Source organism: Candidatus Pelagibacter sp., assembly GCF_052049935.1.
Lineage (GTDB): Bacteria > Pseudomonadota > Alphaproteobacteria > Pelagibacterales > Pelagibacteraceae > Pelagibacter.
Map to the genome: position 1 here is coordinate 57,672 of NZ_JBNGZA010000005.1, position 50,734 is coordinate 108,405.

Annotated in this window: 46 protein-coding genes, 3 tRNA genes and 1 pseudogene (1 of these 50 running past the window's edge); 26 read left to right on the forward strand and 24 right to left on the reverse strand. The window is 28.7% G+C overall.

All coding sequences use genetic code 11. The features are described 5' to 3' along the window. A protein-coding gene (locus tag ACTT90_RS03530; RefSeq protein ID WP_440937468.1) for a DUF3501 family protein crosses the window boundary here: on the forward strand, nucleotides 1-208 show its final stretch. Its footprint begins 386 nt before the window's first position; the window shows 208 of its 594 coding nt (coding positions 387-594); its start codon lies off the left edge, out of view; it ends in the stop codon at nucleotides 206-208. Here ACTT90_RS03530 and ACTT90_RS03535 read toward each other — a convergent pair. Genes ACTT90_RS03535 through ubiE form a run of 6 tightly spaced genes read right to left on the reverse strand, consistent with a single transcriptional unit; the run spans nucleotide 201 to nucleotide 5,310 of the window. Further along, nucleotides 201-647, reverse strand: a complete 447-nt coding sequence (locus tag ACTT90_RS03535; RefSeq protein ID WP_440937469.1) for an SH3 domain-containing protein — start codon at nucleotides 645-647, stop codon at nucleotides 201-203. The genes ACTT90_RS03530 and ACTT90_RS03535 overlap by 8 nt on opposite strands. Before the next feature lie 11 nt (nucleotides 648-658). Then, on the reverse strand, nucleotides 659-1,396 hold the full coding sequence (locus ACTT90_RS03540; RefSeq protein ID WP_440937470.1) for a HesA/MoeB/ThiF family protein: 738 nt from the start codon (nucleotides 1,394-1,396) through the stop codon (nucleotides 659-661). Further along, a complete protein-coding gene (gene dut, locus ACTT90_RS03545; RefSeq protein WP_440937471.1) occupies nucleotides 1,393-1,830 on the reverse strand; it encodes a dUTP diphosphatase in 438 nt (145 codons plus the stop codon). Before dut ends, ACTT90_RS03540 begins: the two co-directional genes overlap by 4 nt. Further along, nucleotides 1,830-3,029 (reverse strand): bifunctional phosphopantothenoylcysteine decarboxylase/phosphopantothenate--cysteine ligase CoaBC, encoded by a 1,200-nt coding sequence (gene coaBC, locus ACTT90_RS03550; RefSeq protein WP_440937472.1) that lies wholly within the window; start codon nucleotides 3,027-3,029, stop codon nucleotides 1,830-1,832. The genes dut and coaBC overlap by 1 nt, the downstream gene beginning before the upstream one ends. 8 nt (nucleotides 3,030-3,037) lie before the next feature. After that, nucleotides 3,038-4,606, reverse strand: a complete 1,569-nt coding sequence (gene ubiB, locus ACTT90_RS03555) for a 2-polyprenylphenol 6-hydroxylase (RefSeq protein WP_440937473.1) — start codon at nucleotides 4,604-4,606, stop codon at nucleotides 3,038-3,040. Beyond that, a complete protein-coding gene (ubiE, locus tag ACTT90_RS03560; protein ID WP_440937474.1) occupies nucleotides 4,606-5,310 on the reverse strand; it encodes a bifunctional demethylmenaquinone methyltransferase/2-methoxy-6-polyprenyl-1,4-benzoquinol methylase UbiE in 705 nt (234 codons plus the stop codon). Before ubiE ends, ubiB begins: the two co-directional genes overlap by 1 nt. Before the next feature lie 33 nt (nucleotides 5,311-5,343). Here ubiE and mutM point away from each other — a divergent pair, with 33 nt between their 5' ends. From mutM to dnaN, 4 genes are all read left to right on the forward strand, one after another. Beyond that, the gene (gene mutM, locus ACTT90_RS03565; RefSeq protein WP_440937475.1) at nucleotides 5,344-6,207 is read left to right on the forward strand and encodes a bifunctional DNA-formamidopyrimidine glycosylase/DNA-(apurinic or apyrimidinic site) lyase; all 864 of its coding nucleotides are present in this window, start codon (nucleotides 5,344-5,346) and stop codon (nucleotides 6,205-6,207) included. 51 nt (nucleotides 6,208-6,258) lie between these two features. Then, nucleotides 6,259-6,519, forward strand: a complete 261-nt coding sequence (gene rpsT / locus ACTT90_RS03570) for a 30S ribosomal protein S20 (RefSeq protein WP_014953877.1) — start codon at nucleotides 6,259-6,261, stop codon at nucleotides 6,517-6,519. Between the two features lie 288 nt (nucleotides 6,520-6,807). Further along, entirely contained in the window at nucleotides 6,808-8,229 is a 1,422-nt protein-coding gene (gene dnaA / locus ACTT90_RS03575; protein WP_440937476.1) for a chromosomal replication initiator protein DnaA, read from the forward strand. Continuing rightward, nucleotides 8,219-9,331: a DNA polymerase III subunit beta gene (dnaN, locus tag ACTT90_RS03580; RefSeq protein ID WP_440937477.1), complete on the forward strand. Its 1,113-nt coding sequence runs from the start codon at nucleotides 8,219-8,221 to the stop codon at nucleotides 9,329-9,331. The genes dnaA and dnaN overlap by 11 nt, the downstream gene beginning before the upstream one ends. On the opposite strand, the gene ACTT90_RS03585 is transcribed toward dnaN, so the two are convergent. From ACTT90_RS03585 to argH, 4 genes are read right to left on the reverse strand one after another with little or no spacing between them, the layout of a single operon-like run. Next, a complete protein-coding gene (locus tag ACTT90_RS03585; RefSeq protein ID WP_440937478.1) occupies nucleotides 9,328-10,029 on the reverse strand; it encodes a lysophospholipid acyltransferase family protein in 702 nt (233 codons plus the stop codon). The genes dnaN and ACTT90_RS03585 overlap by 4 nt on opposite strands. 8 nt (nucleotides 10,030-10,037) lie before the next feature. Beyond that, entirely contained in the window at nucleotides 10,038-11,252 is a 1,215-nt protein-coding gene (lysA, locus tag ACTT90_RS03590; RefSeq protein ID WP_440937479.1) for a diaminopimelate decarboxylase, read from the reverse strand. Continuing rightward, nucleotides 11,249-11,374, reverse strand: a complete 126-nt coding sequence (locus tag ACTT90_RS03595; protein WP_014953872.1) for a hypothetical protein — start codon at nucleotides 11,372-11,374, stop codon at nucleotides 11,249-11,251. The genes lysA and ACTT90_RS03595 overlap by 4 nt, the downstream gene beginning before the upstream one ends. Then, nucleotides 11,371-12,762, reverse strand: coding sequence for an argininosuccinate lyase (gene argH / locus ACTT90_RS03600; protein ID WP_440937480.1), 1,392 nt, complete (start codon nucleotides 12,760-12,762; stop codon nucleotides 11,371-11,373). The genes ACTT90_RS03595 and argH overlap by 4 nt, the downstream gene beginning before the upstream one ends. A 24-nt stretch (nucleotides 12,763-12,786) precedes the next feature. Here argH and ACTT90_RS03605 point away from each other — a divergent pair, with 24 nt between their 5' ends. Beyond that, entirely contained in the window at nucleotides 12,787-13,296 is a 510-nt protein-coding gene (locus tag ACTT90_RS03605; protein ID WP_440937481.1) for a TlpA family protein disulfide reductase, read from the forward strand. Here ACTT90_RS03605 and ACTT90_RS03610 read toward each other — a convergent pair. Further along, on the reverse strand, nucleotides 13,293-13,496 hold the full coding sequence (locus ACTT90_RS03610) for a twin transmembrane helix small protein (protein ID WP_440937482.1): 204 nt from the start codon (nucleotides 13,494-13,496) through the stop codon (nucleotides 13,293-13,295). The two genes, ACTT90_RS03605 and ACTT90_RS03610, sit on opposite strands and share 4 nt — an antisense overlap. A gap of 52 nt (nucleotides 13,497-13,548) precedes the next feature. On the opposite strand from ACTT90_RS03610, the gene ACTT90_RS03615 reads away from it, so the two are divergent. Beyond that, nucleotides 13,549-14,193: an alpha/beta hydrolase gene (locus ACTT90_RS03615; protein WP_440930889.1), complete on the forward strand. Its 645-nt coding sequence runs from the start codon at nucleotides 13,549-13,551 to the stop codon at nucleotides 14,191-14,193. Nucleotides 14,194-14,241: 48 nt separating this feature from the next. Next, entirely contained in the window at nucleotides 14,242-14,808 is a 567-nt protein-coding gene (locus ACTT90_RS03620) for an HNH endonuclease (RefSeq protein ID WP_014953867.1), read from the forward strand. Between the two features lie 2 nt (nucleotides 14,809-14,810). Here the strand turns inward: ACTT90_RS03620 and ACTT90_RS03625 are convergent, their stop codons facing one another. The 3 genes from ACTT90_RS03625 to ACTT90_RS03635 are packed head-to-tail and all read right to left on the reverse strand — an operon-like array spanning nucleotide 14,811 to nucleotide 16,408. After that, nucleotides 14,811-15,353: a demethoxyubiquinone hydroxylase family protein gene (locus tag ACTT90_RS03625; protein WP_440937483.1), complete on the reverse strand. Its 543-nt coding sequence runs from the start codon at nucleotides 15,351-15,353 to the stop codon at nucleotides 14,811-14,813. Beyond that, nucleotides 15,337-15,798: a disulfide bond formation protein B gene (locus tag ACTT90_RS03630; RefSeq protein ID WP_440937484.1), complete on the reverse strand. Its 462-nt coding sequence runs from the start codon at nucleotides 15,796-15,798 to the stop codon at nucleotides 15,337-15,339. The genes ACTT90_RS03625 and ACTT90_RS03630 overlap by 17 nt, the downstream gene beginning before the upstream one ends. 4 nt (nucleotides 15,799-15,802) lie before the next feature. After that, entirely contained in the window at nucleotides 15,803-16,408 is a 606-nt protein-coding gene (locus ACTT90_RS03635; protein WP_440937485.1) for a YqaA family protein, read from the reverse strand. Nucleotides 16,409-16,472: 64 nt separating this feature from the next. Between ACTT90_RS03635 and ACTT90_RS03640 the strand changes: the two genes are divergently transcribed. Both ACTT90_RS03640 and ACTT90_RS03645 read left to right on the forward strand, forming a co-directional pair. Further along, nucleotides 16,473-16,557 (forward strand) — tRNA-Leu (locus ACTT90_RS03640). Between the two features lie 6 nt (nucleotides 16,558-16,563). Continuing rightward, nucleotides 16,564-18,263, forward strand: a pseudogene (locus ACTT90_RS03645) (AMP-dependent synthetase/ligase). A gap of 342 nt (nucleotides 18,264-18,605) precedes the next feature. On the opposite strand, the gene ACTT90_RS03650 reads toward ACTT90_RS03645, so the two are convergent. Genes ACTT90_RS03650 through ACTT90_RS03665 form a run of 4 tightly spaced genes read right to left on the reverse strand, consistent with a single transcriptional unit; the run spans nucleotide 18,606 to nucleotide 22,648 of the window. After that, a complete protein-coding gene (locus ACTT90_RS03650) occupies nucleotides 18,606-19,457 on the reverse strand; it encodes a CarD family transcriptional regulator (RefSeq protein WP_440937486.1) in 852 nt (283 codons plus the stop codon). Further along, entirely contained in the window at nucleotides 19,426-19,755 is a 330-nt protein-coding gene (gene fdxA, locus ACTT90_RS03655) for a ferredoxin FdxA (RefSeq protein ID WP_440937487.1), read from the reverse strand. The genes ACTT90_RS03650 and fdxA overlap by 32 nt, the downstream gene beginning before the upstream one ends. Continuing rightward, complete coding sequence (locus ACTT90_RS03660; RefSeq protein WP_440937488.1) at nucleotides 19,752-20,165, reverse strand: TerB family tellurite resistance protein; 414 nt, start codon at nucleotides 20,163-20,165, stop codon at nucleotides 19,752-19,754. Before ACTT90_RS03660 ends, fdxA begins: the two co-directional genes overlap by 4 nt. Then, nucleotides 20,165-22,648 (reverse strand): helicase-related protein, encoded by a 2,484-nt coding sequence (locus ACTT90_RS03665; protein ID WP_440937489.1) that lies wholly within the window; start codon nucleotides 22,646-22,648, stop codon nucleotides 20,165-20,167. Before ACTT90_RS03665 ends, ACTT90_RS03660 begins: the two co-directional genes overlap by 1 nt. Nucleotides 22,649-22,825: 177 nt before the next feature. On the opposite strand from ACTT90_RS03665, the gene ACTT90_RS03670 reads away from it, so the two are divergent. Further along, nucleotides 22,826-23,833 (forward strand): TAXI family TRAP transporter solute-binding subunit, encoded by a 1,008-nt coding sequence (locus ACTT90_RS03670; RefSeq protein ID WP_440937490.1) that lies wholly within the window; start codon nucleotides 22,826-22,828, stop codon nucleotides 23,831-23,833. A 48-nt stretch (nucleotides 23,834-23,881) separates the two neighbouring features. Beyond that, entirely contained in the window at nucleotides 23,882-25,882 is a 2,001-nt protein-coding gene (locus ACTT90_RS03675) for a TRAP transporter permease (protein WP_440937491.1), read from the forward strand. Here the strand turns inward: ACTT90_RS03675 and ACTT90_RS03680 are convergent. Beyond that, nucleotides 25,879-26,304, reverse strand: coding sequence for a PaaI family thioesterase (locus ACTT90_RS03680; RefSeq protein WP_440937492.1), 426 nt, complete (start codon nucleotides 26,302-26,304; stop codon nucleotides 25,879-25,881). The two genes, ACTT90_RS03675 and ACTT90_RS03680, sit on opposite strands and share 4 nt — an antisense overlap. A 113-nt stretch (nucleotides 26,305-26,417) precedes the next feature. Further along, nucleotides 26,418-26,494, reverse strand: a tRNA-Arg gene (locus ACTT90_RS03685). A gap of 82 nt (nucleotides 26,495-26,576) precedes the next feature. On the opposite strand from ACTT90_RS03685, the gene ACTT90_RS03690 reads away from it, so the two are divergent. From ACTT90_RS03690 to ACTT90_RS03705, 4 genes are all read left to right on the forward strand, one after another. Then, nucleotides 26,577-27,746, forward strand: a complete 1,170-nt coding sequence (locus ACTT90_RS03690) for an acetyl-CoA C-acetyltransferase (protein ID WP_440937493.1) — start codon at nucleotides 26,577-26,579, stop codon at nucleotides 27,744-27,746. Nucleotides 27,747-27,964: 218 nt separating this feature from the next. Further along, the gene (gene aceE / locus ACTT90_RS03695) at nucleotides 27,965-31,021 is read left to right on the forward strand and encodes a pyruvate dehydrogenase (acetyl-transferring), homodimeric type (protein WP_440937494.1); all 3,057 of its coding nucleotides are present in this window, start codon (nucleotides 27,965-27,967) and stop codon (nucleotides 31,019-31,021) included. Continuing rightward, nucleotides 31,021-32,280 (forward strand): 2-oxo acid dehydrogenase subunit E2, encoded by a 1,260-nt coding sequence (locus ACTT90_RS03700; protein WP_440937495.1) that lies wholly within the window; start codon nucleotides 31,021-31,023, stop codon nucleotides 32,278-32,280. The genes aceE and ACTT90_RS03700 overlap by 1 nt, the downstream gene beginning before the upstream one ends. After that, nucleotides 32,281-33,183 (forward strand): DMT family transporter, encoded by a 903-nt coding sequence (locus ACTT90_RS03705; protein WP_440937496.1) that lies wholly within the window; start codon nucleotides 32,281-32,283, stop codon nucleotides 33,181-33,183. On the opposite strand, the gene ACTT90_RS03710 is transcribed toward ACTT90_RS03705, so the two are convergent. After that, nucleotides 33,151-33,915, reverse strand: a complete 765-nt coding sequence (locus tag ACTT90_RS03710; RefSeq protein WP_440937497.1) for an undecaprenyl-diphosphate phosphatase — start codon at nucleotides 33,913-33,915, stop codon at nucleotides 33,151-33,153. The genes ACTT90_RS03705 and ACTT90_RS03710 overlap by 33 nt on opposite strands. A gap of 183 nt (nucleotides 33,916-34,098) precedes the next feature. On the opposite strand from ACTT90_RS03710, the gene ACTT90_RS03715 reads away from it, so the two are divergent. Both ACTT90_RS03715 and gltB read left to right on the forward strand, forming a co-directional pair. Then, complete coding sequence (locus ACTT90_RS03715) at nucleotides 34,099-35,538, forward strand: NAD(P)-dependent oxidoreductase (protein WP_440937498.1); 1,440 nt, start codon at nucleotides 34,099-34,101, stop codon at nucleotides 35,536-35,538. Beyond that, complete coding sequence (gene gltB / locus ACTT90_RS03720; protein WP_440937499.1) at nucleotides 35,538-40,043, forward strand: glutamate synthase large subunit; 4,506 nt, start codon at nucleotides 35,538-35,540, stop codon at nucleotides 40,041-40,043. The genes ACTT90_RS03715 and gltB overlap by 1 nt, the downstream gene beginning before the upstream one ends. Here the strand turns inward: gltB and ACTT90_RS03725 are convergent. Then, nucleotides 40,040-40,783 carry an alpha/beta hydrolase gene (locus tag ACTT90_RS03725; RefSeq protein ID WP_440937500.1) on the reverse strand — a complete coding sequence of 248 codons (744 nt, stop codon included), beginning with the start codon at nucleotides 40,781-40,783 and terminating at the stop codon, nucleotides 40,040-40,042. The two genes, gltB and ACTT90_RS03725, sit on opposite strands and share 4 nt — an antisense overlap. Before the next feature lie 32 nt (nucleotides 40,784-40,815). On the opposite strand from ACTT90_RS03725, the gene ACTT90_RS03730 reads away from it, so the two are divergent. From ACTT90_RS03730 to lepA, 8 genes are read left to right on the forward strand one after another with little or no spacing between them, the layout of a single operon-like run. Continuing rightward, on the forward strand, nucleotides 40,816-41,982 hold the full coding sequence (locus tag ACTT90_RS03730; protein ID WP_440937501.1) for a glycosyltransferase family 4 protein: 1,167 nt from the start codon (nucleotides 40,816-40,818) through the stop codon (nucleotides 41,980-41,982). Beyond that, nucleotides 41,983-43,899 (forward strand): threonine--tRNA ligase, encoded by a 1,917-nt coding sequence (gene thrS, locus ACTT90_RS03735; RefSeq protein WP_440937502.1) that lies wholly within the window; start codon nucleotides 41,983-41,985, stop codon nucleotides 43,897-43,899. Next, a complete protein-coding gene (gene infC, locus ACTT90_RS03740; protein WP_440937503.1) occupies nucleotides 43,900-44,445 on the forward strand; it encodes a translation initiation factor IF-3 in 546 nt (181 codons plus the stop codon). A 56-nt stretch (nucleotides 44,446-44,501) separates the two neighbouring features. Then, nucleotides 44,502-44,708, forward strand: a complete 207-nt coding sequence (gene rpmI, locus ACTT90_RS03745) for a 50S ribosomal protein L35 (protein WP_014953846.1) — start codon at nucleotides 44,502-44,504, stop codon at nucleotides 44,706-44,708. A 1-nt stretch (nucleotide 44,709) separates the two neighbouring features. After that, nucleotides 44,710-45,066: a 50S ribosomal protein L20 gene (gene rplT / locus ACTT90_RS03750; RefSeq protein ID WP_014953845.1), complete on the forward strand. Its 357-nt coding sequence runs from the start codon at nucleotides 44,710-44,712 to the stop codon at nucleotides 45,064-45,066. A gap of 43 nt (nucleotides 45,067-45,109) precedes the next feature. Then, nucleotides 45,110-46,177 (forward strand): phenylalanine--tRNA ligase subunit alpha, encoded by a 1,068-nt coding sequence (pheS, locus tag ACTT90_RS03755; RefSeq protein WP_440937504.1) that lies wholly within the window; start codon nucleotides 45,110-45,112, stop codon nucleotides 46,175-46,177. Beyond that, nucleotides 46,174-48,582: a phenylalanine--tRNA ligase subunit beta gene (gene pheT / locus ACTT90_RS03760; protein WP_440937505.1), complete on the forward strand. Its 2,409-nt coding sequence runs from the start codon at nucleotides 46,174-46,176 to the stop codon at nucleotides 48,580-48,582. Before pheS ends, pheT begins: the two co-directional genes overlap by 4 nt. A gap of 6 nt (nucleotides 48,583-48,588) precedes the next feature. Then, nucleotides 48,589-50,397, forward strand: coding sequence for a translation elongation factor 4 (gene lepA / locus ACTT90_RS03765; protein ID WP_440937506.1), 1,809 nt, complete (start codon nucleotides 48,589-48,591; stop codon nucleotides 50,395-50,397). Between the two features lie 3 nt (nucleotides 50,398-50,400). Here lepA and ACTT90_RS03770 read toward each other — a convergent pair. Together ACTT90_RS03770 and ACTT90_RS03775 are read right to left on the reverse strand one after the other, a co-directional pair. Continuing rightward, nucleotides 50,401-50,491, reverse strand: a tRNA-Ser gene (locus ACTT90_RS03770). 4 nt (nucleotides 50,492-50,495) lie between these two features. Further along, the coding region (locus ACTT90_RS03775; protein ID WP_440937507.1) for a hypothetical protein at nucleotides 50,496-50,734 on the reverse strand (239 nt) is incomplete at its 5' end.

Sequence of the window (50,734 nt, forward strand, 5' to 3'; positions counted from 1 at the left end):
ATTACCAGAAGAAGATGTAGATAGAACTTCTGCTGATGGAAAGGCCTCTTCAGTACAGTTTATTCATTTCCAATTTAGTAATGAACAAATAAATAAATTTAAATCTAAAGATTCTTTAGTTGAACTTGGTATTGATCACCCAGAATATTCACACACTACAAAATTAAGTGAAGCAACTGTTAAATCTTTATTAGAAGATTTTAGTTAATAGATCCCCAAATATTTTTGGCTTCAATCCAACCATTAAATTTATTGGTTGTAATTTTACACCAATTATTTGAACATTTTTTTATAACTAATAAACGGCCTTTTTTAATTTTAGCCAGCGGTTTTGAAAAAACTGTAGGCTTTGTAAATAATATTTTATCATTTAAAGAGATTATAGAATTAGATTTTTTTAGTTGAGAAACATGTATCCAGCCACTGTTATTTTTTAAATCAATTATTCTTCTAAAATTCTCTTTTTGATCAATCTGTTTGATTGGAAGATTGATTTTATTGTATACATACTTTACTTGAAAATTAAATCCTGGGCCATATCTGACATTAACTTTATTCTTTTTTAAAGATAAAAAAATATCCTCTGAAAAAACATTTACCGGATAAATTAAAATAAAAGTTAATAAGATTAAAAATTTTTTTATCATAATATTAAATTTTATCTTTTTTTGAAATTTACTTTTCTAAAATTGAGATTTAACAAGTCAATTATTAATATTTGGTTTTTTAAATTTTGACCAATACCCAATATTATTTTTATAGCTTCATTGGCTTGAATAGCTCCTACAATTGATGCTGTAGAACCAAGAACTCCTTCAAATTCACAATTTAGAATATCATCAGAAATCTCGTCTTCTTGGTAAAAATCTTCTAAAGAAGCTGTTTTTTTATCATTAAAATCAAAAACAAATATGTGGCCGTCAAATTTGCTTATGGCACCAGTAATTAATTTTTTTTTAAGTTTTTTACAATAACTGTTAATTAGAAATTTAGTTTTAAAATTATCTGAACCATCAATAATAATTTCGTAATTTTTAACTATATTTTTTATATTATTTTCATTTAGTCTAGATCTAAAAGTTTTTATTTTTATCTGAGGATTAATTTCTTTTAATATTTTTTTTGCAACAACAACTTTTGATTTATTTATATCTTTTGAATTAAAAAGACCTTGTCTATGAATGTTTGAAAGACTTACAACATCATTATCTATTAACCCAATAGATCCAACACCAGCCCTGACTAAATTTTCAGCTGCCGGACATCCTAAACCACCAACACCAACAATTAAAACTTTTGAGGATAAAAGCTTCTTTTGACCTTTTGAGCCTATATTTTTTAAAACTAATTGCCGGGAATATCTTTCAATTTGTGATTTGTTCAAAATATTTTTCATTTACCAGTTGAACCAAAACCACCCTTTCCCCTTACTGTTTCTGGAAGCTCATTTGTTTCATCTAGATCCATTTTAATTATTGGAGTTAAAACCATTTGTGCAATTCTATCATTATTATTAATTGTAAAATTTTCGTTGCCATGATTGAATAAAATAATCTTTAATTCACCTCTGTAATCACTGTCAATTGTACCAGGTGTATTTAAAACACTTATATTATTTTTTGCAGCTAATCCTGATCTTGGTCTTATCTGAATTTCATATTCTTTTGGAAATGCAATAGATAAACCAGTTGGAACTAAAGATGATTTACCTGGTTCTAGAATAATTGATTTTTCAATAAAAGCCATTAAGTCCATACCTGATGCTCCTGATGTTTTATATGATGGCAATTGAACAGACGGGTGTAATTTTTTTATTAAAACTTTAACCATTAATTTAAATGATCAATAATTTTTTCTACTATTTCATCTGATATTTCAGATTTAGGTTTATATGATATTTTATCAGATTTATTATTTTTATAAAAAATTGAAACTTCATTAAAATCAGAGTTAAAACCAATATTGCTTTTAGACACATCGTTCACAATTATCCAATCACAATTTTTTTCATTAAGTTTTTTTATTGCATAACTTTCTAAGTTATTAGTCTCTGCTGCAAATCCAATAACTAATCCTGGTCTCAATGAGTTATGATTGGATACATAGTTTAAAATATCTACATTTTTTTCTAAATTTAAATTTAAATTATCTTGTTTTTTAATTTTTATTTCTGATTTTTCTTTTACTTTGTAGTCACTGACTGCTGCAGAGAAAACAGCAACATCAGCTGGTAGATTTGTAAGTGTTGCTTGAAACATTTCTTCAGCAGTTTCTACTCTTATTAAATTGATATCCTCATCAATTTCTAGGTGTGTTGGGCCAGAAATTAAAGTTGTATCAAACCCTCTTTTTGATAATGATTTAGCAATTTCGTATCCTTGTTTGCCACTAGATTTATTTGAAATAAATCTTACAGGGTCAATATATTCATTAGTAGGACCTGCTGTAACAATTGCTTTAAGTTTATTATTTTTCTTTAGATCGCCAAAATAGTTCTCTAAACTATTAATAATTTCTTTAGGTTCTGACATTTTACCTTCGCCAAATTCGCCACAAGCCATATCCCCAACAACTGGACCAATTAGAGTGTATCCAAAGTTCCGAAGTTTAATTATATTTTCTTTGGTAGATCGGTGTTCCCACATTCTAACATTCATAGCAGGCGCTAAAAAAATTTTTTTATTTGATGCAAGAATTACTGTAGATGCCAGGTCATCAGAATTACCATTCGCAATTTTAGAAATCGTGTTAGCTGTTGCTGGCGCAATTAAGATAGCATCAGCCCATCTTGATAAGCTTATATGATCCATTTCAGATTCATTTTCTAAACTAAAAAGATCCTGATAAACCTTAGATTGAGATAATGATGTTATTGAAAGAGGTGTGACAAATTCTGAACCATTTTTGGTAAGAATTGTTTTTATCGTAACATTATTTTTTTTTAACAACCTTATTATTTCAAGGCTTTTGTAAGCAGCTATTCCTCCACAAATAATTAATAATACTTTTTTATTTTTTAAATTATTCATCGGTTGAATTAAAATACTAATAAGCCAATAATTACAAGAATTAATAAACTAATAACTGATTGATTTCTAAACGCCATCATTTCAGATTTTTTATCGTTTAAAGCATTATAAGAATTAGAATTTTGTGGAATTTGACCATTAGCTAAGAAAGTTAAAGCTTGATTTGCTTTATCCATGATTTCTGGAAACTCAGGTAATCTTTTTATAACCTCAGACGTAGTGTTTAATGTTTCGTTAATAGTTTTGATAGGATCTTTAGTTTCTCTTAGCCAATTTTCTAAAACAGGCTTTGAAGTAGTCCAAATATTAGTATTTGGATTCAATTTTCTTGCTACACCTTCAACAACAACCATGGTTTTTTGTAACATTAGAAGCTGAGGTTGTGTTTGCATATTAAACTTTTCAGTAACATCGAATAATTGTTTTAATAATTTTCCACCTGAAATATCTTTTACTTCTTGTCCAAATATTGGTTCTCCTATTGATCTTAATGCTTGTGCTAAATCATTAATTGGGACATCAGCAGGAACCAAACCGGCTAAGAGATGTACTTCAGCAACTTTTTTATAATCTCTTTGAATAAAACCAAATAAAATCTCTGCAAGAAATCTTTTACTCATTTTATCTAGTCTTCCCATAATACCAAAATCAATTGGAACTATTTGCCCAGATCTATCTACAAAAACATTACCTTGATGCATATCAGCATGAAAAAAACCATCTCTTACCGCATGTCTTAAAAAATGTTGTATTATATCTTCTGCAATTTTGTTTGTGTCTATATTCTGTTTTTTTAATTCTTCAGTTTCTCGAATTGAAACACCATCGATCCAATCAAGTGTCATTACATTTTCACTAGTATAGTTCCAATATATTTTAGGAACCCTAAAACCAGCATCATTTTTTGTATTTTCAGCATATTCATTAGCAGCAGCAGCTTCAAATCTTAGATCCATTTCTAAATTTGTAATTTCTTTAAGAAGAAAAACCACATCTACTAGTTTAAGTCTTTTTGTTTTTTTAATTACAGACTCAACTAAAAATGCAAATAACATCATTGCATCGATTTCTTCATTAAAAACTTTCTTAATGTTTGGTCTAAGAATTTTTATAGCCACATCTTTTATTGTGCCATTATCATTAATTTTTGCTTTGTGAACTTGAGCTATAGATGCAGCAGCAACAGGCTCACTTATTTCAATTATTGAATTATAAGTATCTTCACCTAAATCATTTTTAATTATTTGTTTAGCTTCAATAATTGAAAAAGGAGGAAGTCTATCCTGAAGACTCTCCAATTTTTTTGATAATTGATCTCCTATAATATCTGGCCTTGTTGCTAAAAATTGACCTAATTTAATAAATGTTGTGCCTAAATCTTCAAGTGAATCTGAAAGTCTTTCTCCTTCATCTTTATTTAAATTAGAAGATTTTTTATCTGAAAAAGAAAATGATAGAATCTTAAATAAAATAGTTATAGCTAACGGAGGTTTTTGAAATTTTGATGCAATATCAAGTATATCTGATCTTGCAACTTTTCGACCTAATTTTAAAAGTGTGAAAAGTTTTTTTACCATTAGATTTTCCAACCACTATGAATAGATACAATTCCTCCAGATAAATTTCTATAACTACATTTCTCAAATCTATTTTTTTTCATCAAATCAATTAATTCATCTTGGTTTAAAAACTTTTCTATACTTTCTATTAAGTATTCATAAGGTTCTTTTTGACCGACTATAAATTTTCCAATTAAAGGAATAATTTTTGAGTATTGTTTATAAACAAAATCTAAATTTTCATTTTGAATTTTAGAAAATTCTAAACAAAAAAATCTACCTCCAGGTTTTAGTACCCTGTGTGCTTCTGAAAGAGATTTATCCAAATCTTTTGTATTTCTTAATCCAAAACTGATTGTATAAAAATCAAAAGAATTCTCTTTTAACGGCAAGTTCTCTGCACTAGAGATTACCCAATTGATATTATTATATTTCTTTAGTTTTTCTTTGCCTTTAGCAATCATACCTTCATTAGGATCAACACATGTAATGAAGTTTTCTTTATCTGTATTATCCAAGTATAGTTTTCCAATATCACCTGTGCCACATGCCACATCTATCAATTTTTGATTTTTGGAAGGATTCATTATATTCAATAAAGTTTTTTTCCAAGATCTATGAACACCTAGAGACATGAAATCGTTCATCAAATCATATTTATCAAAAACTTGATCAAAAACACCTTGAACTAGACCTTTTTTATTTTGAAGATATTGTTGCATTTTTTATTAATTATTCTTTTAATATAATATCAAATGCCAGAATTACCAGAAGTAGAAATTGTACGTTTATCATTATCAAAAAATATAATTGGAAAAAAAATCAATAAAGTTTTGATAAGAAATAGAAACTTAAGATTTAAGTTGAAGTTTTCTTTTGAAAAACATTTAAAAAATAAATTTGTTATAAACATTTATAGATTTTCAAAATATTTGATTATTGAGCTAAATGACAAAAGTTTCTGTATCATACATCTAGGCATGTCTGGAACTATTCATATTTTAAAAAAAAATAAAAAAAACATATATACCAATACTAGTTTTTATCACTCACCTGGTTTGCCAAAAAAACACAATCATGTTGAAATTTCCTTTAATGATTTAACTTTAGTTTACAATGATCCTAGAAGATTTGGTTTTTTTCAAATAGTCAAAAATAAAGAAAATCTCACAAATAGATTTAAAAATTATGGACCAGAGCCTTTTGATAAAAACTTTAATTTGGATTATATGGCCAATTATTTTAAAGATAAAAAAAAAGATATTAAAAGTTTTTTATTAGACCAAAAATTTGTATCAGGTATTGGTAACATCTATGCAAATGAAATTTTGTATTTATCAAGAATTAATCCTAAAATTCCAGTAAAAAAATTAAAAAAAACTCAGTTTAAACTTTTAATAAAAAATTCAAAAAAAGTTTTATTAAATGCAATCAAAAAGGGTGGATCAACAATAAGAGATTTTAAAAATACTTTAGGAGATACTGGAAATTTTCAAAAAGAATTTAAGGTTTATGGAAGACAAAAACTTAATTGTTTAAGATCAAATTGTACTGGTGTAATTACTAAAATTGTCCAATCAAATAGATCAACTTTTCTTTGTAAATTGTGTCAAAAATAACAAATATTATATTGACCAGAGTAATTTAAGCGGCTATACCCCTGCAAAATTATGGCAAATACAAAATCTGCAATTAAAAGAATAAGAAGAATAGCCAAACAGACGACTGTTAATAGGGCACGTAAGAGTAGATATAAAAATGCTCTGAAGAAAATGAACGTATTAATTGTAGAGAAAAAGAAAGATGAAGCTTTAAAATTCTTACCTAAGTTGAATTCAGAGTTAATGAAAATTGCTAAGACAGGTATCATTAAAAAACAAAATGCCTCTAGAAACGTTTCAAGAATTACAAAGAAAATATCAGCTCTTTAAAATTAAATACCACTGGTTGTTACAACTATAAAGTCTACTAGATCTATCAAACTTTAACTTGTTAAAACTATATTTAGACTAAGTAAATAAAATATAAATAAATTTTATTAACTATCCAATATAAAATTTATAATTTTCAATGCATAAAATTTTTTATTGTCAAAAATTTTTTTTTCGTGTGACAAAAATTTATACAATCCGAGATTTTATTTTTTTTTTAATTTTAAGAATAATTTGTTGAACTTAAAAAAATTTAGTTCTAAATAATTTTTTTCCAAAATTTAAATAATGAACAACACTTTTACAAATAAAAATTTAAAACAAGTTAGTCCAGATAGATTAGATTGGGAATTAGTAAAATCAGAAATGAAAAGTAAACTTGGTTCTGATATTTATGAAAGTTGGTTAAAGAAAATTGAATTTATAGAAGAAATAAACAATTATGTTTTATTGTCAGTTCCAACTAGATTTATCAGAGATTGGATTACTTCAAGATATTTAGATCAAATTTTACAAATAATTAAAAATTACAAAAAAGAAATTCACAGAATAGAATTTAAGATTATAGAAAAAAAATCATCACCTGAAGACTTTACGGAAATAGATACTAATTTAAATAAAACTGATGAAAACGTTTCATTTATAAAAGACTCTTATCTTCAATATAATCGAATAGATCCTAATAAAAGATTTGATAATTTTATTACAGGCACAAGTAATAAATTAGCATATGAAGCATCCTTGAAAGTATCTGAAAATATTGCTCATTATAATCCCCTATATATTTATGGTGGTGTTGGTATGGGTAAAACTCATTTGTTAAATGCGATTGGGTTAGAATTGAAAAAAAACAATAAAGTAATGTTTATTTCAGCAGAGAGATTTATGTACCAATTTGTTAAATCTATAAAATCAAATGATATGGTTAAATTTAAAGAATATTTTAGAAATACAGATATTCTTTTGATAGACGATATTCAATTTATGAATGGTAAAGAAGCAATGCAAGAAGAGTTCTTTCATACTTTCAACGCTTTGTTAGATAAAGGTTCACAAATTATTGTATCAGCAGATAGAGCTCCAAATAAATTATCTAGAATTCAAGAAAGAATAAAATCAAGATTTTCAGGAGGTTTAGTTGTGGATATACAAAAACCTGATTATCAACTAAGGAAAGAGATCGTTGCCAAAAAAGCAGACGAATTGACCTCATTATATTCAGATCAAAAAAAAATTTCTCAAGATATTCAAGATTTTATAAGTAATGAGATAACAGGAAGTATAAGAGAACTTGTAGGTGCAATTAATAGACTGGTATCTTTTTCAAGAATTTATAATAAAATTCCAAATATTAGTGAAACAAAAGTTGTATTAAAAGATTTATTAAATATTTCAGAAAATAAAGTTACGATAGATTTAATTCAAACTTTAGTTTGCAAGTTCTTTAAAATTAGCAAAAATGAAATGTTATCTGCTAGAAGATCTAGATATTTAGTAAGACCAAGACAAGTTGCAATTTATCTTACAAAAATTTTGACATCAAAGTCATTACCAGAGATAGGTCGTGAATTTTCTAATAGAGATCACACAACAATTATCCATTCAGTAAAAACAATTGAAAAATTAAAAGAAAATGATCCAGAAATGGTTGAGAATATTAACAAGTTAAAAAATCAAATTTTATATAAAAATCAAGAAAATGAAGTTTAATATTAACCAACAAGATTTACAGCAAGCCCTTAATTATTGCCAAGGTGTAATTGAAAAAAGAAGCACTTTGCCAATTCTTTCAAACATTTTGTTAGATGCTAACAACTCAAACTTAACTATTACAGCAACAGATCTTGATCTAATTTTTATCCATCAAATCAAAAATGTTGAAATCTTAGAGCTCGGAAGCACAACAACTACTTCGTCAATAATGTATGATATAATAAGAAAGTTTACTTCTGGGAAAAAAATAAATTTATCATTAAAAGATGAAAGTAAACTTCAAGTAGAGTCAGAGAAGTCTTTATTTAATTTGAATTGTATAAATGCCTCTGAATTTCCATTAACTGATGAAAATTTTAATCAAAATGAATTTTCAATAAAATCTAAACAATTATTAAAATTATTAAATAAATGTAAATTTTCAGTTTCTAATGATGAAACTAGACATTATTTGAGTGGAATTTATTTACACCAAACTGAAGTTGAAGATAAAATTTATCTCACAGCTGCAGCAACTGATAGTCATAGAATGTCAATCTCAAAAGTTAGATTAGAAAACAAAATTGAATTTGAACCAATTATATTACCAAAGAAAACGATTTTCCAATTATGTTCGTTACTTGATAATTATGATGGCGAAGTAAAAGTTTCTAATGCGAAGTCAAAAATAAAATTTGAGTTAGATAATAGTATTTTGATTTCAAAACTAATTGATGGTAAATTTCCAAATTATATTCAAGTTATTCCAAAAAATAATCAAAAAAAATTAGAGCTAGATCTTAAGTTATTTTTAGACTCAGTTGATAGAGTTGCATCTGTGTCATTAGACAAGAAAGATGGTGTTAAGTTTAATTTGTCAAAAGATGTTTTAAATCTATCAGTAAATAATACTAATAGTGGAGATGGTAAAGAAAGCTTAAACGTTAGTTTTGATCATGAATTAGAAATAAGCTTTAATTCAAGATATTTAATTGATGTTGCATCTCAGCTAGATGGAGAAAAAATAGAAGTCTACTTTAATGATACTGGTTCACCAGCATTAATTAAAGATCCAGGTGATTTTGATAGTATTTATGTTGTTATGCCAATGAAAGGTTAATTAATTTTATCTAATTCCTCATAAACTTCTTTTTGCAACAGTTCTATAAACCTTTCTTTTGATAATCCTTGATCAATTTTTTTTAATATAGAAATTGTTATATTTTTATTGGGAGTCTTTTGATTTTTTTTAGGCCAAACATATCCTGAGTTAATTGCTATTGGCTGACAAGGAACATTTATTTGTTCATAAATTCTTCCAGCCCCTTTTTTAAAATTAGATCTATCCTCAGGTAAAGCTCTTGTCCCTTGAGGAAAAATTATTAAAGGTCTATTAGTAGTTTGTATCATTTTTATAATATCATCAATAAATCCTAGATTATCTTTTGTTATTTTATTTCTTTTAATTGATATAGATCCAATTTTTTTTAAGTACCAACCGAAAATAGGAATTAATAAAAGTTCATTTTTTAAAATAAAAACGGGAGAATTAAATATTGTTTGAAGAAAAAATGTTTCAAACATCGATTGATGTGATGAAGCAATAAAAAACTTTTCATTTGAGATTATATTTTCTTTGCCTTTAATTATAATTTTAACATTTAAGAAAATTCTTAAACATATTGATGACCAATAGCCCATTAACTTTCCACCAAATAAAACAACTTTTTGGGGGAGAAAAAATGAAGGCAAGAAAATTAAAGAGATTATAATTATTCCAAAAAAGAAAAAAAATGAAAATAAAAAATTTCTAATCATTTCAAAAACTATATTAAGTCTTTGAGCTTTTGTCTCTTACTTATAATTTTGATTTTTGAACCATTAACTAAAATTTCTGATGCCTTTGGTCTCATATTATAATTAGAACTAAGCGACATCCCATAAGCTCCGACATCACAAATAATTATATAATCTTTTTCGTTAAGTTTTTGAAATTTATTTGTATTCAAGAATTTATCGGTGCTTTCACAAATGGGTCCTACAAATTCGTAATTTTTTTTTGATTTTTGTTTAGTCTTATTCAAAGGCAATATTCTATGTTTTGCATTATATAACGCTGGGCGCATAAGATCATTCATTGCAGCATCCAATATGATGAAATCTTTTCTTGAACTTTTTTTAATATAATTAACTTTTGATAACATAATACCTGTGTCACCTATTATCGATCTACCAGGTTCAAAAATAATTTTAGAATTATGATTTTTTATAAATTTTTGAATTGCATTTGAATATTTTTTTAAATTTAGTTTTTGATTTGAGCCATCATAATCAATGCCCATACCCCCACCTAAATCAATAAATTCGAATTGAAAATTGGATTTTTTTATTACACGGTCTAAAACTTTTAACATTTTTTCATAAGGTTTATGATTGAGTATCTGGCTACCAATATGAACACTTAAGCATTTTAAATTTAGATTTTTTGAATTTTTTACGTATTTTACTAGGTTTAGAAATTGCTTTTCATCAATTCCAAATTTGTTTTCTTTTTTTCCAGTAGAGATTTGGCTCAAAGTTTTAGCATCAGTGTTTGGATTCAAACGTATACCAATATCAATTGTTTTACTCATAGATTTAGATATTTTCTCTATTTCTTTAATTTCGCTTTCAGACTCAGTATTTATTAATAAAATTTTCTTTTTTATTGCATATCTTATTTCCTCTTCTGTTTTGCCAACTCCAGAAAAAACAATTTTTTTTGGTTTTATACCTGCTTTTAAAGCTCTCATTAATTCTCCAATGGAAACCACGTCAGCACCTAGACCAAATTTTTTTATTTCTTTTAGTAGATATAAGTTAGGGTTAGATTTAACAGCAAAACAAATCAATGGATTTAAAATCTTAAAATTTTTCTTAAAGTTTAAAATATTATTTTTAAGTTTTGAGTATGAGTAACAATAACTAGGTGTTCCATATTTTTTGGCAATTTTTTCAGCTTTTATATTTTCTATGAAAAAATTATTATTTCTATATTTCATATTACATTAATAATTCTAGTGCTGTTATTTTCCTTGCTTTCTTTGAAAACAGGGTCAGCTTTTTTACCACACGATAAAGTTAAAAGACTAAGAATGATTAATAATGTAATTTTTTTTATCATAAATTTTTCTTATATTTGACTATCATCTTTTTTATATTACTAAAAGACGTTCCTCCAAAAGATTTTTTAGAATTTATTGAATTTTTTAATTCAAATATTGAAAGTACATCACTCGTAAACTTAGGATTGAATTTTTTTAATTCATCGAGTGTCAATTCCTTAAGTTCTTTTTTACTCTTTTCAGCATAATTTATAATTGATGCTGTTTTTTGATATGCATCTCTAAATGGCATAGAACAATTTTTTACCAGATAGTCTGCTAAATCTGTTGCGGTGATAAACCCAGTTTCAGCTAATTTGATCATATTCTTTTTATTTGGTGTTATATTGTTAATAACTTCGTTTAAAATTTTTAAACTATCAATTAAATTATCATAAGAGGAAAACACTAGCTGCTTATCATCCTGTAAGTCTTTAAAATATGACATTGGAAGACCTTTTAAAATTGTTAACATTGAAAAAAGATTGCCATAAGATGATCCTGTTTTTCCTCGCAAAAATTCAAGAAGATCAGGATTTTTTTTCTGAGGCATTATTGAAGAACCAGTAACTATTTGATCACTCAAGGAAATCAATCTAAATGCATCAGAGTTCCAAATTATTAACTCTTCAGCAATTCTTGAAATATGCATAGCACACACAGATGAACTGAATAGAAAATCTAAAACAAAATCTCTATCAGAAACTGTGTCTACAGAATTGTTTGTAGGCTTCTTAAAACCAAGTTTTTTTGTTGTGTAATTTCTATCAATATTAAATGAAGTCCCAATTAAGGCCCCAACACCAAGTGGATTTTCATTTAAATTTTCTAAGTTATTATTAAATCTAAATCTATCTCTATTAAACATTTCCACAAAAGATAACAAATAATGAGCAAATGAAATTGGTTGAGCATTTTTTAAATGCGTAAAACCTGGCATTATTGTTTCAACATTTTTTTCAGCCAATTTAATAATAGATTTAATCAAATTCTGTATTTCAAAATCCAAATTTTTTGTAGAAGATTTAATCCATAATTTGAAATCGGTTATAACCTGATCATTTCTTGATCGAGCTGTATGGATATATCCCGCTTCCTCACCAATTATTTCATGAAGTCTTTTTTCAATATTGATATGAATATCCTCATATTCTTTTTTAAAAATAAATTTCTTATTTTTTATTTCTTTCTCAATTTTGTCCAACCCATAAATGATTTTATTTTTTATTTTAAAAGAAATAATTTTCTGTCTAAAGAGCATCTCAACATGAGCCTTTGATCCTAAAATATCTTCTTTAAAAAGTCTTTTATCTATATTTAAAGAGCTCCCAGCTTTTTGATATAAAATAGAAGATTTCTGTTTTATTCTAGTATTCCATATTGCTTTATTGTTTTTATTATTTGTCATGCTATCTATTTATATCTTTTAATTATGAGAATTTTAATACTATATATATTTTTACTTGCAAATGCAGTAGCTACTGAAACCACACCATCAAAAAACATAGTCATTAATGATGAATTAAAAGTGTATGATAATCTATATTTTTTTGATCAAGAAAATAAAAGAATTAATTTAGATGAATTTAGAGGAAAATTTGTATTATTAAATTTTTGGGCTGTTTGGTGCGCACCATGCAAAGAAGAAATGCCATCTTTGGACAAACTTAAAGTAAATAAAAAACTAAATAATATTGAGATCTTTCCAATAAATGTAGGTAACGACAGTATAGAAAAATCTAAAGAGTTTTTTAAGGATCTAAACATAAAAAATTTAGAGGCATATTTTGATCCAAAAATAAACCTTGCAAGAGAATTATCTTTAAGGGGTGTTCCAACTTCTGTGCTTGTGAACAAAAATGGTGAAGAGTTTGCTAGAATAATAGGAATAGTTGATTTTGAAGATCCAAGTATAGTTGATTGGTTGTCTAAATATAATTAATTCTTAAAAAAATAAGCAAAACCAACTAAGACCAAAATCGCTATAAATTGAAGAAGAACTCTCAATTGCATTAATTTGTTAGAATATTTTTTGCTTGTGTTACCACCTTTAAAAAGAGTTCCGATTCCTAATATTAATACTACACCGACAGCGATGAGTAAGGTGATTGAAATAATTTTAGCAAGAACTCCAGATATCATTTACAATTATCTTAGATTGTTTTAAAAAAATATAAAACAATTTATTTTAACTATGACATTTTGCCTAAAATCTAAAATTATCAAGCCAGAAAAAGAAATAAAAAATGCAATAATACTACTTCATGGTTATGGAGGAGATGGAAATGATATTAGTATGTTATCTTTAAATTGGAAACGTCATTTGCCTAATACAATTTTTATATGTCCAAATGGACATGAAACTTGTGAAATAAATCCCTCTGGATATCAATGGTTTGATTTAACAAAAGATGACCCAAACTATATTTTGGAAGAAACAAAAAAAGCAGAAGAAATACTTAAAAAGTTTATAAATGAAGTTAAAGAAGAATATAATTTAATTAATAACAACATATGTTTATCAGGTTTTAGCCAAGGATGTATGATGTCTTTAAATGTGGGACTAACTTCTGAAGATAAATTTAGTTCCATTGTTGGTTTTTCAGGAAAAATAATAAATCAGAATGATTTAAAACAGAGAATTAAAAATTTAACAGATGTTTTTTTAATTCATGGTGAATTAGATGATATTGTTTCACCTACATTTTTATTAGAAGCAAAAGATTTTCTGATAAGAGAAAAAATTAATGTAGAGTCACACATGGTAAAAAATTGTGGACATCATATACCAATTGAGGCTTCAAGTTTAGCATTAAATTACATCTTAAAAAAAATTTAATATTTTAGTCATATTGAAAATAATTTTTAATTAAGTTATGGTTTTAATATGAATTTTATAGAACAAGATGTTTCTTTAGAAAAATGTCCTGCATTAGTTTTAAATGCAGATTATAGACCTCTGAGCTATTACCCTTTATCATTATGGTCTTGGCAGGACACAGTGAAATCAGTCTTCTTAGATAGAGTAATTATCGTAAGTAAATATGATAGGGAAATTAGAAGCCCATCTTTTAGTATGCAGCTACCAAGTGTCATTGCTTTAAAAGATTATATAGTACCTCAAGCAAAACCAAGTTTCACAAGATTTAATGTTTTTTTAAGAGATAAATTCTCTTGCCAATACTGTGGAAGTAAAGAAGAGCTAACTTTTGATCATTTGCTACCAAGATCAAAAGGTGGAGAAACAAATTGGGATAATGTTGTTACAGCTTGCTCAACATGTAATGTTAAAAAAGGTGGAAAACTTTTGAAATTCTCAGGAATGAAATTAAACCAACATCCGTATAGGCCCTCGACAGAAGATCTTCATAAAAATGGAAAAAATTTTCCTCCAAACTTTCTTCATAAAAGCTGGATGGACTATTTGTATTGGGATGTTGAATTAGAAAGTTAAAGTTATATTTTTTCTGAAATATTTATAGCTATTTTAGATCCAGTTTTAATTATTTTATCCATTAAAGAATAAAGACCTTTTTTAGTTGCTCCTTTTTCATATGCTATATCTTTATGATGAAGTTCATCATCTCTAAATTTTTTTATTTTCTTTTTTAATTCAGCTTCATCCGTACCTAGTTGATTTATTTGATCTAAGTAATGTTTATCGATTACCTCTTCAACTGACGCTGTACATAACATTGCAGCTTTCTTTCCAATAATTGTAGAACCAAATCCTAGACCAATACCAAGAAGATCCCATAATGGTAATAATTTTGTTGGTTGAATATTCCTTTTTTTTATTTCCTCCTCAAAAAATTCACAGTGTTCTTTTTCATGAACTTTCATTTCTTCTATTATTTTTTTTAAGTTGTCATCTTTTACAACGGTGTTTAAGGCTAACAATTGTCCTTCATAAATTTTAACAGCACCACGTTCTCCAGCATGATCTACTCTAATAAATTCTTTTAATTTTCTTTGGTCAGTTTTATTTTTGTTTTGCATAAATTTTAATTAAAGTAGCAGAAATGATTACAGATAGTAATATGTTATAAGTTGTTAATGATAAACCAAATATAGTAAATGCCACATTTTTACAGCTAATATTCATTTTTTGAAGCTCTTGGAGCAATTGTTCCTTGTTTAAATTTAGATTATCCTTTGTGCTACATACAAAAGACTCTTCAATTAACCCTTGTTCAATTCCAAAATGATAAATTGATAATAAAGTACTTACAACAAAAATAACGATTAATACTAAAATTGTATGTTTATCATTAAATTTAATTTTAAAATTAGTTAAAATTATAATTATACTTAATGCGTAAGGAATTCTTTCTAACAAACAAAGACTGCATGGTTGATAACCCAAAAAATACTCAATGAAATAAGCTGAGGTTAAAGTTAATATTGAAATAATTAAAATACTTAAATAAATTTTTTTTACCATCTGTCTAAGATGTATGTTTAAAAACGTATATTACAACTGCGAATATAAAAACTAAAACAACCCCAATCATAGTGAACCACCTCGAACCATGGCTCTCCATAAATTTAGTGAATAAATGCCCAAATTTATAAGAAAGATACGAAATTATAAAAAATCTTAAACCTCTTGAAATGATACTTACAATTATAAAGACGAATAGATTAAACCCAACAAGACCACTAGCAATTGTAAAAACTTTGTATGGTAATGGGGTAAAACCAGCTAAAAATAAAATTCCTAGCCAAGCAAAAAAACCTGCGCCTTCACTTAAATCATTTTTAATTTTAATCATTTTTTCCTCATACCCATACAAACTGATTATTTGAGTAGCAAAATCAAAAAAGAATGATCCAATATAATATCCAAAAATTCCGCCTAATACTGAAAAAATAGTAGCGATTAAAAAAATTTTAAAAAATTCTTTCTTTCTGGAAAAAACCATTGGAATAATCATCACATCTGGCGGAATTGGAAAAAAAGAACTCTCAATAAATGAAACAAGTCCTAAAAAAAATTTTGAACTTTTATGAGCAGCTAGCTCTAAGCATTTTTTGTATAATGAATTAAGCATTTTTTTTGTTTTAATATAAAAATTCTTCTTATACTATTTATATTAATTATATTAGATTTAAAAAGGGCGAATGGCGGAACTGGTAGACGCGCACGACTCAAAATCGTGTTTCGCAAGAAGTGAGAGTTCGATTCTCTCTTCGCCCACCATTACTTATGAATATAAATAGATTAAATAATCTTTTAGAATTATTTTATACGCAGTATCAATTAAGCAATAAAAGTGAGATTTTTTTAACATCTCTTAAACAAAAAAAATCTTTCTCATGGGAAGATACATTCCAATCAGTAATCAAACTTTCTTCTAAAATTTCATCAATAATACAACAAGGTGACAGATGTTTATTGATTTCTGAAAACAGGCCAGAATGGATGATTTCTGATTTGTCTATAATGTTATCAAAAGGGATTACAGTACCATCCTATACTACATACACAGAAAGAGACTATGAATATATAATTAATGATTGCCAACCATCACTAATATTAGTTTCTAATAATGAATTATTTAAAAAAATAAAAAATCTTATTAAAAATAATGATTTTATTAAAAAAATAATTTCGTTTGATCAAATAGAAGATAAAGAAATTAAAATAGAAAGTATTAACTCAATTTTTGCAGAGAATAATTTAAAGGAGATAAATTTTTTAAATTTAGATATTAGAAGAAAAGATACTTCATGTATAATCTATACTTCAGGAACGCAAGGTGATCCAAAAGGGGTAATGTTAAGTCACGGAGGAATATTAAATAATTGTGAAGGAGCCTATACTTTACTAAAAGAATTTATTTCCCCTAAACCACACTTTTTAACTTGGTTACCATTATCACATTCATATGAGCATACAGTTCAATTTGTCCAAATGGCTGTTGGTGCAAAAGTTTTTTACGCAGAAAGTATTGATAAGTTGATAAAAAATATGAGTGACTGTAATCCTGAAATAATGACAGCCGTTCCAAGATTTTACCAAAATTTATATCAAAAAATTAATTCAACTTTTAATAAAGCGGAAGGATTTAAAAAAAAATAATTAATGCAACAATAAATCTTGGCAAGAAAAAATTAGAAATAAAAAATTTGAATTTTGGAGAGCAAATTCAAAATTTTTTATGTGAAATATTAGTAAGAAAAAAAATAAAGAAGCAATTTGGAGGATCGCTCAAAGCATTTATATCTGGAGGAGGAGCCCTAGATAAAGAGGTTGGTTTATTTTTAAATTCAATAGGATTGCCAACTTTACAAGGTTATGGACTCACTGAAACGTCACCTGTTGTAAGCTGTAATCCAATTCATGATATTAGAATAGAAACAGTTGGTCCTCCTTTTCCAGGAAATGAGGTTAAAATAGCAGAGGATGGAGAAATTCTTGTAAAAGGAGAAAACGTAATGCAAGGATATTATAAGAAAGAAAAAGAAACTAAAGAAATTTTAAAAGATGGCTGGTTATATACTGGAGATATTGGTGTTATAGAAGATGGATTTTTAAAAATTACTGATAGAAAAAAAGATATCTTAATTTCACCAGGAGGTGACAACATTTCTCCAATAAAAATTGAAAATGATTTAACAAAAATCAATTTTATAGAACAAGCTTTAGTGTATGGTGACGGAAAACCATATTTAGTAGCATTAATTGTTTTAAATAAAGAACAACACAATCAAATAAATAATGAATTAATCCAAAAAGAAATTGAAATAGTAAATAAAAATTTATCTAAAGTTGAAATGATTAAAAAATTTTTAGTTATAAAAGATCAATTTACAATTGAAAATGAAATGATGACACCAACATTAAAGTTAAAAAGATTTAAGATAATAAAAAAATACAAAGAACAATTAGAAAAACTTTATTAAAATAATAAGTTATTATTCGCATAAACACTTACTTTTTCTACAAATAAAAAAAAAAAAAAATTTTTAAAAAAAAAAATTTTTTTTAAAATTTTGGTTTTAATTAAACAATTGACATAGGTGTTATAAAAAAATAAAAATAACTTAAGAGCGAATCATTTTGATTCGTTAATTTAAAAAAGGGAGCTAAAGATGCCTAAGAAAAGAAAAAAAGCGGCAAAGAAGACTAAGAAAAAAGCTAAGAAAAAAGCTAAGAAGAAGGCTAAAAAGAGAAGAAGATAGTCTCTTAGTATTCTTAAACAAAAACGCTTCTCATAACGATTTACGTGTGAGAGGCGTTTTTTTTTATTCTTCTATAGGATCTTCTTCATCACCAATAGGTTCCTCCATTGGCATTTTTACAGTAGAACTTTTACTTTCAGTTGCTTCAGGCTTTGGTTGAACTCCCGTGTTTCTTTTTAAAGCCTTATCCAGTTTTTTTTGGGTATCTTCGGCTGATAAGTTTAATATGATTTGGAATTCAGACTGCATTCTTTCATAAGCTTTCTCAAATAACTGTCTCTCCGAGTAAGATTGATCTACCATTAGATCGTCGCCTTTATTTAGATCTCTTACCACTTCGGCCAATTCATATATTTTACCAGATGAAATTTTTGCCTCATATTCTTGTGCTCTTCTACTCCACATAGATCTTTTGATTTTTGGCTTACTTTTTAAAATTGAAATACATTTATTAACTTGATTAATTGTTGCAAGAGGTCTTAGGTGAGATTGTTTGTTTACTGGTACCATTCCATTTGCTTTATCTTTTTCAAACTTGATTACATATGTTTCAACGTCAATTCCACCAATACTTATTTTTTTAAATTCAGTAATTTGTCCAACACCATGTTTTGGATAAACTACATAATCTTTAATTTTAAATTCTCTTTTTTCAGTTTCTTGTTTTTTAACTTTTTTTATTTCTGGTTTTACCTCATTAGATTTTGAGATTCTTAATCCATTTGAAGATTTATTCACTATTTTTTCATCAGTTTTTTTTACAGACTTTTTAGGGGTTAATTTTGAAATTTTTTTTGTTTTTTTTATTTTTTTAGCGACAACTTTTTTTGCTTTTGATTTAGCCTTTACTTTTGTTTTTTTAACTACTTTTTTTGATGATTTTTTATTCAAGATTTTCTTTAAAATATTTTTCATATTTGTCTTTTACGTCTTTAAATTTTTCATGATCCTCAGGTGGATCTTTTTTTTCATTAATATTAGGCCAAATTTCAGAATACCTCTTATTCAAATCTAACCATTTTTCGCTACCTGGTTCTGTATCCGCCCTAATTGCATCAACAGGGCATTCAGGCTCACAAACGCCACAATCTATACACTCATCAGGTTTAATTACAAGCATATTTTTCCCTTCATAAAAACAGTCGACAGGGCAAACTTCAACACAATCCATTAATTTACATTTGATGCATTTATCATTAACGATGTAAGTCATTTAGAATATTCCTTTTTGATTTTTTCTTTAATACTCCCCATTGTCTTACTGTCAATATATAAAAGACCAGCAAGTCTTCTCATTAAATTTGTTTCATAAATATCAGCATTTTGATTTGAATAAATTATTTTCCATAGTGCTTCGATAATCTTAGTTTTATCTATCTCAGGTAAATTTTTTACTTGTTTTGTAAATTCAAGTATTTGATTTGAATTTTCTTCTTCTTTAATTGAAATCTCAATTAAATAATCAATATCCTCTTTTTTTGCTCCCAGAGAAATAAGTGTTTTTTTTATTATTTCTTCCTCTTCATTAGAATAATGTTCATCTATTTTAGCCGCGTGTATCAACAAAGAACCAATTTTACTTAGAGGAATTTTTTCTTTTTTATCTTCTTTTTTAAAAAACATTATCTGTTTAAATCTAAATTTTTTAAAATGTTGAAAGGGTTTTCTTTAGAGATGATTTTTTTATTAAAGTTTCTTCTATTTTTATATGGATTGTATTTGAAATAAAATTCCTCATCTTTTTTTGTAACAACATAATTCATTTTTTTTAAAAGACTTACAAAGTTTTCTTTATTACATCCCAATAAATTTAGCATTTCTGGAACAACCCTAATCTCTTTTTTTTGTTCTGTATTTGCATTTATTATTTGCATGAATAATCTTTCAAGAATATCAATTCTCACAAAAAAGTTGTCAAATTTTTCAAAACCGCACAACAACATAAAGTTTCTATTTTGTTTTTCTTTGTCCTCAATAAAATTTAATCCAAAAGTTGGTGGATTTAGTTTTAAGTATTTTTGATGAAAATTTTTCCACAATAAAGTTCTTAACTTTACAGCTTCTGGCTTAATGAGTTTAAATAAATAAATGTGATATCTTCCAAATTTTACTCCAATTTCTCTTAAAATTTTTCTTTCTTCTTGTCCTAAACTTTTTAAGTAATCAGAAACTTGATCTCTTTTAAGAACACCATTATTTTCATACAATTGATAGGCCAAAGCTTTTATTGAAGAATTTTTTTGATTTATATTTCTTAGATCTATTAAACTTTTTAACTCAAAGTTAATTTTTTCGCTTAACCATTTCTTTAAAAAATCAATTAACTTTTGCCTTTGTTTTTGCTCTAACATTTCATCAACAATTATCTCTAGGTTTGGTGTTAGATAATCTTTACCAGGTATTATTTTTGCAATTGGAAACTTGTTCCAATAAATTTTTGTATCATTTGAAAGCTCAATGATTTTTGTTTCAATTATATTGTCTATTCTTTTTTCAAGTTCTGGACTAACAGACTGTCTTGCAGCTTTTTTTAATGATTTTATATCTGTCTCAAGAGCTCCTTGTTTTAGGTCCAACTCAAGTTTAAGTCCATTTATTTTACCAATATAATGATTATCAATTTTTACATCATTATTTTGAAGTATTTCTGTTTTAAATTCCATATCCTGTTTTAATCCTCTTGCAAGAACACTTGCTCTTTTGTCGATAAACGTCTTTGTAAGCTCTTCATGTAATCTATCTGACAACTTGTCTTCTAAATTTTTTGTTTTTTCTATCCAGTAATCTTGATTTTCTATCCAATTATTTTTATTCGAAACATAAGACCAAGTTCGAACATTTGCAATTCTATTTGATAAAGAATCGACATTTCCCTCTAATTTATCTAATTTCATGAGCTGAATTCTCATATATTCATTGGGAATTTTTCCTTTTTCACTATTTAAAAATTTAAATACACTTCCAATAACTTCATAATGATTGCCGTATGTTTTTTTTACAAAATCAGGTATTTGACAGCATTCCCATAAAAGACTTAGAGTTTTTTTGTTCATATCTACATTTTCTAGATTTTTGTCTTTTAAAAAAAATTTTAAAGCCCTTTCATCCTCACATTCATGAATTTTTCTTAACCAATCTTGGTAGGGTTTTTGTTCTAAAGACTTAATTAAAGAAAATGAGTTATTAAAATTTAAATTTGAATTCCTCCAAAATAAAGTTCTAATTTCTTCAAATTTATGATTTTCAATTAAATCAACTTCCTCTGCACTAATCTCTTTGCACTCACCTGTAATACCAAAGCTTCCATTGTTTAAATATCTGCCTGCTCTACCAGCAATTTGACCTATCTCAGATAAATTTAATTTTCTTAATTTTTTTCCATCAAACTTCTTTAAGTTTGAAAAATAAACGTAATCAAGATCCATGTTAATACCCATGCCAATAGCATCTGTAGCAACTAAAAAATCTACATCACCAGATTGATAAAGTTCTACCTGAGCATTTCGAGTTTTTGGACTTAACGACCCCATTACAACAGCCGCACCTCCCTTTTGTCTTCTAATAAGCTCAGCAATTGCATAAACTTCCTCTGCAGAAAAAGCAATAATTGCTGTTTTTCTGTTAATTCTAGATATCTTTTTATGGCCAGCGTAAGTTAATTTTGACAATCTTTCTCTATTTATAAATTCAACATCATCATCTAGTTTTGAGATGATATTCTTAATTGTATTTGATCCCATTAGCATGGTCAGTTTTTCACCTCTCATGTTAAGTAAACGATCAGTAAAAATATGACCTCTTTCGTGGTCTGCACACATTTGTATTTCGTCAACACCTACAAAATCTACTAACTTATCTATTGGCATAGATTCTACCGTACACAAAAAATATTTTGCATTTGGTGGAATTATCTTTTCCTCTCCCGTAATTAAAGCGACCTTATCTAAACTTATTTTTTTAATTACTTTTTCATAAACTTCTCTTGCTAATAGTCTTAGCGGAAAACCTATTATTCCACTTTCAAAAGAAAGCATTGTTTCGATTGCAAGATGGGTTTTGCCTGTATTAGTAGGACCTAGAACTGCAGTAATTTTATTTTTTTTCATTTTCTATCTTTGGTATACTTATTTTTTCTTATACCAGATATAGTTAGTCAAAAAGAACAAAAATAGACTAAAACATGGCCGAATCGTAGGTATAAATGTTCTCATTTAATATTTTTTTACATTAATTTTTTTGAAACTGTAGAATAATTAAAAATTAAAAAACTATTAAGGAGATTTATGTTTAAAAATTTATTTAAAACATTTGCAGTAGTTTTATTACTATCAGGATCTTTTGTTGGAAAAGCTATATCGAATGATTTAACTTTCTTTACAATTGGAACTGGAGGAACTGCATATACATACTATCCAGTTGGAGGAATGATTGCTAACGCAATTTCTAAACCTCCTGGATCAAGAGAATGTGGCAAAGGCGGAAGTTGTGGAGTTGATGGATTGATTGCTTCAGCCGTTTCATCAAGAGGTTCAGTAGATAACGTAAATGCCATTATATCTGGATTGAGAAATTCTGGTTTTGCTCAATCAGATGTAGCTTATTGGGCTTATACAGGCACTGGAACTATGGAAGGAAAAGAGCCTGCAAAAGATTTAAGAACAATCGCAGCTTTATTTGAAGAACACATTCATTTGGTTACTTTGAAAGATAGTGGAATAAATTCTGTAAAAGATCTAAAAGGTAAAAGAGTTTCTTTAGATGAACCGGGATCAGGAACATATGTTGATGCTTTACTTATTTTAGAAGCTAATGGAATGTCTGAAAAAGATGTTAAAGCAGAAGCTTTAAAAGGTAATGCAGCTACTGATGCATTAAGAAACAAAAAAGTCGATGCAATATTTGTTGTTGCAGGTTTTCCTACAGGAGCAATTGTTGAATTAGCTTCATCTGTAGCAATAAAACTAGTTCCTATTGATGGTGCTGGTGCAAAAAAATTAACTGATAAGTACGGTTTCTTTTCACAAAGTGATATTCCAGCTGGTACATATGAAAATGTCAGTACGACAAGTACTGTTGCTGTAGGTGCGCAGTGGTTTACATCTGCTAAAGAAGATGAAACTTTGATTTACAACATTACAAAAGCTCTTTGGAATAAAGAGTCAAGAAAACTAATGGATGTAGGTCATGCTAAAGGAAAAACAATTACACCAGACACAGCTCTATCTGGTGTTGGAGTACCGTTACATCCAGGCGCTGAAAAGTTCTATAAAGAAGCTGGCTTATTAAAATAAGTTAATTAATATTAAACCCTGAGTTTGAAAAAACTCAGGGTTTTTTATATGGAAAACAAAATTTCAACTTTAAAAGAATTAGAGGAAATTGAAAAAAAATATGATCCTCAATTATCATTTAGAGAAATAGGCCCAAAGTTTAACTTAATAATTGTTTCATTACTTGTTTCTATGTCCATTTATCATTTTTGGGCATCTGGTTTTGGACTAGTTAGAGAAGTATTGCATAGAGGCATTCATATTTCTTATGTAATTGGTTTAGTTTTCCTACTTTTTAGTTGGAAAAAACGTTTAAATAAAAAAAAATTTTTTCAAATTCAAAATATTCCAATATTAGATATTATTTTTGCAATTTTAGCAGTTGCATCTGCTTTATATTTACCATTGTTGCCATCAGAAATTTTAGCTCAAAGAGTAGGAAATCCTGAACAAATAGATGTTCTTATGGGAACAATACTTATTGTTCTTACATTGGAAGCTACAAGAAGATCTGTAGGATTTACATTACCTCTAATAGCAATAATCTTTATATTGTTTGCAATCTTTGGTCCGTATGCTCCTGGTGCTTTAAAACATGGTGGTACTAGTTGGTTGGGCTTTGTTAATCACATTTATATTACTAATCAAGGCGTATATGGGATTGCTGTAGGTGTAATGGCGCAATATGTTTTTCTTTTTATTTTATTTGGGGTCCTTGCAACTAGAGTTGGTTTAGGGAAATTATTTATTGATTTAGCAATGTTGATTGCTGGAAAATTCTCAGGTGGCCCCGCAAAAGTTGCAATTTTTTCTTCTGCATTTATGGGAACAATTTCAGGCTCATCAATTGCAAACACTGTTACCACAGGATCACTAACAATTCCTGCGATGAAAAAAGTTGGATACCCATCTCACTTTTCTGGTGCTGTTGAAGCAGCATCATCCACAGGTGGGCAGATCACCCCACCAATTTTGGGTGCAGCAGCATTTATAATGGTTGAATATTTAGAGATACCACTGAAAGATATTTTAGCTGCTGCTTTAATACCTGCCTTGTTACATTATTTTGGTATTTTTATTATGGTTCATTTAGAAGCAAAAAAATTAGGATTAAGAGGGCTTAATAATGATGAACTACCAAATCTTTTAAAAGTTTTAAAAGATAATTGGCTATCAATAATTCCATTAATAATTTTAGTTTATTTTATTTTAGTTGGAAGGACCCCAGACTTTGCAGCAATTTATGGAATTATTTCCTGTGTGGTAATTGGATTTATTAAACCTAATAATAAATTAAATCTCAATGATTTATGGAACTGTTTATCAGTTGGTGCAAAAAATACTTTAGCTGTTGGTGCAGCCGCAACTTGTGTTGGAATTATCGTTGGTGTAGTTACATTGACTGGTGTTGGGTTTAGATTGGGTTTTGTAGTTCTTCAAACAGCAGGTGACATTGGTAATTTTTTTTCTAATATTTGGCCAATTTCATATTTCACTTTTGAACAATTAAAACTTTTTTTTTCTTTAATATTAATTGCAATTTCATGTATCATTATGGGTGCTGGTATACCAACCACAGCAACTTATATCATTCTGGTTGCAGTAGCTGCTCCTGCTTTAGCTCAACTAAATATTGAACCACTTGTTGCACACTTCTTTGTATTTTATTATGGAGTTTTAGCTGATATTACACCACCTGTTGCATTAGCTGCATATGCTGCATCTGGAATTGCAAAATCAAATCCTTTTCAAACAGGTAATACAGCTTTTAGACTAGGAATTGCTAAAGCTTTAGTTCCATTCGTTTTTGTTTATTCACCTTCATTGTTATTGATTACAGGTGATTTTGAGATAAATGAACTTATTATTACTTTAGTAGGAGTATTAATTGGTATAGCTTTACTAGGTATAGCTTTTACTGGATATTTCTTAAAAAATCTTAACTCATATGAAAAATGGATTATAGGATTTGGTTCATTATTTTTTGTAGCACCAGGTCTTAAAACTATGATTATTGGATCAATTATATCTTTTCCAATTTTGATTTATCAGTATTTTAAAAGAAATTAGCCGCCAGGACCTAAGTCTGAAGGTTTTATTTTTAATATTTTCCAAACACCGCTTGCTGAAGCTATAGTATATTCTGCTGACTTTATTTCACAATTTAAAAAAACTAGAGTTTTTGTTTTTTTTAAAATGTTAACTGTACCTAAAATTTCATCACCTACTTTTGATGCACCAATATATTTTAATTCTAAAGAAATTGTTACACAGGGAGCATTACCTGAAACTCTGTGAGCAGCTGTGCCAGCTCCAGCATCAATTAAAGCTGCTATGTATCCACCATGCGTTATTCCCGCTGCATTTAAGTGATTTTCGTTTATGATTGATTTAAATTCATATTTATTCTCAGAAATATTACGAAATAGAACACCACCATTATGTTTCATAAAACCAGGTTTTGTGCTGATTTGTTCAAAATCTTTTGACATGTATTTTAAAGTATAAAAGTTAGTAATAATAAAATTAAAAAAATAATTGCAAAAAAATATATCACTGAATTTTGTAGTGATGACTTTAATAACCAATCAAACATAATTTTTTATGGTGCGCCTGCTAGGAGTCGAACCCAGAACCTCCTGGTCCGTAGCCAAGCGCTCTATCCAGTTGAGCTACAGGCGCTTTTAAATTCTTTCTTTAATTTAGTACACATTCTTTATAATGTAATTTAATATTAAAACTATTAGAAAATAGGTTTAAATTGATGCATGAAATTGTAATTGTTAAAGCATTACGTACTCCAATTGGAACATATAAAGGCTCATTAAAGAATTTAAGTGCAGATAAACTTGGAACAGAAGTAATTAAAAATTTGATTGATCAATCCGATATATCTGTTGAAGAAATTGATGAAGTAATTATGGGGCAAGTCTTAACAGCTGGTCAAGGTCAAAATCCTGCAAGACAGGCATCAGTTAATGCAGGCATACCAATCTCAAAACCAGCTCATATCATTAATCAAGTATGTGGTTCGGGATTAAGAGCAATAATATCTGGGTATCAATCAATTATGTTAAACGACTCTAAAGTTGTGATTGCTGGTGGACAGGAAAACATGTCTAAAGCTCCTCATTCAATTTTTTATAGAGAAGAAAAAAAATTTAATGAAAATCAATTGCATGACACTATGATAAAAGATGGCTTAATAGATGCATTCAATAATTACCATATGGGTGTTACCGCAGAAAATGTTTCTCAGAAATATAGTATCTCTAGAAAAGAACAAGATGAATTTGCACTAAATTCTCAAAATAAAGCAAAAAATGCGATTACAAAAAAATTATTTAAAAATGAATTAATTAAAATCACTGATGAACAAAATAATATTATTTTAGAAATCGATGAACACCCTAGGATAAATCTAGATATTCAAGATTTAAATAAATTAAAAACTGTTTTTAAGGAAAATGGAACAGTAACACCTGGTAATTCATCTGGTATTAATGATGGTGCTGCAGGTGTTGTTTTAACAACAAAAAAAATTGCAGAAACAAAAAATTTAGAAACTTTAGGTCAGATAACTTCATGGAGTTCTGTAGGGGTTGAACCGTCGTTGATGGGTTTGGGACCAATAGATGCAATTAAATTAGCAGTAAAAAAAGCAAAATGGGATATTCACGAAGTTGATTTGTTTGAAATTAATGAAGCTTTTGCAGCTCAAAGTATTGCTGTCATTAGTGAATTAAATTTAGATTATGAAAAAATAAATGTGAATGGTGGAGCAATTGCTTTAGGACATCCTATTGGTGCTTCAGGTGCCAGAATTGTAGTTACTTTGTTACATGAAATGAAACGAAGAAACGTAAAAAAAGGCTGTGCTGCTCTTTGTATTGGCGGCGGCATGGGAATCGCAATGTGTCTTGAAAGAATATAATTATAATCTATCTAAAAATTATAGTTTTATATTTTTTTTCTAATAAATTTTTTTGTATCCAAAATTTAGCGTCAAAAGTGTTATTGTTTGTCTTTCTTAATTTATTTATGAAGTTTTTAATCATAATCGTATTTTGAAGACAAAGAATGTCAGAAAATTGTACATATTATGTTAAATTTAGACACAATTAAAAATTACAGTGTATATAATCTTTAAAAATGACTGAGAAATTAATTGTTCCAGATATAGGTGATTTTGAAAACGTAGAGGTAATTGAATTACTTGTTAAAGAAGGAGACCAAATTAATGAAAATGATCCTGTTGTAACAATTGAAAGTGATAAATCCAGTGTTGAAATACCATCAACATTAACAGGAATAATTGAAAAAATTGAAATTAAAGTTGGCGATAAAGTATCCAAGGGAGACATCTTGTTAACCGTAAATTCTCAAAACAAAAATATTAAAAAAAATGATATACCTAAAAACACAGAAAGTTTGATACAGGAGGCGGAGAAAGCAATTTCTAAAGAAATTACGGTCTCAGAAAAAAATCAAAATGAGAATGTTGATCAATATAATTATGAAAATAAAAAATCTGAGATTATTCAAGTAATTAATGAGGGCGATAATGACCCTTTAGAAACACAAGATTGGGTAGAATCACTTACTGCTGTGATACAAAAACAGGGCAATCAGAGAGCTCATTATCTTATAAAAGAATTAATCAACAAAGCATATATGGAGGGTGCAAACATTCCATATACGCAAAACACACCTTATATAAACACTATTCCAGTTAGTGAGGAAAAAAAATCAAACGGAGATCAAAATATTGAAAGAAGAATAAGATCTTTCATTAGATGGAATGCAGCCGCAATGGTTGTTCGTGCTAACAAGAAATTTCCAGAACTAGGTGGCCATATAGGAACTTTTGCATCAGCAGCAACGCTTTACGATGTAGGAATGAATCATTTTTGGAGAGCAAAAAATGATAAATTTGGAGGAGATTTAGTTTACTTTCAAGGTCATAGTGCACCTGGCATGTATGCCAGAGCTTTTCTTGAAGGAAGATTGAATGAAAAACAATTAGACTCCTTTAGACAAGAAGTTAAACCTGGCGGACTATCGTCATATCCACATCCATGGTTAATGCCAAATTTTTGGCAGTTCCCTACTGTATCAATGGGTCTTGGTCCAATGATGGCAATTTACCAAGCAAGATTTATGAAGTATTTGATTAATCGAGGCTTAATCAAAGATGAAGGAAGAAAAGTTTGGGCTTTTTTAGGTGATGGAGAAATGGACGAACCTGAATCACTTGGTGCAATTGGTTTAGCTTCTAGGGAAAACTTAGATAATTTAATTTTTGTAGTAAATTGTAACCTTCAAAGACTAGATGGACCCGTAAGAGGAAATGGAAAAATTATTCAAGAACTTGAAGGTATCTTTAGAGGAGCTGGTTGGAACGTAATTAAAGTTATTTGGGGATCATATTGGGATCAACTATTAGCAAACGATAAATCTGGTCATCTTGTAAAAGCAATGAATGAAACAGTTGATGGTGAATATCAGGCAATGAAAGCAAGAGATGGTGCATATGTGAGAGAAAAATTTTTTGGCAAGTATCCTGAAACATTAGATCTTGTCTCAAGTATGTCAGATAAAGATATTTGGAGATTGAATAGAGGTGGTCACGATCCACACAAAGTTTATGCAGCTTACGATAAAGCGATGAAAAGTAATGGTAAGCCAACAGTCATTATTACAAAAACTATTAAGGGTTATGGAATGGGAAAAACAGGAGAAAGTGTAAATACAACACATCAGACTAAAAAATTAGATATAGATGATTTAATGTATTACAGAGATAGGTTTGATGTTCCTTTGACCGATGAACAAGTAAAAAATATTGAATATTATAAACCTAAAGAAAGTTCACCTGAAATTAAATACATAAAAGAACGAAGAAGACTATTAGGAGGATATATTCCAGAAAGAACAAGTTATGCAAAAATAATTAAGACACCTCCAAAAAATATTTTTGATAATATGAAAGTATCAACAGGTGAAAAAGAAATGTCTACAACAATGGCCTTGGTTAGAATGTTGACAAGTTTATTGAGAGATAAAAATGTTGCTCCAAGATTAGTTCCAATCATTCCTGATGAGGCTAGAACTTTTGGAATGGAAGGTTTTTTTCAAAAAATTGGAATTTATGCACATGAAGGCCAAAAATATGAACCAGAAGATGCTGCTCAACTAAGTTCTTACAGAGAGGATAAAAGTGGTCAGGTTTTAGAGGAAGGAATTAATGAGGCTGGTGCAATGTCATCTTGGATTGCAGCAGGTACTTCGTACACAAATCATGATATTGAAATGATTCCTATATATCTTTTTTATTCAATGTTTGGGTTTCAAAGAATTGGAGATCTAGCTTGGGCTGGCGCTGATAGTCAATCAAGAGGTTTCTTAATTGGCGCTACTGCTGGAAGAACAACACTAGCAGGTGAAGGTTTACAACACCAAGATGGGCACAGCCATTTAATGGCATCAACTATACCAAACTGTATTTCTTATGATCCCACATATCATTATGAGTTAGCCGTAATTTTCCGGGAAGGTTTAAGAAGAATGCATGAAAAAAAAGAAAATATTTTTTATTACATTACTACAATGAATGAAAATTACCCTCATCCAGCTATTCCTAAAAATAAAGAATGTGAGGAGGGAATATTGAAAGGCATGTATAAAATAAAAGAATTTAACAAACATAAGAAAACAAAAATTCAATTTTTAGGTTCAGGAACAATTTTGAGAGAAATGATTGCTGGAGCAGAAATTCTTCAAAAAGAATATCAAATAGATAGTGAAATTTGGAGCGTTACAAGTTTTAATGAATTGAGAAGAGATGGAATGGAAACCGAAAGATACAATCTGCTTAATCCTGATAAAAATCAAAAGATCTCTTATGTTGAAAAATGTCTTGGAAAGACTGAAGGACCTGTTTTGGCAGCATCTGACTACATGAGAGCAAATTCTGATCAAATAAGACCTTATGTAAATAAAAGCTTTTATTCATTAGGAACTGATGGTTTTGGAAGAAGTGATACCAGAAAAAATTTAAGAAACTTTTTTGAGGTAGATAAAGAACATATAGTTGCATATGGTTTAAGTGTGCTTTCTAAAGAACAACTTATTGCATCTAAATATGCAGCAGATGCGATAAAAAAATATAAAATAAACCCAGACAAAAAAATCCCAACAAAATTATAATGTCACAAACTGAAATTAAAGTTCCAAACATAGGAGATTTTAAAGATGTAGAGGTAATAGAAGTTTTAGTTAAAGAAGGTGATGAAGTTAAAAAAAATGATCCGCTAATAACAATTGAAAGTGATAAATCTAGTGTTGAAATTCCTAGCACGGAAGATGGTAAAATTATTAAGCTTAACTTAAAAATAGGTGACAAAGTTTCAGAAGGAGACAATATTTTACAAATTGAAAAAGATACTAAATCTAATGAAAAACCATCAAAAAATATTGAAGTAAAAAAAGAGGAAAAAGTAATTCAAAAACAAATCAAAGAAATACAACCAAGTTCGGTAGTAGAAATAAATACAGAAGGCGGAATTGCTTTAGCATCACCAAAAACTCGAAAGTTTGCGAGAGAATTAGGTGTTAATATTAATTTAATTAAAGGTAGTCAACTAAAAGGAAGAGTAGATGAAGCTGATATAAAGAATTTTATTTCATCAGGAAATAACAGTTTACATTATGAAGATAAAAGAAATAAAAAAATAGAATTAGAATTTCAGCATGATGAGTTTGGGTCTATCGAGGTAAAAGACATTCCTCGAGTAAAAAAATTAGCATCTACTTACCTGTCAAACTCTTGGTCTAATATTCCTCATGTAACAAATCATGATGAAGCTGACATAACTGAACTAGAAAACTTTCGATCCACATTGACTGACATTTATACTGGAGAAAAAAAAAAGATAACACCATTAGCATTTATTGTTAAAGCGCTAACTGTATCACTAAAAAAATTTCCTAGTTTTAATTCTTCAATTGATGAGATTGAAAATGGAAAAATGACTTTAAAAAAATATTTTCACATAGGTATTGCTGTTGATACCAAACATGGCTTGATGGTACCTAAATTAAGAAATGCTAACAATAAAAGCATATCTAATATAGCTAAAGAGCTAAAAAATTTGGGTGAATTATGTAAAAATCTCAAAATTGATAAAAAAGAATTATTTGGTGGATCTATGACTATTACAAGTTTGGGAGGCATTGGTGGTTCATTTTTTACTCCAATTATCAATTATCCAGAAGTAGCCATTCTAGGGATTGGTAAAGCAGAAAAAAAACAAAAATTTATAAATGGAAAGTTTGAAGCAAGAACAATTCTACCAATCTCTTTATCATACGATCACAGAATAATTGATGGTGCTGAAGCAGCAAGATTCAATAATGATTTAAAAGAAAATCTTGGTAAAAATTTCGCGTATAAACTTGCGGTTTAAATGTCTAAATCAATATCTTTACTGAGCGCTTTATTGTGTACCTTTATTTGGGGGACAACATTTATTGCCCAAGACACTGGAATGGATGATATTGGTCCGTTTACATTTAACGCTGTAAGATTTTTTGTAGGCTTTCTGGCTATTCTTCCATTGGTTTTTCTCTTTGAAACAAAAAAATATAGCTTTGAATTTAAGAAGGATAAAAAATTACTACTAAGACTAACAATTATAATTGGGTTTTCATTATTTTTTGGTTCAGCTTTGCAACAAGTCGCACTGTTATACACAGATGTTGCAAATGCAGCTTTCTTTACAATATTTTATGTTCCACTTGTTCCGATTATAGTTTTCCTATTTAGAAAGAAAAAAATTCATTGGAGTGTTTGGCCTTCGGTTTGTTTATGTTTAATTGGAGGATATCTGTTAACTAATTTTTTTGATGCAACTGTAAGACTTGGAGATAGTTTAGTAATTTTAGGAGCGCTATTTTGGAGTTTTCATATCATTTACACTGATATATTCATTAAAAAATTTAATTTACCTTTAACTTTAGGTGCTGCACAAACAATGATTGTAGCATTACTATCTTTTATTGTAGGCTTAATATATGAAGAATTTATCTTAAAAAATATACTTAAGGAAATTATACCAATCTTATATGCAGGCGTATTGTCTGGTGGTTTTGCATTTGTTTTGCAAATTTATGCTCAAAAAAATATTTCCCCAGCACCTGCAGCAATTATATTTTCTTTAGAAGGAGTTTTTGCAACCATAGCTGCATGGATTATTTTGAGTCAAATTCTTGAAATAAATAATATTTTAGGCTGTATATTTATTTTGTGTGGAGTTTTAATTTCACAACTTGTTCCTTTAATAAATCAAAAAAAGCAGAACCAAACCTAAAGCAATTCTATAAACAACAAATATATTCATAGAAAATTTCTTTATAAAATTTAGAAAAAACTTCACTGTAATGAATGAAAAAAAGAATGATAAGATTATTGCTAAAATAACCAAATAATTGAAATCAACACTTTGTTTTAGAATGTCATTAAAACTTAAAACACTAGCTCCACATAAAGCTGGTATTGATAATAAAAAAGATATTTTTGCAGAGTCGGTTCTGTTGTATTTTAAAAATCTTGCACCCGTAATAACTATACCTGCTCTACTAACACCGGGAATTAATGATAATATTTGAAACAAACCTATAATAAAAATCGATTTGATTGGTAATTCTTTATCCATTGATAATTCTAATTTATTTTTATCTGCAAAATATAATAAAATTCCAAAAGAAATAGTTGTCCAAGCAATTATCTTAACGTCTCTTAAAAGATCAATAAGACCTGTTATATAAACAATAAAACCAAATATGATTAAAGGTATTGAACCAAAAAAAATCAATGAGATAAATTTTTTATTTGATTTAAAATTAAAAATATCAGTTTTATAAAAGAACAATATTGCAAACAAAGAACCAAGGTGAAGACTGATATCAATTAGAAGAGAACTAGATTTAAACTCATACAACGTTGAGACAATTATTAAATGTGAAGATGAACTAATCGGAAGGAATTCTGATACACCTTGAATTAGAGATAGAATAAAAATTTCTATTATATTTTCTAACATTTAAAATTTTCGTACCTTATAAAAATTTAATAACAACAATACAATTTAAGCATATTAGGTATGCAAAATTTAAATTTCCTATATTTTTCAATAAAAAATGATTAATATAAGACAGTAATATTGACCTTTATTTTACTTTATATTGATTTTTCAATGTATATGTTGCCCAGTTCAAAGGTTTTTATGTCTGAAAAAATGTTAAAATTTGTAAAAATAGGTCAACAAACTCCACCTAAAAGAGATGTAAATAGTAGAAAAGATGATTTTAATGAGATTTACGATGAATTTATATCAGACAAAGCAAAATTACAGTCAAGCAGGTGTTCCCAATGTGGTGTGCCTTTTTGCCAAGTTCATTGTCCTTTAAGCAATAATATTCCTGATTGGTTAAAATTAACAGCTGAAGGAAGACTTCAAGAAGCTTACCAATTATCTCAAAGCACAAATAACATGCCAGAAGTATGTGGAAGAATTTGCCCTCAGGATAGATTATGTGAAGGTAATTGTGTAATTGAACAATCTGGTCATGGGACAGTCACCATTGGTTCAATGGAAAAATATATTACAGATAATGCTTGGGAACAAGGTTGGGTTAAACCAATTAAAGTAACAAAAGAAAAAAAACAAAGTATAGGAATTATTGGTGCAGGACCTGCTGGGTTAGCAGCTGCTGAACAGTTAAGAAAAGATGGATACCAAATCACAGTGTATGACAGATATGATAGACCAGGTGGTTTATTAATATACGGGATACCTAATTTTAAATTGGAAAAGTTTGTTGTAGAAAGAAGAACCAATCTTCTTAAAGAAAGTGGAATAAATTTTGAATTGAATTTTGAAGTTGGAAAAGATTTAACACTAGATCAATTAAGAAAAAAACATGATGCATTATTAATTGCAACTGGAGTTTATAAAGCTAGAGAAATAAATATACCAGGTAGTGATTTAGATAATATTTTTCCAGCTATGGATTTTCTAACAGCATCAAATAAAAAAGGTTTAGGTGATCAAGTTGCAGCTTTTGATAAAGGAATAATAAATGCAGAAGGTAAAGATGTTGTAGTTATAGGTGGAGGAGATACAGCGATGGACTGTGTCAGAACATCAATAAGACAAAAGGCAAAATCAGTAAAATGTTTATATCGAAGGGATAAAGAAAATATGCCTGGATCTGCTAGAGAAGTAGCAAACGCAGAAGAAGAAGGTGTGGAATTTGTGTGGCTTTCATCACCTAAAGAATTCAAAGGTAAAAATAAAATTGAAAAAATAATAGTTGATCAAATAGAATTAGGTGAACCAGATGAGACAGGAAGAAGAAAACCAAAAATTAAAGATGGTTCCCATTATGAAATAAATGCAGATATGGTTATAAAGTCTTTAGGTTTTGATCCAGAAGATCTACCCAATTTATTTGGTAACCCTAACTTAAAAGTTACACAATGGGGAACTATTAAAGCTGACTTTGACACTTTAGAAACAAATTTAGATGGAGTTTTTGCAGCAGGTGATATTGTAAGGGGTGCATCATTAGTTGTTTGGGCGATTAAAGATGGAAGAGATGTAGCAGCATCAATAAAAAAATTTTTACAATCAAAACTAATTGAAACTAATAAAGTTGCTTAATGAAAAATTATTTCAAAAATAAAAAATTATTAAAAGACAACCACGTATACACCGAAGAAATGGAACATGATGCTTGTGGTGTAGGAGTGATAGCGTCAACAGAGGGTAAGAAATCTAGATTAGTTGTCGAATATGGCATAGAGGCTTTAAAAGCAGTTTGGCACAGAGGTGCGGTTGATGCAGATGGAAAAACAGGAGATGGAGCCGGTATCCATGTAGAAATACCAAAAGATTTTTTTATAGAAAAAATTGAAGTAACAGGTCATCAGCATGACAATTCAGAAATCTGTATTGGAATGATATTTTTACCAAGAAATGATTATGGTGCGCAAGAGTCTTGCAAAACTATAGTTGAGAGTGAGCTTACGAAAAATGACTTCAGTATTTATGGATGGCGACAGGTACCAGTAAACCCAAGTGTTTTGGGTGAAAAAGCACTTTTGACAATGCCAGAAATAATTCAGGTTTTATTTAAATCAAATAATGAAAGCTTAATAAATAAAGAGCTTGAAAGAAAGATTTATGAAACAAGAAGAAAAATTGAAAATGAAGCTATTAAACAATCATTAAGCAATTTTTATATTTGTTCATTAAGTTCTAAGTCAATTATTTATAAGGGCATGTTTTTAGCAGAAGGGATAGCTGATTTTTATTTAGACTTAAAAGACCCACGCTTTGTATCTAGATATGCAATTTTTCATCAAAGATTTTCGACTAATACGGCTCCTAGTTGGAATTTAGCACAACCTTTTAGAGCAATAGCTCACAACGGTGAGATTAATACTTTTAGAGGCAATAAAAATTGGATGAAAGTTCATGAGCAAGAAATGAATAGTCCTTTATTTGATAATGTGAACAATTTAAAACCAGTTATTCAACAAGGTACTTCAGACTCTGCTGCATTGGATAATGTTTTTGAATTATTAAATATTTCAGGTCAACCAGCACCTTTAGCTAAACTAATGTTAGTTCCAGATGCATGGTCTAAAAAAAATAAAACACTACCAAAAAACCATCAGCAATTATTTAATTTTTTAAATAGCACAATGGAACCCTGGGATGGACCAGCCGCTATAGCTGGAACAGACAATGAATGGGTAATAGCAGCTAATGATAGAAATGGATTAAGGCCTCTTAGATATGCAATCACTAAAGACAAGCTTTTATTTGCAGGATCTGAAACTGGAATGATTGAATTAAATGAAAAAAGAATTGTTGAAAAAGGAAGATTAGGTCCTGGTGAAATTATTGGTGTTAGAATTGAAAAAGGCAAAGTATTTACTAACGAGCAGATTAAAGATTACTTAGCAAAGGAGTACAAACATTTTAATTCACAAATTATAGATTTAGACGACAAATTATCAATTTCTAACGAAAAAAATTGTTTTAGTGGACAAGATTTACGAAAAAAACAACATGCTTTTGGAATTACATTAGAAGATATAGAATTAATTCTTCATCCAATGGCTGAAGACGCAAAAGAAGCAACAGGTTCCATGGGTGACGATACACCTTTAGCTGTGCTCTCAGATAAATATAGACCTTTATATCATTTTTTTAGACAGAATTTTAGCCAAGTTACAAACCCACCAATTGATTCTTTAAGAGAAAATAAAGTAATGAGTCTTAAAACTAGGTTTGGAAATTTAGGAAACATTTTAGACTTTGATACTCTAACAAAAGAGAATATTTATGTATTAAACTCTCCAATTTTATCTAATTCGCAATTAGAAAAGTTCATTGATTTTTTTGGTAAAAATTCAAAAATTATAGACTGTACTTTTTTTAAAGAAGAGAATCTAACTAATGCAATAGATAGAATTCAAAAAGAAGCAGAAATTTCTGTAAGAAAAGGTGTAACTCAGCTTATTTTAAGTGATAAAGAAATCTCATCAGAAAAACTCCCAATCCCAATGTTGTTATGTGTGGGTGCAATAAATAGTTTTTTAATTGAAAAAAAACTTAGAGGCTACGTTTCTATAAATGTTCAATCCGGTGAGGCTTTGGATACTCATTCCTTCGCAACGTTGATTGGTGTGGGAGCCACAACTGTAAATCCTTATTTGGCTTTTGATAGCTTATATCAAAGACACGAAAAAAAGCTTTTTGGACAATTCAGTTTTGATGAATGTGTCGAGAGATACATTAAATCAGTTAACGCTGGTCTATTAAAAATAATGTCTAAGATGGGAATTTCAGTGTTAAGTTCATACAGAGGAGGATGTAATTTTGAAACTGTAGGCTTAAGTAGGACTATAGTATCTGATTATTTCCCGGGAGTTGTTTCAAAAATTTCAGGTATCGGATTAACAGGTATAGAAAAAAAAGTAAGAAATATACACGAAGAAGCATTTGAAAATTCTGATAATATATTACCAATTGGTGGTATTTATAGATATAGAAAGAATGGTGAAACTCACCAGTATCAAGGTCGATTAATTCATTTACTTCAAAGTGCAGTTGGATCAAACTCTTATAATGCTTACAAAAAATATGCTGAAGGTATTTATAACTTACCTCCAATCAATTTAAGAGATCTTATAGATTTTAGAAAAAAGAAATTAGGTCCAAAAATAGATATTTCTGAAGTAGAACCTATAGAGAATATTTTAAAAAGATTTGGTAGTGGAAGCATGTCTCATGGTGCTTTATCTAAAGAAGCTCATGAAACATTAGCAATGGGAATGAATAGAATTAAAGGTGCTTCATGCAGTGGAGAAGGTGGAGAAGATGCAAAAAGATTTAAAGTTTTAGATAATGGGGATAGTGCAAACTCAAGAGTTAAACAAATTGCTTCTGCAAGATTTGGGGTAACAGTAAATTATCTAAATAATTGTAACGAAATTGAAATTAAAATTGCACAAGGAGCAAAACCAGGAGAAGGTGGTCAATTACCTGGGTTTAAAGTAACCGAAGAAATTGCAAAACTTCGTCACTCAACACCAGGTGTAACTTTAATCTCACCTCCACCTCATCACGATATTTATTCAATTGAGGATCTAGCTCAATTAATTTATGACTTAAAACAAATTAATCCTAAAGCCAGAATCGGAGTTAAACTTGTAGCCTCATCAGGAGTTGGAACAATTGCTGCTGGTGTTGCAAAAGCTAAAGCAGATATTATTTTAATTTCTGGTCATAATGGTGGTACAGGGGCCACTCCACAAACAAGTGTAAAATATGTTGGTATTCCATGGGAAATGGGATTAACGGAAGCAAATCAGGTTTTGACTCTTAATAATTTAAGACATCAAGTAACTTTAAGAACAGACGGTGGTATTAAAACTGGGAGAGATGTTGTTATGGCTGCAATGATGGGTGCTGAAGAATATGGAGTTGCAACAACGGCATTGGTTGCTATGGGATGTATAATGGTAAGACAATGTCATTCTAATACATGCCCAGTTGGAGTATGTACACAAGATGAAAAATTAAGAGAAAAATTTACTGGAACACCTGATAAAATTGTAAATTTATTTACCTTTATCGCAACTGAAGTAAGAGAAATTTTAGCTGGCTTAGGATTTAAGTCTTTAAATGAAATAATTGGAAGAACAGATCTTTTGATGCAAGTAAGTAAAGCATCTCCAAATTTAGATGACTTAGATCTTAATCCTTTGTTTGTACAGGCAGACTCAGGTGAAAATAAAAGATACTGTGAAACTCAAGAAATAAATGAAGTGCCAGATACATTAGATCAAGAAATTTGGCCTATTATAGAAAAAAAATTAGATAATAAAGAAGACGTTGATCAATTGTTTACAATAAAAAATACAAATAGAGCGGTTGGAACAAGAATTTCACATCATTTATACAATAAGTTTGGTTACGAAAAATTAGATGAAGAATTTTTGACTTTAAATTTTAAAGGTTCAGCTGGTCAATCATTTGGTGCTTTTTCATCAAAAGGACTAAAGTTAGTTTTAGAAGGTGATGCAAACGATTACGTTGGTAAAGGATTGTCTGGCGCAACAATTTCAATAAAACTTCCAGAGGAAAGTAATTTAATATCAAATGAAAATACAATAATTGGAAACACAGTTCTATATGGCGCAACATCTGGTAAATTATTTGCTGCAGGCCAAGCTGGTGAAAGATTTGCTGTACGTAATTCTGGTGCTACCGCAGTAATTGAGGGGTGTGATTCAAATGGATGTGAATACATGACTGGAGGAATAGTTGTTATTCTAGGTTCTGTTGGTGATAATTTTGGTGCAGGTATGACTGGTGGAATGGCATTTATTTATGACATTGATAAACAATTTGAAAATAAAGTAAATCCAGAGAGTATTATTTGGCAAAATGTTGAAACAAATTTTTGGAGAGATTATTTAAAAGATCTTTTACAAAAACATTCAAATGAAACTAATTCTAGTTTGACAAAAAAAATCTTAGAGAACTTTGTTAGTGAACTAGATAATTTTATTCAAGTTTGTCCAAAAGAAATGTTAGATAAGTTAGATAATCCTATAACCTTAAAACCTTCAACTAAAGCTGTTAGTTAGAGCATTTGCTTAATTTCTTTATTTATTATCTTTAAATTTTTTGGACTTGATAAGCTATGATCACCTTTTTTTATAACAATTAATTTTTTTCTAGCCACACTAAATAGGTTTAAAACTTTTCTAGAATAATTTACTGGTACAGACTCATCTTTGCTCCCATGTATCATTGTGACCTTAATTTTTGAACTTATTTTTTTATTAAGAACTTTATTTTTTTTCCCATCTTTAATTAATTGTAAAGTAATTGGATACTCATAACTTCCATGTTTGATATAGCTTATTTTCTTCTTTAATATTTCATTTTTTATTTTTCTTGGAAATTTTTTCCACATTAAATTTTCTAAAAATTCTGGAGCAGAACCGATACCAACAAAACCTTTAATTTGATCTTTAAAGTGTTTAAATTGATTTAAAGAAATCCAAGCACCCATACTTGAACCAACTAAAATAAAATTATTATTTTTAACAATCTTTTTTATTAATAATTTTGTTTGATTTGACCATTTTGAAATATTGCCATCTATAAATTTACCACTTGATTTTCCATGACCAGAATATTCTAAAGCTAAAAATCCAACTTTATTTTTTTTGGCAAGTTTTAGAAATGATGAGGGTTTTTTTCCTTCTAAATCAGACATAAAACCATGAAGAAAAACTATATAAGTTTTATTTTTAGAAATATTTTTTAAATATCTTATTTTTGTATTTTTTGATGTATTGTAAAAACTAAAATTAGTCATAATTGTTTGTATGATATAGCTCATATATTATAATGAGTAAAATGGCATCTGAATTTAATGTTTTACAAGTAATTCCTAAATTAGGTTATGGAGGAGCAGAAACTGGCTGCTATGACATTGCACATTATCTTCCTGAAAACAATTGTGGATCCTATATTGTAACCAGTGGTGGACCTTTATTGAAATTTATTGATAAAAAAAAAGTAAAACTAATTAGACTTCCTGTTCAAAGTAAAAACCCACTTTTGATTTTGATAAATGCAATAATTTTAATTTTTATAATATTGATATTTAGAATTTCAATTGTTCATGCAAGAAGTAGAGCTCCCGCTTGGTCATGTTTATTAGCTGCAAAATTTACTGGCAGAAAGTACGTTACTACTTTTCATGGTACCTATAATTTTAAAAGTAATTTAAAAAAATTTTACAACTCTGTAATGTTAAGATCAGATTTAATAATTGCAGGATCAAATTTCATATTTTCTCATATTCAAGAAAACTACTCAAAATATCTTAAGTTCAAAAATAAAATGTTAGTAATTTTTCGAGGTATAAATGTTGATTATTTTGATCCAACTACAAAACTTGAAAAAGAAGAAGGTGAATTGTTAAAATCATGGGGTATAAAAAAAAAAAATCAAAAAATAATTTTATTGCCAGGAAGATTAACTTCTTGGAAGGGTCAAGAACTATTTATAGAAGCAATAAATAAAGTAAATATAGAACTTGGCTATCAAGCATTTCATGCAATTATTCTTGGCAGCGATCAAGGAAGAGAGTTGTATAAAAAAAAATTAATCAGATTGTCTGAACAACATAGATTGACAAATCAATTAAAATTTATTGATCATTGTAAAGATATGGCTTTGGCTTATAAAGTTTCAGACATTATCATATCATCATCAATCGAGCCCGAAGCCTTTGGTCGTGTTGCAGTAGAAGCACAATCAATGGAAAAAATAATCATAGCAAGTAATATTGGTGGCTCTAGAGAGACTATTGAAGATGAAAAAACAGGCTTTCTATTTGAATCAGGAAACTCCTCATCATTGAGCAAAACAATCTTAAGAGTTTTGAATATTGATGAATCCACGTTGAAAACAATGGGTATAGAAGGTAGAAAAAACATCAAAAAAAAATTTAATGTTGAAAAAATGTGTTTTTCTACTTATTCAGAATATAAAAAATTATTAAATTAAATGCCTAATATTACCTTACCAGATGGAAACAGTTTAAGTTTTCCAAAAAAAGTAACTGGATTAGAAATAGCAGAAAAGATAAGTAAGTCTTTGGCTAAACAAGCGTTAATAATTAGCGTAGATGGTGAACAAAAAGATCTAGATTATATTATTGAGAAAGATTGTTCTGTTAAAATTCATACATCTAAAGATAAAGAAGGATTAGAAACTATAAGACATGATACTGCACATATTGCAGCAATGGCAGTTCAAGAGTTATTCCCAGGAACACAAGTAACCATTGGTCCTGTAATTGATAATGGATTTTATTATGATTTTGCTAGGAAAGAACCTTTCACTGAAGAAGATCTAGAAAAAATAGAAAAAAAGATGAAAGAAATTGTGGATAGAGATGAGGTTACAAAAAGAGAAGTTTGGGAAAGAAACAAAGCTGTAAAACATTTTAAGGATAAAGGTGAAATTTATAAAGCTGAATTGATTGAGAATATTCCCGAAGGTGAAGATGTATCAATATATTTTCATGGAGAATGGCATGATCTTTGTAGAGGCCCTCATTTATCTTCCACAGGAAAAATTGGAAAATACTTTAAATTAATGAAAGTGTCAGGAGCTTACTGGAGAGGGGACTCTAATAATGAAATGCTTCAAAGAATCTATGGAACTAGTTGGTCTAATCAGAAAGATTTGGATAATTATTTAAAAAGATTAGAAGAAGCTGAAAAAAGAGATCACAGAAAACTTGGAAAAGAAATGGATTTATTTCATTTCAGAGAAGAAAGTCCAGGTTCGGTTTTCTGGCATGAAAAAGGTTGGGCTCTATTTCAAAAATTAATTAATTATATGAGAAATAGGCAAAACAAAGCTGGATATAAAGAGGTTAATACTCCAGAAATTTTAGACAGATTATTATGGGAAAAATCAGGTCATTGGGAAAAGTATGGAGAAAATATGTACACATCTGAAACTCCAGATGAAAAAGTTTTTGCAATAAAACCTATGAATTGTCCAGGCCATATACAAGTTTTCAATCAAGGTTTAAAAAGTTATAGAGATTTACCATTAAGAATAAGTGAGTTTGGAAAAGTTCATAGATACGAACCCTCAGGCGCACTACATGGTTTATTGAGGGTAAGAGCTTTCACCCAAGATGATGCACATATTTTTTGTTCAGAGGATCAAATAGCTAGTGAGTGCCTAATCGTTACTAATTTGATTTTAGATATTTACAAAGAATTAGGTTTTGAAAATGTAATACTAAAATATGCAGATAGACCAGAGGTGAGAGTTGGCAGTGATGAAGTTTGGGATAAAGCTGAAGCATCTTTATTAGATGCGGTTAAGGCCTCAAAATTAGAATATAGTATTAATAAAGGCGAAGGTGCTTTTTACGGACCAAAAATTGAATTTGTTTTAAGGGATGCAATTGGAAGAGATTGGCAATGTGGTACACTTCAAGTTGATTTAAATTTACCTGAGAGATTAGGAGCTTCTTATGTTGATAAAGATGGTTCAAAAAAAATTCCAGTAATGCTTCACAGAGCTTTATTTGGATCATTAGAAAGATTTATTGGAATTCTAATTGAACACTATGCTGGAAAATTTCCTTTTTGGATATCACCTTTACAAACAGTTGTAATACCAGTCTCAGATGAATTTAATGATTATGCAATAGATGTCTCTAATAAACTTAAACACTCTGGAATTACATCAATCACAGATACAAAAAACAATAATTTAAATTATAAAATAAGAGATCATTCGCTAGCTAAAGTACCTCTTTTATTAATTTGTGGTAAAAAAGAAGTTGACTCTAATTCAGTAACGATTAGAAGATTGGACTCTAACAAACAAGAAAATATGGAATTAAATTCTTTTATTAAAACATACTCTGCTTTAAACAAAGCATCTTCAAACTAAGTGGCAGATTTCAAGCAAAATTATTTTCAGAGAAGGACCAAGGATAGAGGACCAAGATCTAATAACAGAATCTCGTCACCAGAAGTTCAAGTAATTAACAGTGATGGAGAAAATTTAGGAATACTAAATACAAGTGAAGCAATTACTACAGCAAAAAATCAAGGATTAGATTTAATTGAAATAGCTCCAAATGCAAATCCACCAGTTTGTAAAATTATGGACATGGGCAAGTTTAAATATGATGCTCAGAAAAAAGCTAATCTTGCAAAAAAAAAACAAAAAATAATTTCTTTGAAAGAAATAAAAATGAGACCTGTAACAGAAACTCATGATTATGAATTTAAAGTCAAAAATGCTAAGAAATTTATAGCTAAAGGAGACAAAGTTAAGTTTACAATTAGATTTAAAGGTAGAGAGTTGCAACATTCTCATTTGGGAAATGAGTTGATGAACAAGATTAAAGAGGACATGAAAGATATAGGAAAAGTAGAATTAAATCCCAAGTTTGATGGAAAACAGATGATAATGGTGATTCAGCCTCTATAATTAAGCTATATTATAGTTGTAAATTTTTATCATTCTTTGTATAACACCGCAAAATTATGCCAAAACTAAAGACTAAAAGCTCAGCTAAAAAAAGATTTAAAATTTCTGCAAAAGGAAAAGTGATTTCTGCACAAGCAGGTAAAAGACACGGCATGATTAAAAGAACAAATTCACAAATAAGAAAATTAAGAGGCACTACATCACTATCAAAACAAGATGGTAAAATAGTTAAATCGTATATGCCTTACAGTTTAAGAGGATAAAATGGCAAGAGTTAAAAGAGGTGTAACTAGCAAAGCAAAACATAAAAAAGTTTTAAAAGCTGTTAAAGGCCAATGGGGCAGAAGAAAAAATACCATTAGAGTTGCTAAACAAGCAATGGAAAAGGCAATGCAGTATGCTTACAGAGACAGAAGAAATAAGAAAAGAGACTTCAAATCTTTGTGGATACAAAGAATTAATGCTGGCGTAAGAGCTGAAGGTTTAACATACTCTAAATTTATTAATGGTCTTAATAAGTGCGGAATTACAATAGATAGAAAAATTCTTGCAGAAATTGCTTATGACAGCCCAGAAGCATTTAAAACTATCGTTCATAAAGCACAATCAGCTCTAAATTAATCTTCTCTATTGTTTTTATTTCTTAAGGAAATAATCTAACGTTATGTCAGACTTAAAAAATATTCATGAAGAATATAGGACTAAGCTAAAAGAAAAATTAAGCTTAGATCAAATTAATCAAATAAAATCAGATCTGTTTGGAAAAAATGGGCTTATTTCCTCTCAATTTAAAACATTAGGTTCACTTGATGAAAATAAAAGAAAACAATTTGCCTCTGAACTGAACAAAATTAAAGATGAATTACAAAATACTATTTCAGAAAAATTTAAAGAATTAGAATTAAAAAAAATTAATGAAAAATTAGAAAATGAAAAAGTAGATATTACTTTACCAGAAAGGCCTATTGAGAGAGGAAAAATTCATCCTGTATCACAAACAATAGATGAAATTTCATCTATATTTTCAGAAATTGGCTTTAGTGTGGAAGAAGGACCTGATGTTGAAAATCAATACAATAATTTTACAGCATTAAATACCCCCGATTATCACCCAGCAAGAGACATGCATGACACATTCTATCTTGATGAACAAAAAGAAATATTATTAAGAACACACACTTCACCAGTGCAAATAAGAACTATGCTTAAAGACAAACCACCATTTAAAATCATTGCACCTGGAAGAACATATAGATCAGATAGTGATCAAACACATGCACCAATGTTTCATCAAGTAGAAGGATTGCACATAGATAAAGACATTAATATGGGTCACTTAAAAGGATGTCTTAATTATTTTATCAAAGAGTTTTTTGAAATTGATAAAATTAAGATGAGGTTTAGACCAAGCCATTTTCCTTTCACAGAACCATCTGCTGAAGTAGATATTGGTTATGAAATTAAGGATGGCAAAATAGTTATCGGAGAAGGAGATCAATGGTTAGAAATTTTGGGTTGTGGGATGGTTCATCCAAATGTTCTAAGAAATGTAAAAGTTGATCCAGATAAATTCCAAGGTTACGCTTTTGGAATTGGAATTGATAGACTTGCAATGCTTAAATATGGAATAAATGACTTAAGAGCATTCTTTGAATGTGATTACAGGTGGTTAAACCATTTTGGTTTTGATCCATTAGATGTCCCAACCAATTATAGAGGATTAAGTCGATGAAAATAACTTATGATTGGTTAAAGGATCATTTAAAAACAAATCAAACTGAGGAAAAGTTATTAGAACAACTAACCAATGTAGGTTTGGAGGTAGAAGGTGTTGAGAGGTTATCTGAAGGACAAGATTTATTTAAAGTTGCAAAAATACTAAAAACAGAAAAACATCCTGATGCTGATAGATTAAAAGTGTGTGATGTAGATGTTGGAGACAAAGAAACTAAAAAAGTTGTTTGCGGAGCTCCAAACGCAAGAGAAGGTTTGTTGACAATTTATGCACCTCCAGGAGCAGTTATACCTAAAAGTGGATTAAAATTAGTGGTTGCTAAAATAAGAGGAGTTACTTCCCATGGTATGCTTTGTTCAGAATCAGAATTAAAATTATCTGATGAAAGTGAAGGGATTACAGAATTACCATCATCAAAATATTCAAAGAAAGTTGGAAAAAATTATTTTGAAAAACCAAGCTCAAATTTAATTGATTTGTCTATCACACCTAATAGACCAGATTGTTTAGGTGTAAGAGGTATTGCTAGAGATCTTGCGGCATCAGGTTTTGGAAAACTCAAAGAAATAAAATTAAAAAAATTAAAATCAGCGAGTAAACGAAAAATTAAAATCTCATTAAAAAAAGAGAAAATTCAAGCTTGCTCAGTTTTTGGAAGCTGCTTAATAACAAATGTAAAAAATACTGAAAGTCCAGAATGGTTAAAACAAAAACTAATTTCAATTGGACAAAAGCCAATTTCAGCAATTGTGGATATTACAAATTATATGATGTTTGATAACAATAGACCACTCCATGTTTTTGATGCTGATAAAATTGAAAAAGAACTAATAGTTAGAAATTCAAAAAAAGGTGAAAAGTTCGATGCTTTAGATAATAAAATTTATACTCTAGATGAAAACATGTGTGTTATTAGCGATAATAAAGGACCACTGGCACTTGGGGGTATTATGGGTGGCATAAGATCCGGAACGCAAATGGATACAAAAAACGTATTGATTGAGTCAGCTTATTTTGATCCAACAATTACACGAAAAACTGCCAAAAAATTGAATATCGATTCTGATGCAAAGTTTCGATTTGAGAGAGGTATAGATCCTCAATCAGTTGAGGAAGGATTAATTAGGTCTGCAAACCTTATTCATGAAATTTGTGGTGGTGAAATTGGAAAAGTAGAAATTCAAAAAATTAAAAAATTTAAAACTACTGAGATTAACTTTGATCAAAAATTATTTGAAAAAATAATGGGTCTAAAAATATCAAGTTCTGATGTAACTAATATTATGAATAATCTTGGATTTAAAATTAAGAAAAGCAAAAAATTATTGAAGCTACAAGTCCCATCTTGGAGGCCAGATATTTCTCAACCAATAGATGTTGTTGAAGAATTAGCAAGAATTAAAGGTTATGATAAAATAAAAACAATAGAACCTGAAAAAGGAAGATTAAAACCGACATTAAATAAAACTCAAAAGTTATTTCATTTTCTACAAAGAGCTGTTGCATCAAAAGGTTATCATGAAGTTGTTACGTGGTCTTTTACAGACAATAAATTCAATAATTTATTCAAAGGTGAAAATAAAGAGATTAAGATTGTAAATCCTATCAGTTCTGATTTGGGTGTTCTGAGGAATTCATTATATTCTAATTTAACAATGTATCTCAATAAAAATATAGATAGAGGCTATAAAGACATTTCTTTATTTGAAATCGGACCTGTGTTCACTGGTAAAAATCCAGGTGACCAAATCACAGTAGTTTGTGGAATTAGTACAGGAAAAAAATCTAGATTATCTTGGATTGAAAAAGAAAGAGATGTTGATGTTTTCGATGTTAAAAGAGATGTTATTCAAACATTGTCTGAAGCAGGTTATAATCCAGAAAAATTTGTTATAGATGATGAAACTCCAAATTATTATCATCCAGGAAAGTCTGGAAGAATATTTTTAAATGCTGGTAAAGAACATACAGCTGCTTATTTTGGAGAATTACATCCAAGTATAATTAAAGATATTGATATGAAAATAAATGTTTTAACTGGTTTTGAGATTTTTTTAGAAAATTTAAAACAACCCAAAAAAACACTGAATGATCAAAAATCAAAGTATTCTGTTTCTGATTTTCAAAAATCAGAGAGAGACTTTGCATTTATTATTGATAAAAAAGTTAAAGCTCAGGATTTGATTAAAATAATTTCTAATGTAGATAAAAACTTAATACAAAATGTAAAAATTTTTGATCTCTATGAGGGAGATAATATTCCCAATGATAAAAAATCTATAGCTTTAAATGTCACAATACAGTCAAATGAAAAAACTTTAAAAGATAAAGATCTTGAGAATTTAAATAATTTAATCATCAAATCTGTTGAAGATAAAACTGGTGCTAAAATAAGATCATAAATTAAAATGAGCACAATTGATCATATAAGAAACTTTGCAATAATTGCACATATAGATCACGGCAAATCTACTATAGCAGATCGAATTATTCATCTTTGTGGAGGACTAACAGAAAGAGAAATGAAAGCACAAGTTCTCGACTCTATGGATATAGAGAGAGAAAGAGGAATTACAATCAAAGCGCAAACTGTAAAATTAAATTACAAAGCAAAAGATGGAAAAAATTATATTCTAAATATTATTGATACTCCAGGCCATGTTGATTTTAGTTATGAGGTAAGTAGATCACTTTATGCATGTGAAGGTTCAATATTAATTGTTGATAGTACTCAAGGAGTAGAGGCTCAAACATTAGCTAATGTATATCAAGCGTTAGATATAGATCATGAAATTATTCCAGTTTTAAATAAAATTGACTTACCTGCTTCAGATTTAGATCGATCTAAGAAACAAATAGAAGATGTAATTGGCATTGAAACAGACGATGCAGTTCCTTGTTCAGGAAAAACAGGTGAAGGTGTTGAGTTAATTTTAGAACAAATAGTAAATAAACTACCAAGTCCTAAAGGTAATCTTAATGAAGATCTTAAGTGTCTTTTGGTTGATAGTTGGTACGATACTTATCTAGGGGTTGTGATTCTAATTAGAGTAATTAATGGAAGCATAAAAAAGAACATGAAAATTAAAATGGTTTCAACAAATAGGGAATATATTGTTGAGAAAGTTGGTGTATTCACACCTAAACCAAAAGACTTAGAGGAACTTCAAGCAGGTGAGATAGGTTTTATTATAACTGGTATTAAAGTTTTATCTGAAACAAAAGTTGGTGATACAATTTGTGATACATCAAAACCAGATGTTGAGCCTTTACCAGGATTTAAACCAAGTAAACCTGTAGTGTTTTGTGGATTATTTCCTGTTGATAGTTCTGAATATCAAAAATTAAAAGATGGATTAGCTAAATTACAATTAAATGATGCTAGTTTTTCATTTGAAGCCGAATCTTCATCAGCTTTAGGCTTAGGTTTTAGGTGTGGTTTTTTAGGATTATTACATCTAGAGATAATAACAGAAAGATTGGAAAGAGAATTTGACGTTAATCTTTTAACAACTACACCTGGAGTTGTTTATAAAGTTCATCTTAATAATGGTGATATTATTGATTTACAAAATCCATCAAGCTTACCTGATCCGACACTTATAAAATCAATAGAGGAACCTTGGATAAAGGCTACAGTAATCACCCCAGATGAATATTTAGGATCAATAATTAAACTTTGCCAAGACAAAAGAGGAATTCAAACTAACTTAAGTTATTCAGGTAACAGGGCAGTATTATCATACGAGCTACCATTAAATGAAGTAGTTTTTGATTTTAATGACAGAATAAAATCTATGACCAGTGGTTATGCAAGCTTCGATTATGAGATTATAGGACATCGCGAAGGAGATCTTGTAAAACTAGGTATTTTGGTAAATGGAGAACCAGTTGATGCTTTAGCAATGATGATACATAAGGATTTTGCTCAAAGAACTGGAAGAGAAGTTTGTGAAAAACTTAAAGATTTAATTCCAAGACATAATTTTATGATACCAGTGCAGGCTGCAATTGGAGGTAAAATTATTGCTAGAGAGACAATTAAGGGCTTTAAAAAAGATGTCCTTACCAAGATTCATGGTGGTGGGGCAACTGATAGAAAAAGAAAACTTTTAGAAAAACAAAAAAAAGGTAAAGCTAGATCAAAACAATTTGGTCGAGTTGAGATTCCACAAGAAGCCTTTATTGGAGTACTCAAAATTAATAAAGAAAAATAATTTTGGCGGTGAGGACAAGATTCGAACTTGCGATACCAATTAAGGCATGCCTGCTTTCCAAGCAGGTGGATTAAACCAACTCTCCCACCTCACCTAATCTAATATAAATTATCTAAAATTTTTTTTTGAATTAATTTTGAAGATAATTTTCTGGTATTATAATAAATATTTTTTGAATAAATTACCTTACTTTCAGGTTTGGTGTGAATAGGTATATATATAGCATGAACCTTTTTTTTTAAGGCAGAACCCAAACAAACAGGCCCTGACTCATTTCCTATTACAATATCACAGGAATCTATAATATTTATTATTTTTGAAATATTATACTTATATG

Coding starts and splice junctions, on each gene's coding strand:
- ACTT90_RS03535 (WP_440937469.1), bottom strand. CDS start 647: ATGATAAAAAAATTTTTAATCTTATTAACTTTTATTTTAATTTATCCG.
- ACTT90_RS03540 (WP_440937470.1), bottom strand. CDS start 1,396: ATGAAAAATATTTTGAACAAATCACAAATTGAAAGATATTCCCGGCAA.
- dut (WP_440937471.1), bottom strand. CDS start 1,830: ATGGTTAAAGTTTTAATAAAAAAATTACACCCGTCTGTTCAATTGCCA.
- coaBC (WP_440937472.1), bottom strand. CDS start 3,029: ATGAATAATTTAAAAAATAAAAAAGTATTATTAATTATTTGTGGAGGA.
- ubiB (WP_440937473.1), bottom strand. CDS start 4,606: ATGGTAAAAAAACTTTTCACACTTTTAAAATTAGGTCGAAAAGTTGCA.
- ubiE (WP_440937474.1), bottom strand. CDS start 5,310: ATGCAACAATATCTTCAAAATAAAAAAGGTCTAGTTCAAGGTGTTTTT.
- mutM (WP_440937475.1), top strand. CDS start 5,344: ATGCCAGAATTACCAGAAGTAGAAATTGTACGTTTATCATTATCAAAA.
- rpsT (WP_014953877.1), top strand. CDS start 6,259: ATGGCAAATACAAAATCTGCAATTAAAAGAATAAGAAGAATAGCCAAA.
- dnaA (WP_440937476.1), top strand. CDS start 6,808: ATGAACAACACTTTTACAAATAAAAATTTAAAACAAGTTAGTCCAGAT.
- dnaN (WP_440937477.1), top strand. CDS start 8,219: ATGAAGTTTAATATTAACCAACAAGATTTACAGCAAGCCCTTAATTAT.
- ACTT90_RS03585 (WP_440937478.1), bottom strand. CDS start 10,029: ATGATTAGAAATTTTTTATTTTCATTTTTTTTCTTTTTTGGAATAATT.
- lysA (WP_440937479.1), bottom strand. CDS start 11,252: ATGAAATATAGAAATAATAATTTTTTCATAGAAAATATAAAAGCTGAA.
- ACTT90_RS03595 (WP_014953872.1), bottom strand. CDS start 11,374: ATGATAAAAAAAATTACATTATTAATCATTCTTAGTCTTTTAACTTTA.
- argH (WP_440937480.1), bottom strand. CDS start 12,762: ATGACAAATAATAAAAACAATAAAGCAATATGGAATACTAGAATAAAA.
- ACTT90_RS03605 (WP_440937481.1), top strand. CDS start 12,787: ATGAGAATTTTAATACTATATATATTTTTACTTGCAAATGCAGTAGCT.
- ACTT90_RS03610 (WP_440937482.1), bottom strand. CDS start 13,496: ATGATATCTGGAGTTCTTGCTAAAATTATTTCAATCACCTTACTCATC.
- ACTT90_RS03615 (WP_440930889.1), top strand. CDS start 13,549: ATGACATTTTGCCTAAAATCTAAAATTATCAAGCCAGAAAAAGAAATA.
- ACTT90_RS03620 (WP_014953867.1), top strand. CDS start 14,242: ATGAATTTTATAGAACAAGATGTTTCTTTAGAAAAATGTCCTGCATTA.
- ACTT90_RS03625 (WP_440937483.1), bottom strand. CDS start 15,353: ATGCAAAACAAAAATAAAACTGACCAAAGAAAATTAAAAGAATTTATT.
- ACTT90_RS03630 (WP_440937484.1), bottom strand. CDS start 15,798: ATGGTAAAAAAAATTTATTTAAGTATTTTAATTATTTCAATATTAACT.
- ACTT90_RS03635 (WP_440937485.1), bottom strand. CDS start 16,408: ATGCTTAATTCATTATACAAAAAATGCTTAGAGCTAGCTGCTCATAAA.
- ACTT90_RS03650 (WP_440937486.1), bottom strand. CDS start 19,457: ATGAAAAATATTTTAAAGAAAATCTTGAATAAAAAATCATCAAAAAAA.
- fdxA (WP_440937487.1), bottom strand. CDS start 19,755: ATGACTTACATCGTTAATGATAAATGCATCAAATGTAAATTAATGGAT.
- ACTT90_RS03660 (WP_440937488.1), bottom strand. CDS start 20,165: ATGTTTTTTAAAAAAGAAGATAAAAAAGAAAAAATTCCTCTAAGTAAA.
- ACTT90_RS03665 (WP_440937489.1), bottom strand. CDS start 22,648: ATGAAAAAAAATAAAATTACTGCAGTTCTAGGTCCTACTAATACAGGC.
- ACTT90_RS03670 (WP_440937490.1), top strand. CDS start 22,826: ATGTTTAAAAATTTATTTAAAACATTTGCAGTAGTTTTATTACTATCA.
- ACTT90_RS03675 (WP_440937491.1), top strand. CDS start 23,882: ATGGAAAACAAAATTTCAACTTTAAAAGAATTAGAGGAAATTGAAAAA.
- ACTT90_RS03680 (WP_440937492.1), bottom strand. CDS start 26,304: ATGTCAAAAGATTTTGAACAAATCAGCACAAAACCTGGTTTTATGAAA.
- ACTT90_RS03690 (WP_440937493.1), top strand. CDS start 26,577: ATGCATGAAATTGTAATTGTTAAAGCATTACGTACTCCAATTGGAACA.
- aceE (WP_440937494.1), top strand. CDS start 27,965: ATGACTGAGAAATTAATTGTTCCAGATATAGGTGATTTTGAAAACGTA.
- ACTT90_RS03700 (WP_440937495.1), top strand. CDS start 31,021: ATGTCACAAACTGAAATTAAAGTTCCAAACATAGGAGATTTTAAAGAT.
- ACTT90_RS03705 (WP_440937496.1), top strand. CDS start 32,281: ATGTCTAAATCAATATCTTTACTGAGCGCTTTATTGTGTACCTTTATT.
- ACTT90_RS03710 (WP_440937497.1), bottom strand. CDS start 33,915: ATGTTAGAAAATATAATAGAAATTTTTATTCTATCTCTAATTCAAGGT.
- ACTT90_RS03715 (WP_440937498.1), top strand. CDS start 34,099: ATGTCTGAAAAAATGTTAAAATTTGTAAAAATAGGTCAACAAACTCCA.
- gltB (WP_440937499.1), top strand. CDS start 35,538: ATGAAAAATTATTTCAAAAATAAAAAATTATTAAAAGACAACCACGTA.
- ACTT90_RS03725 (WP_440937500.1), bottom strand. CDS start 40,783: ATGACTAATTTTAGTTTTTACAATACATCAAAAAATACAAAAATAAGA.
- ACTT90_RS03730 (WP_440937501.1), top strand. CDS start 40,816: ATGAGTAAAATGGCATCTGAATTTAATGTTTTACAAGTAATTCCTAAA.
- thrS (WP_440937502.1), top strand. CDS start 41,983: ATGCCTAATATTACCTTACCAGATGGAAACAGTTTAAGTTTTCCAAAA.
- rpmI (WP_014953846.1), top strand. CDS start 44,502: ATGCCAAAACTAAAGACTAAAAGCTCAGCTAAAAAAAGATTTAAAATT.
- rplT (WP_014953845.1), top strand. CDS start 44,710: ATGGCAAGAGTTAAAAGAGGTGTAACTAGCAAAGCAAAACATAAAAAA.
- pheS (WP_440937504.1), top strand. CDS start 45,110: ATGTCAGACTTAAAAAATATTCATGAAGAATATAGGACTAAGCTAAAA.
- pheT (WP_440937505.1), top strand. CDS start 46,174: ATGAAAATAACTTATGATTGGTTAAAGGATCATTTAAAAACAAATCAA.
- lepA (WP_440937506.1), top strand. CDS start 48,589: ATGAGCACAATTGATCATATAAGAAACTTTGCAATAATTGCACATATA.